This window comes from Hydrogenobaculum sp., from assembly GCF_049967395.1.
Lineage (GTDB): Bacteria > Aquificota > Aquificia > Aquificales > Aquificaceae > Hydrogenobaculum.
The window spans coordinates 1-56080 of record NZ_JBMFST010000001.1 but is presented as its reverse complement, the minus strand read 5'-3'; the positions used below and the strand labels follow the sequence as shown (position 1 = coordinate 56080).

Here is a 56080-nt window from a genome sequence, read left to right as displayed (position 1 = left end):
ATATTGTCCTCAAGGTTAAACTTTGCCTTTATAGATGTAGATAAAGAGATAGAGAACCGTCTTAATATGACTATAGAAGAGGTTTTTGCTAAGAAAGGAGAACCTTTTTTTAGAGATTTTGAGATAAAGACGTTAAAGGATGTTTCAAAACCAAAAAGCGTGATATCTACAGGTGGTGGTCTTGGGGCTAGGGAAGAAGCTATGGAGTTTATGAAGCAGAAAGGTTTTGTAGCTTTCTTGGATGTATCTTTTGAAGAGTTTTACAACCGTTGCAAAGATTTACCAAATAGACCACTTCTTAGGAAGTCGTTAGAGGAACTTAGAAGCTTGTATAATAGAAGATACGACATTTACAGTATGGCACATCAACGTTTTGATGCTTTTAAAAGCCCAGAAACTATAGCAGAGGATATAATAAAACACTATGAGCAATTTAAAAGAGATATCAGAGCTTGTTAAGTTTGAGCATACTATATTTGCTTTGCCTTTTGGTATAAGCGCATTTTTGTTGTTAAGCCATGGTTTTGATTTATGGAAATTTTTACTTATCATAGTGGCGATGGTGCTTGTAAGAACAGACGCAATGACTATGAATAGACTATCGGATTTGGATTTAGACAAGCTTAATCCCCGTACCAAAAACTGGCCTCATGCTAAGGGTACAGTTTCAGAGCTTGAGCTAAAGCTAATAATTTTTGTTACCTCTTACTTGTTTTTGATTGTTAGCCTTATGCTAAACAAGCTTGCTTTCTTGCTTTCTCCTATAGTGCTTTTGTCTATCTATATATATCCAAAAGCCAAAAGGTTTACATACATGCCACATATTTTTCTTGGTTTGGTTTATTTTCTTATACCTATAGGAGTAGATGTAGCTCTAAATAGCCACGTATCAGAAGAGGCTATAATACTTGGTTTTGCAATGGGATTTTGGGTGAGTGGCTTTGATATGCTTTACGCTCTTCAAGATTACGAGTTTGATTTAAAGCATGGGGTAAAATCAATAGCAGTTTGGCTTGGGAAAGAGAAAGCCATATATACCGCAAGGATATTTCATGTAATGACGTTTTTGTGTCTTTTGTGGCTTCATTTTATAGACAATAGGCTTGGAGTTGTATATCTCTTGGGTCTTGTTGGAATAGCTGGATTTTTAGTTTATGAACACAAGCTCATAAAACCAAACGACCTATCGAAGTTAAACAAAGCATTTTTTACTGTAAACGGTTATATAAGCATTGTTTTTATGCTTCTTATAACACTATCTTTATGGATTTCATAAAAGCTGAGATATTAAAGGTTGCAAAGTTAAGTTTTAAAGAGGGTTTGGTGAATTCTTTTGCTGGGAATATAAGTTATTCGTATAAAAATTTCATGTATATAACCAAGAAAGGTTCTTTTTTTGGAGATTTAACAGAACAAGATATAATAAAGGTAAATTTAAATTCAAAAAGCTATTCACCAAAAGCATCTTCTGAGTTTTCGGTTCACAAAGCCATATATACAAATACAGGTAAGAAAGCTATACTTCACACCCATCCAAAATACGCGGTTCTTGCTTCTTTTTTCTACGATAACATTGTCCCGATAGACTCGGAAGGAAAGCTTATTTTTGAAGAAGCGCCGGTGTTGGATGTCAATCCGCCGTCTGCTTCCAAAGCTTTAGAGGAAATCCTTTCTTTATATCTTAAGCAATATAACGTAGTGATAGTAAAAACCCATGGCGTTTTCGCCGCTTCAAGAACACTTATGGAAGCTTACGCTTACACTGGGGCTTTGGAGCATTCTTGTTTTATGCTTTTAAAAGCCAAAAGCATGATAAAATAAATCAATATGGATGATATAGGTAGATTTTTAGATGTGGCAAAAAACGCAGCTTTAATAGGCGGAGAAGTATTAAAAGAGTATTTTGGTAGTGTGCAAATATCTGATATAGAGGAAAAAGCCGAAAAAGATTTTGTTAGTTTTGTTGATAAAACATCCGAATCAAAGATAGTAGAGTACGTAAACTCAACGTTTAAAGACCATCAAATAGTCGGTGAAGAGGGAGCTTCTATAAACAACAGCCCTTATAAGTGGTATATAGATCCCCTAGATGGTACAAAAAATTATCTCATGGGCTTTCCTATATTCGCATGTTCAGTAGGGCTTGCTTATGAAGATGAGCCTATAGCTGGAGCGGTTTACTTGCCTTACTTTGATAAACTTTACTTTGCAGCAAAAGGTTTGGGAGCTTTTAAAAATGGGAAACCTATAAGAGTTAGCAGTAGGCGTATATTAAAGCACTGCAACATATGTTATGGGTTTCCATCTCGTTCAAAAAGAGATTTAAACAGCTATCTTCAAGCTTCAAAGGAGCTTTTTATAGAAGCCGCATCTATGAGGCGCCCCGGTGCCGCGGCGGTTGATATATGCTTTTTAGCAGAGGGTATATTTGATGGGCTTATGGAATTTGAGCTTCACCCATGGGATATATCGGGAGCTTTAATAGTGCTTTTAGAAGCAGGTGGGACTTATTCTTTAACCAACGGCCTCAAAAGTCCTACCGATATAGTGGCTTCTAACGGTTTAATACACGATTGGATGCTTGAGGTAGTGCAAAAAAATGTGGGGGTTAGCTATGAAGTATCTTGTAAGCGTTGATTTTTCAGATATCACAAATTTAGTGATAAGAAGCGCAAAAGTCTTTGCTACAAAACTAGATGCTCAGTTAGAGCTTCTTCATATAATAGCACCTTTTACATACCTTCCATACCCAGAAGGTCTTTCTATAGACATAGTAGATATGGATATTATCCAAAAAGCTGAAGAAAACGCGAAAAATTTAGCTTTGGAAAAATTGAACGCCTTGGTAGAATATCTTCAACCTGTTAAAGCTAATCCAAAAGTAATAGTAGATACACCGTTTGCTGAGATAATATCCCAAGAAGCCGAAAACAACAATATGGACGGTATATTTTTAGGTGGACACAGTAAAAACCTTATAGAAAAAATATTGGTGGGCAGCACTACTGAAGATGTTGTTAAGAACTCTAAGGTTAGCTCGGTAGTGATAAAAGCTAAGGAGATAGAGAAATTAGATCACCTTCTTGTGGCTTACGATTTTACCAACATATGCGATAAGATGCTAGATTTTATATTTGATACTTTTAAAAGCCTAAAACCAAAGATTACACTACTACATGTGGATAAAGGTATAAACATTCAGATATCTCCAGACGTATCTCAAACGTTAGAACAAAGCATAAACGATGCAAAACTAAAAAAACTAAACGATATAAAAAATAAGTTTTCTGAATTTTACAGCTTTTCATATGAAATAATAAATGACAAAGATGTAGCTAAAACGTTGGAAGAATTTGCCAACAAGATAAACCCAGATATTATATTTGTAGCCTCAAAAAGGCCTAAGCTTTTGGAAAGGATATTTGGCGGTGTTGAAGCTCTAAGGATATTAAGACAAAGTACTTATCCTTTGTACATATTTAAAACAGAGGGTTAATATGTTTAGAAAAATATTTTTATCACTTTTGTTTGCAAGCTCTTTAGGTTTGGCAAACCCATATTTTGATTATGCGATGTGTCATTATTACATAGATAACCCTCAGAAAGCTTATCCTTATTGCTCAAAAGCGCTGAAGGAACTTCCAACCCCAAGCGTGTTTGAAGATGTTATAAGTATGTACGTAAGAGCCCATTATTTAGAAGGTGCTATCTACGTGGCAAAGCTTTACAAAGATAGGTATCCAGATCTAAAAAGACCTTATATAGATTTATACACTCTTTATACCATGGCTAAAGACCATGAAAACGCAAAAAAGATATTGGAGGAAGCGCTAAGCAAATTTCCTCAGGACAATTTCTTTGCTCTAAATCTTATAACCACATACATACACGATGGAGAGATAAAAAAGGCCGAAGATATTCTAAATAGGTTTTTAGCTTTTAAAAACGAAAACGGGAAAGAGATATTTTACTATATTAGAGCACGTATAGAACTTGCACAGCAAAACAAAGAAAAGGCAATAGAGGACCTTAAAAAAGCTATAGAGTTAAAACCAAACTTTGATGAAGCCGTAGACACGTTGGCAAGTATATACGATCAAGAGGGCAAATATCAAGACGAAGAAAAACTTTACGAAGATATACTAAAAAAAGACCCATCAAATATAAGTGCATTGGAGCGATTAGGCAACCTATTTTTTAAGTTAGGCCTTAGTTACAAAGCTTCTGATATATATAAAAAACTTGCAGAACTAAATAAGAATAATCCAAACTATCAGTATCAGTATGCGGTATCGTTGCTCCAAAGCATGAGATACGATAAGGCTATATCGGTTTTAGCTCCTTTGTATAAAAAAAATCCAAACAATAAACCCATCGCTTACCTTTACGGACTAGCGTTGGAAGCTGCTCATAAACCTGTGAAAGCCCTTGAAGTATATAAAAAGCTTCTTCAAATAGATAAGAAAAATCCAAAGCTATACGAAAGAATAGCAAGTATTTTAATAGACGAAGGTAAATACAACGAGGCCATGCCTTATATAGAGAAAGGTTTAAAACTCAATCCTTTAAGCTCAAAACTTTACATATTTAAGGCTATAATAGCGGCTAGCCATCGTCATTACATAATGGCAAAAGTATACGCAGATCAATCTATAAAGCTAAATCCTCATGATTATAGAAGCTATTTTATAAGAGCTATGATTGAAGATAAGCTACATCAAATAGACAACGAGATAAATGATTTAAAAAAGGTAGTTGAGCTAAAGCCAAACGATGCAGATATGCTAAATTACTTAGGTTATACTATGCTTATTTACAACAAAGATATAAAAGAAGGGATGAAGTATGTGAAAAAAGCCGTGGAACTTTCTCCTAAAAACCCGTCCTATCTTGATAGTTTGGCTTATGGGTATTTCCTTTTGCATGACTATAAAAAGGCTTTAAAATATGAAGAAGAAGCTTACAAGCTAAATTCAAAAGATTCTGTAATTATACAACATCTTGGTATGATAAAACTTATGTTAGGGCAACCAAAAGAAGCCAAAAAGTTGTTGTTAAAAGCTCTACACATAGTAAACAAAAAAGGAGAAGAAGAACCGGGCCAAAAGAAAAAGATTCTAGAGTTTTTAAAAGAGATAAAATAAGATTATGAGGATAGAGGACTTAACAAATTTTCTAAAAGGCGGTAATCAAGAGAGAATTGTTAAAACGATAAAAGAAGATGTACCTTCTTTTGAAGATGCGTTAAAATCAGAAAACTCTCAAGAAACCAAATCAAAGTTTATTCCTTTTGTGAAAGACGGTTTTATGTCAGACAACTCTTCTTTAATAGAGATGTTTAAATTTTTTGATATGGTTAGTGCTAATCAAGATCCTTCTACTTCCTCCTCATCCTCCTCCTCCAGACAATGAACACTACAACAACTTAAAACATCTCATCACAGATAACACAAAAGAAGCTATAGGATATAGCTTTGATAGTTTGCCAAAAGACCTTAAAAGTCAAATAGAGCAAGCGGTAGATAAGGCTTCTTCCAAATACCATATTCCCAAAGAACTTATATACGCTATCATAGATCAAGAATCTTCTTTTAATCCCTACTCCGTAAATCACAACAAAGATGGCACCACGGATAGAGGGCTAATGCAGGTAAACTACGATCACAACGTAGATATAATGAAAGAGCTAAATATAAAAGATAAAAACCAACTGTTTGATGTAGATACCAACATAGAAGCTGGTGCTGCTATACTGGCTAGAGATTTTCAAAAGTATGGAAATTGGCCCACTGCTATAAAGGCTTACAACGGTATAAATGCAGACAACTGGGGTTATGTCAAATCTGTTTTATCAAAGATTAAGAAATACCAAAACGTTACATAGAAGCTGTTAAAAGTAAAGCGGGGTTTTTTTACCCGCTTTTTAAGTTTAAATTTTACTGTTGACCTGGGCAAACCTCTCTGGTTTCTGTTTTTATCAATTGTCCATGTTCGTAGTACTTTGTGGTTACAGTTTGGCAGCCGTTTGGAGCTTGCCCTTGGGGTAATGCTTGAATTGTTTGAGGGCCATTTGAATATTGGACTGGCTGATTTTGAGTAGCCGCTTGTTGAGCAGCTTGGTTTGCTATCTGGCCAAGAGTACCGCCTAATATAGCACCCATTACACCGCCTATTACACCGCCACGCCATCTGTTTGATTGGTCTAGCATTACCCCCGCTGTTGTACCAAGGATACCACCTACAGCTGCACCTTGCTGGCCGGCTGGAGATAAGCTATATTGACCAGTTTGCGCACAGGAAAAAAGCACAGCCGATAGACCGACTATACTAGCCATTCTAGCAAATCTAGCGCTTCTAAGATTCATATTTAACCTCCTTTATATAAAATTTAATATCTTTAAAACATTTTTTTATGATACCGCGGGTAAACCGCGGCTTGTAATAATTTACTTTTTCTCCATCTTTTTCATAGGTTTATGCCACATTTTTCTGTGGGGTCTGCAGGCTCTTAACTCTTTCCAGTTTTGAGCTTTTTCTACGCAAGCTTTGTGTTTTTGTAGGAAATCCATTCTCTTGTCAATCATGTGAAGAATGCGAGCCTTTACATGTTCAAATTTTTCCTGGGATTTGGTTTCCTTGGAAGCTGTTGGTTGTGCCAACACAACTCCAGACAAAAGAGCAACTCCTAATACTGCCTTTGCTATTTTCCTCATATCAATACCTCCTTAAGGTTGATGTTATAAATATAAAGCCAAATTTATGAATATTTGGTGAAAATGTTGACTATATAATCATATTTATAACTCTTGCTTATTTTTTGATAAAATTTAGTTTATAATAAAACTATGGAAGACATAAAAGCTATTGTAAAGAATGTCATAAAAGAAGGATTTGAGTTTGAGATATATGTAAGTCAGTCTAACAAAGTAAAGATTGACATAGAGGATAAGGCTATAGATAGGGTGGAAGCCTCAAAAGAACAGGGCTTGGGTATAAGGGTTATAAAAGATGGAAAAATGGGATTTTCTTATACTACGAAGCTCACTAGAAAGGACATAGAAGACTGCACTAAAATAGCGATGGATATAGCTATGTCCCAAGAGAAAGAAGATGTTTTTGAGCTTTTAAAAGAACAAAAAGAAAATAAAAATCAAATTGAGCTCTTTGATAAAGAAGGCCTTTCTAAGGATAGGCAGACAAAGATAAACAAACTTTTAGAGACAGAAGACAAGATAAAATCTTACGATCCTCGCATAGCTTTGGTTAGAGACTTATCTTACACAGAATCTACGTATTCTTATCTTATGGAAAACTCCTACGGAGTAAAAATAGAAGAAACGCTGAGCGGTTTCTTTGTGATGGGATGTGCTATAGCTAAAGATGGTGAAGATACATCATCTGGATGTTCTTATATAGCCAGTAGATTTTATGAGGATTTGGATTTTGACTTACTTTCAAAGGAAATAGCTATAAATACGGTAAGTCTTCTTAATCCTAAAAGCTTTGAAACAAAGTCGTTGCCGGTAGTTTTCTCACCAGATAGTATGGTATCTTTGCTAAGGGCATTTTCCAGCGTGTTTTTAGGAGATTCTCTTGTAAAAAATAAAACTATGTTAAAAGATAAACTACAAGAGCAAATAGCCAGTGAAGAGGTGAGCATAATAGATGACGGTACTATAAACAGGGCTTTGGGAAGCTCTCGCTTTGATGCAGACGGAAATCCAACCCAAAAAAATATAGTTGTGGAAAACGGCGTTTTTAAGATGTTTTTACACAACATATACACAGCTAAAAAATCCAACCAAGAGTCTACTGCCAACAGCGTAAGGGCTGGTTATAAATCTGTACCACAAACTGGTATTCACAACTTTTACTTGGTACCTAAAGATAATTCACTAGAGACCCTTCTAGGTGCTTATGAAGAGTGTGTATACATCACAGAGCTTATGGGTCTTCACATGGCGGATCCTATTTCTGGAAACTTTTCTTTGGGTGCTTCTGGCGTTGTTTATAAAAATGCCAAACCTATGTACGCTATAAGGGCAGTAACTGTGGCCTCGAACTTTCTTGAGCTTTTAAAAAAAATAAAATTGGTAGGAAACGACTTTAGATTTTTTGGACACGTAGGGTCTCCATCTGTGTTGGTGGAGAATATCACGATAGGGGGAATATGATATGAACCTCTTTACATCGCTTTTTGCCATGTTTTGTGCAATATTTTTTATAGTGGGGAGTTTTTATATAGCTTCAGACTATTATTATTACACAAAAGAAGAACACATATCAAAAGATATGGCAATGGCTCTGTACAGTATAAAATCAAACTCAAATCAAATAGTGCTACCATACGGCGACGATATGGTGGTGGTTGTAAGGACTCCGAACGGTGTTATAAAATCTACAAACCTTATAAACCACCCTATAGACCAAAACCTATTTCATGGGACTACCCAGAAGATAGGAAACGATACAATAATAGTAGGCATAAAGATAACGAGTTTTGGCGATATTATGACAGAGCTTTTTAGGACACCCATAGCCGTTGGTATGTTTTTGATAGGGCTTGCAATAGCAACATGGATAGTGTGGAGTCTTAGGAAAACCTTTGTAGATTATCTGGATGAAGAGTTGATAGAAAGGTTGAAGGCGTTAAGGCTTACCATAGCCACGGCAAAGATAATACCCCAGGAAAGCTCAGAAGAAGCGAAGCGTATAATAGACATAATATTAAGTTATGCAAAAGAACGCTCTAAGGAGAGCAAGTCATGAAGATTTTGGTATCGTCTTTTGATAGGCTTTTAATAGAAAAGCTACAATATCTTCTTTCGGGAGAGAACGTTATTTTTGTGAAAAACGGCGAGGAAGCTATAAGAAATGCACCAAAAGATATAGATATAATAATTTACGATGCGGTATCTGGTCTTGTGTCTGAAAACGATTTAAACTCTTTATTTGAAAAAGCTTATAGAAACTCAAAATACATTGTGCTGATGGATGACCTTTTCCCCATAGACCCAGATAATCTAAAAATACCTGGTAAAATCATTATATCAAGGGACAGAGAGCTGTCTGTTTTACCAGAACTTATAAAAAAATACAAAGAACTTACGATTGCATCAAATATAAATGCTTCAAGAAATGAATCCATAAACGAACACCATTTAAAAAGCCAGAGAAACTATGGACATTCTCAGGAGCCTCATACAGGTGTTGAAATATCTGTAATATCAAGAGATAAAGAGCTATTAGACAACATAAAAAGAGCTTTAGAAGATATAGCTTATATAAAAATATTTTCGCCAGAACAAATAAATAAAGACGATATACTTAATTCAGATATCATAATATACGATACCACAGAAGGCGTATCGGCGGCAAGAGAGCTTATAAACATGTATCAAAATGCAGATATACCTGTTATCATTGTCTTAGATGATATGTTTCCTATAGATATAAGCCGTATTCCTATTGTCAAAAAAGTGGGCATTATAAAAACAGAGATAAAAAATTCTTTAAAAACAATAGTTTTAAAGCTTATATCAGAATATAATATTAGTTCAAGAAAGGCTAAGAAAGGATTAGATAAAATATCGGAGGTTTTGGCTATGGATTCTTCAAAAAGCCATTTAAAAGATATTATAGTAGATGTACTAAAGGAAGAGATAAGGAATTCTGTAAGAGAGTCTTTGTCTGGTATAGATTTTAAAGAGCTTGCAAAAGACGCTATTCAATCTCAAATAGCTACTGAGGATATAAAATCGCTTATGCTAAACAGCGTCAACGAAATAGTAAACAACATGAGAAATGAAATTATGAATATAGCCACAAAAGAAATAGAAACAGCTATAAAAGAAGAAGATATAAAGGCTATAATAAGAGAGATTACCACTACAATATTAAAAGAGCGCATAGATAGCCTCTTAGCATAATAGTTATGAAAAGACTTATATTGGCTGAAAAACCATCTGTAGCAAGAGATATAGCTTCGGCTTTATGTAAAAGCCTAAATAAGGATGCTTCAAAGAAAGGTTATTTTGAATGTGAAGAAAAAAACTTATATATCACTTGGGCCATAGGGCATTTGGTGGAGATAGACGATGAGATAGCCCCAAGAAAGTGGAGCTTAGAAACACTTCCAATACTACCGGAGACTTTCAAATATAAGGTTATAGATAAAACTTCAAATCAGTTTAAAGTGATATCTAAGCTTTTAAAAGAAGTAGACGAAGTAGTGATCGCCACAGATGCCGGAAGAGAAGGTGAGTTGATAGCAAGGCTTATTTTGATGTTAAACCACTTTAAAGGTTCTGTAAAAAGGTTTTGGACATCAGATGCTCTTACAAAAGAAGTCATTATAAGGGAGATGGAAAATTTAAAAGATGCTTCGTTGTTTGATAGCTTATATTACTCTGCTTTGGCTCGTTCCCACGCTGATTGGATAGTGGGTATAAATCTTACAAGGCTTATGACGGTAAAAGCAGGGGGTGGCGTATGGTCTGTGGGTAGGGTACAGACTCCTACCCTAAAGCTTATAGTGGATAGATACAAAGAGTTTAAGGATTTTATACCCAAAGAATACTATGTAATAAAAGCTATCTTTAGTCCATTTAAGACTTCTGATTGTAATGATTGTTTAGATACCACATCTAAATCTTATACAGGATTTTTAGTGTTAGACAAAGTTCAAGAGAAAATTTATAAAACGTTGAAAGACGCTTTAGAAGAGGAAGAACCAGAAAAGATCACAAGCGCTCCAAAGTCTAAGTATTTTACACCGCTTTTAAAAGAATCAAAAGATCAAATAATGGAAAAATTAGAAAAAGTTAAAGAGGGTATCGTAAAAGATGTAAAAATCACTAAAAGAAAGGAAAATCCACCGCTTTTACACTCTTTGACATCTTTGCAAAGAGAAGCCAACAGAATATATGGATACTCTTCTATGAGAACGTTAAATATAGCTCAGAAGCTCTACGAATCTTACAAGTGTTTATCTTACCCAAGAACAGACTCAAACTATCTTGGAGAGGATCAAGAAACCAAAAATCTTGTTAAAAATATTTTAAAGAAGCTGGTTGATAAAGATACCTACGAATTTTTATCAAAGAATATAAACAAAGTTGGTAAGAGGGTATTTGATAGCTCAAAACTTACAGACCATCATGCTTTAATACCTTTTGGACCTATACCAGAAGATGCTTCTGTTGAAGAAAAAAATATATACAACCTTGTTTTTAGGCGATTTGTGGGCGCTTTTATGGAACCTTACGAATACGCTATTATTACTATAAAAACGCTTTTGGGCGAGTTTGCTTTTATATCAAACATAAATATAGAAACGTTAACGAAGGAAGAGTATCAAAAGACATATTTATCTTTATATAAACCTTACAAGGAAACCTTGGCAGACTTGTCTCAAGATGAAGATATAAACAGCGGTATATCCAAGAATATAGATTTTGATTATATTAAAAGCCTGAAACCAGATGATAGGGTTTGCAAAAAATCTTTGGAAGCTTTACAAAAGTTTACCAAGCCACCAGCTCTTTACACAGAAGGTACACTCCTTAGAGTTATGGAAAAGCTAGGTCTTGGTACCCCGGCTACGAGGGCTTCTATAATAGAGACGCTTTTAGAAAGAAAGTACATATCAAGAGTAGATAAATCTTTATTGCCTACGTTAAAAGGAGAGGAGCTTATAAAATCTCTAAGAGATAGCGATGTATCTAAACCAGAGATGACTACCACATGGGAAGAAGAGCTGGAAAGAATATACAAAGAGCGAAAATCAAAAGAGGGTTATATAAGGTTTATGCACAACATAAAAGAATTTGTATCAGATAACATAGATAGGCTTAAGTTTGTAGAAATGAAAAGAGTGCCGATGGCTACAAAGAAGATGATAGAATTTGCAAGGTCTTTGGCAAGGGCAAAGAATATAAAACCGCCCCATTCTACGGATTATGAAACTATAAAAGCTTTTATAGAAGAGCATAACCCTAAGAAAGAGGAGAAAACCGAAGAAAACACCAATGGCTATGCACCTCCTACAGAAAAACAAATTGCTTTTGCAAAATCTTTAGCGGAGAAGTTAAACCAAGAAATACCAGAGGATGCTTACGTTTCTACGAAAACAATGTCGGAGTGGATAAAAAACGCCATTAAACAAACAGGTTATAGAAAATCTTATAGAAGGGGCAAGAAATGACTATAAAAGATATACAAGAACTAAAAACAAAAATAGACCAGCTTAAAATACTTTACAAACAAGGTAAAACAGATGTAGAAAAAGAGTTGAGAGCTTTTCAAAGAGAATTAAAACAAATATCAAAAGAGTTTTGTAAAAATTTAAGCCCGTGGGATAGAGTAAGCATAGCAAGACACAACGAAAGGCCTCAGACTTTAGATTATATAAAAGCTATTTTTAAGGACTTTGTAGAGCTTCATGGGGATAGATGCTATGGAGATGACCCCGCCATAATATCTGGGTTTGCGAAGTTTTACAACAAAAGCGTATGCATAATAGGACATCAAAAAGGAAGAGATACGAAGGATAAGATATATAGAAACTTTGGTATGGCTCATCCAGAGGGTTATAGAAAAGCCCAGAGGATAATGAAGCTAGCTGAGAAATTTCAAATACCGGTAATAACTTTTGTGGATACGGCAGGTGCTTATCCTGGTATAGGGGCTGAAGAAAGAGGTCAAGCCCAAGCTATAGCCACAAGCATAGAGTTAATGGGAAGTCTAAAAACACATATTATAACCATCATAATAGGAGAAGGTGGTTCTGGTGGTGCTTTAGCTTTGGCGGTGGCCGATAAAGTGCTTATGCTTGAAAACGCTTGGTATTCTGTAATATCACCAGAAGGTTGTGCGGCTATTCTCTACAAAGATCAGTCAAAAGTCCAAGAGGCCACAAAATCTCTTAAGATAACAGCTCAGGATTTGTATGAGCTAGGTGTAATAGATTGTATAATACCAGAGCCCTACTGCGGGGCTCATATGTCTCATAGGCTTACGTTTTTTAATGTAAAGTTCTTCTTACGAAAAGCCCTAAACGAAGTATTGAAATACAATATAAACGAGATAGTGCAAAAAAGACAAGATCGCTATCTAAATATAGGCTTTTACGAAAACGCTTAAGTGTTAATCTCTATGCCATTTTACCCTTAGAAAATGAGCCCCTTCTTGATATTGTAGCTCTAGTTTGCCTTTGTAAGCTTTGTGTACAGCTTCTCCTATGCGTCTTGCTATATGCTCGTAAGTGGTTTTGATTGTTATGTTGTCGCCGTTTTCCTCTATTAGGGCTATCCTTTCTAAGGGTCTTAGATTTTTCTCTTTTTCTTCTTCATTTCTTACAAGATTCATTATTTCTTCTTTATGAGTTTTTAGGAAATCACCGCTTAACTCTACTATACCACCGTAATACTTATCTTGAATTCTTCTGCAGGCTGGACATATCATCTTTTTTGCATTTTTTGGAGCTTCTTCCCACTTAAATGTTCCGTCCCTAAAGACCACTCCACACACTTCGCATACAGACGGCTCTTCGTACTTTTCTTTGTTAAAGTAAGGATCGTGAATGTACTCTTCTATCATCCTGTCTTTTCTGTTGTTCATACTATATACCTCCTTTTAAATATCATCTTTCTTCTCTAGCTACGCCACGTTTTGAGCTTTTAATAAAATCCACAAACATAAGGGCATACTTGTTGTCCTTGTATAAAGAGAGGACTTCTTCAATGGCATCTTTTTTTAGCTTTTGGCTTCTAAAAATTATTTTATAAACATGCTTTATAATCTCTATATCTTCTTTGGAAAAACCTCTTCTTTCCAGACCTATCGTGTTTATTCCATAAAGCTTAGCGTGAGGGCCAGCCGCTTTTACAAAGGGTGGAATATCCAAAGATACTCCGCTGAGTCCACCCACCATAGCATAGGCCCCTATTTTTGTGTGTTGATGAGCTGCCGAAAGCCCTCCTACAAAAGCGTACTCGCCTACTTCTACATGTCCCCCCAGCGTAGCGCAATTCGCCATAATGACACCATCTTTTACCACACAATCGTGAGCTACGTGCGTATAAGCCATAAGAAAAACGTTTGCACCGATTGTAGTTTTCTTCTTATCAAAAGTGGTTCCTCTATGTATTGTGACGTATTCTCTTATAATGGTATTTTCACCTATTTCTACGATAGAACCCTCGCCGTTATCTTTTAGATGTTGAGGGTCTTCGCCTATTATGGCTCCATCGTATATCTTTACGTTGTCTTTTATGATGGTGCCTTTTCTTATAAGTACTTTGTTCTTTATCTTTACGTTGTTTCCTATCTTTACACCATCTTCTATGATGCAAAATTCCCCTATTTCTACATTTAAACCTATTTCAGCTTTTGAGCTTATTATAGATGTCTTCATAAGTCTATAATTTTACCATATATTTAATGAAGGGTATAAAAGTTTAGATAAATTTCTAAGCTTAGCCTTTACCTCTTCCACGTCTTTTGCAACAACGTTTATATGTCCTAATTTTCTGCCATCCCTAGGTGTTTTTCTATACCAATAAAGGCTAGAGCCTTCTAAGGACAATATGCTATCTTTTAGTTCTTTTGTAAGATTGATATTGCCTATTATGTTTATCATTCCCCCTTGGGTTATAAGAGAAGGGGAGTATATTGGCATGTCTAACATTGTTCTTAAAAGCAGTTCAAACTGGGAATATTCGGCATCGTTTAACGTGTGGTGTCCAGTATTGTGGACTCTTGGAGCAAATTCGTTTATATAAACGTCTTTAGCTTTTACGAAAAACTCCACCGCTAAAACGCCTTTTTTTATACCAAGAGCTTTTAAAAGCCTTGAGGTTATAGCCTTGGCTTTTTCTTGTACCTCGTTTGTAAAAACATCTGTATGGTTGTACAGCAATATACCGTTTTTATGTATATTTTTTGTCATTGGCATGAAAACGATCCTATCTTTTGATATACCAGCTATTAAAGACATTTCAAAATCAAAATAACAAAACTCCTCTATTAAAAATGTATCTTTAGAGTCCTTTAACTTATCTTTTAAAAGCTGCAAATCGTCTCTTGTGTGTATTGTATACTGCCCTTTACCATCGTAGCCGTTTGATATTGTTTTTACCACCACTTCTTTGTTCAAACTTTCTACTATTTCAAAAAGTTCGTCTTTATTTTTAGCTTCGTAAAAAGGAACCACTGGGAAGTTGTGGTCTTTCAAGAATTTTTTTTCTAAAAGTCTGTTTTGTTTTAACTCTATTGGTTTTACGCCAGGATAAAGTTTATCAAGTAGTTTTTTACAATCAAATATCTTTTTATCAAAATGCTCAAACTCATAGGTTATCACATCACTAAAAGCTGCAAACTCTTCCACTTCATTTTCTTTGAAAACATGTTTAGTTACGTGAGAGGCTGGGGAATCTCCCTCAAAAGATAAGACAGCAAAATCTATATCCATCATGAGTCCTTCCATAACGCTCATCATGGCAAGCTGTCCATCGCCTATTATACCAATTCTCATAATATAATATTATAGCATTGTAAGACTGCGTTAATACCTCTAGTGAGGAATTAATTACATGACCCTGAAAATGTGTTATAATTTTTTGGTTATCTGTTTCGCTGTGTATTGAACTAATACACTATATTTGTAGTTTGTGTATTATAATAGTAGTTATGAAAAATTTTATATTTGTATTAGGATTGGTTGGGGTTTTGTGTTTGGCTTTTGGTGGTGAGAAAGATACCCATCAAGTTATATACCAGACAATATATCAAAAGCGAGTGGCAGCTGAGCCTAAGGTACCAGCGTCAAATCAACCAGCTTACATACAACAATCTTATAGCAGAGAATATTATTATAAATCATGTATGATGGGCCATGAAAAGCCAATAACAAGTGTGGATGAGATGGCTAAGTATATAGCAAATCAGTTGGTTTGTAGTGAGCTTACACCTATAAGAGCTCCAATAGGCGTATCTGTGATAGTTGATTTAAATAAATTACATCAAACCACCGATTTTGGAAGGCTTTTATCTGAAGATTTGATATCCCAACTTCAAAGGAAGAATATGGCGGTTATAGATATAAGGGCTCAAACCTTTATGCTCATAAATCCAGAAGGTGAATTTTATTTATCAAGAAATATAAATAATTTAAGAAAAGAATACAAGATAGGTTATGTATTGGTGGGCACATATTCTGTAGGTGATTACTCAACATCTGTAAATGCCAGAATAATAGATGCCTCAAACGGCCTAGTGGTAGCCACAGCTCACGCATCTATACCTACTCAAATAATAAGCGATTTGCTCTACAACTCCTCTCAATCTGTGCCAGAGCTTCAGATAAGAAGTTCTTCGATGGCGCCTTCTTATCAAAATGTGGCTCAAGCTACTCCTCCGCCAGCGGTTGTACCACAAGTAAAACAGCAATCTCCTGGAAACTCCAAAAAATAATCTATAGCCGGTGTAGCTCAGTCGGCAGAGCGAGGCATTCGTAATGCCTAGGTCGTGGGTTCGAGTCCCATCGCCGGCTTTTGTTGATTTCAAAATATAAACATGCTATAATAGTAAAAACTTTTAAAAGGTGGCAGGTATGAAAGAAGGAAAAGTGGTTCAAGTAATAGGAGCGGTTTTAGACGTAGAATTTGACACAGAAGAACTCCCCCCAATAAGACACGGGCTTGTTATGGACAGAAGATTTATGGGGGACAACGACGAATGGCTTACTGAAAAGCTTTACTTAGAAGTGGCTCAGCACATCGGAGAAAAAAGAGTAAGAGCTATAGCTATGGGACCTACGGACGGTATACAAAGAGGTGCCAAAGTTCAATATTTAGGTGGCCCTATAAAGATACCAGTTGGTGATGGAATATTGGGAAGAGTTTTTAATGTAGTAGGACAACCCATTGATGAAGCTGGCGATGTAAAAGCCACAGACCATTGGCCTATGTTTAGAGATCCACCACCTCTTACAGAACAATCCACAAAGGTAGAAATACTTGAAACCGGTATAAAAGTTATAGATTTGTTAGAGCCCTATGTGAAGGGTGGTAAAGTAGGTTTGTTCGGTGGTGCTGGTGTTGGTAAAACTGTTTTAATGCAAGAGTTGATACACAATATAGCAAAATTTCACAAAGGTTATTCTGTTGTTATAGGTGTTGGTGAGCGCACCCGTGAAGGTAACGACCTTTGGCATGAAATGAAAGACTCTGGTGTTTTACCTTATACCGTTATGGTTTATGGGCAGATGAACGAGCCACCGGGCGTTAGGTTTAGAGTGGCTCAAACAGGCATCACAATGGCTGAATATTTTAGAGATATCCAGGGTCAAGATGTTTTGACGTTTATAGACAACATATTTAGATTTGTGCAAGCTGGTTCTGAAGTTTCTACGCTTTTGGGAAGATTGCCATCTGCCGTTGGATACCAACCTACGCTAAACACAGACGTTGGTGAAGTGCAAGAGCGTATTACTTCTACCAAAAAAGGCTCTATAACCTCTGTACAGGCAGTTTACGTGCCGGCTGACGACATCACAGACCCAGCTCCTTACTCTATATTTGCCCATTTGGATGCTACTACTGTTTTGGCTCGTAGGTTAACAGAGCTAGGTATATATCCAGCTATAGATCCCCTTGAGTCCACATCTAAATATTTGGCTCCAGAGTTTGTAGGTCAAGAGCATTACAACGTGGCTATGGAAGTAAAGCGTATACTACAAAGATACAAAGAACTTCAAGAAATTATAGCCATACTTGGTATGGAAGAATTATCCGATGAAGATAAGGCTATAGTAAACAGGGCTCGTCGTATACAAAAGTTTTTATCGCAACGCTTTCACGTAGCAGAACAATTTACCGGTATGCCTGGTTCTTACGTAAAGCTTGAAGATACAATAAGAAGCTTTAAAGAAATATTGAGCGGAAAATACGATGACTTACCAGAAAACGCCTTCTATATGGTAGGAAGCATAGATGAAGCTATAGAAAAAGCTAAGAAAATGTAATATATTATATATATGAGAAACTTAGCTTTGACTTTAGGACTTTTGGCTACGGTAAGTTTTGGGGCTTTTGCCGTGACCCCTCAAAAGATATTTGAAATGCATTGTATGCAGTGCCATAACGGCAAAAGGGCCCCATCTGCTAAAGAGCTTCATACAAAGTTTGCTGGCAAGAAAAAAGAGCTTGTAGCAGCTATATCTCACTGCAGACCGGCTATGGCTTTGCCAGCATCAGAAAGAGAAGCTATAATAAATTGGTTATCTTCGAAGTAATATAAAGGCGGTATAGCTCAGGGGCTAGAGCGGAGATCTCATAAGTCTTAGGTCGGAGGTTCGAATCCTCCTACCGCCATTTTTATTTTATATAAATTCTTCTACTATCTCGAAATCTATCTTTCCTTTTTGCTCATCTACTTTTATGACTTTTACTTTTACACTATCTCCCAATCTGTAAGTTTTGTGGCTTTTGGCATCTATAAACCTGTGGTTTTCTTGGTCGTAGATAAAATCGCCTTCCATAGAGCTTATGCTTACGAACCCTTCGGCCAATATCGTTTTTATCTGTACAAAGATACCGTTTTGTATTATACCGGTGATAATGCCTTCAAATATCTCTCCTATCTTATCTTTCATAAACCTTGCCCTTAAGAAATCTATAGCTTCGTATTCAATTTTGTCAGCTAAACGTTCTTTTTCGGAAAGATGTATCGCCGCTTCTTCAAGGTAGGCCATATTAAAAGCTAAAGTTTTTTTCTTTAAGATAGATTTTATTATGCGATGTACTATAATATCTGGATATCTTCTGATGGGAGAGGTAAAGTGGGTATAATGTTTTGATGCAAGGCCGAAGTGTCCTATATCTATGGGTGAGTACTTGGCTTTTTGCATGCTTCTTAAGGTTAAAAATCTTACCAAAAACTCCTCCTCTTTTCCTTCAAAATGTTCTATAATTCGTTGAAAGAACTTTGGCTCAAAATCTTCTGGCATTGTGGTTTTGTATCCAAGTCCAGATAATATATCTAGAAGGTTTTGGACTTTGTCTTTATTTGGTTTTTCATGAACTCTGTAAAAGCCTAAATCTGATTTTTCATTCATAAAGGTTGCTATTACTTCGTTGGCGGATACCATAAATTCTTCTATTATCCTATGGGCTATATGTCTTTCGTAGGGTATTATGGCACTTGGTTCACCCGTTTCGTCTATTACGATCTCAGCTTCTGGTAGGTCAAAATCTATACTTCCCAAATCCCATCTTATCTTATGTCTTTTTCTGTAAAGATTTTCCATTTCAATTAGCGTTTCTCTTATGTTGGGAAGTGGCGGCTTGATTTTACCAGTTATTATATCCAAAGCTTGGTCGTAGGTAAGCCTTGCCTTTGAGTTTATAACGCTTTCGTATATCTCGTAATGTTTTAGTTTTGCGCTTTTATCAAAAACCATCTCCACGCTAAGACAAAATCTATCTTCATTTGGCACAAGGCTACAAAGGTTTGAAGATAGCTCTTCTGGAAGCATATGTATGGCTTCTCCTGGAAGGTAAACTGTGGTACCTCTTTCGTATGCTTCCTTGTCAAGCGCACCTCCGAATTTTACAAACAAAGACACATCTGCTATATGTACGAAAAGTCTGTAATCATCACCTTCTTTTTCAAGATAAACCGCATCGTCAAAATCCTTTGCTCTTACCGGGTCTATCGTAAAACAAGGCTGAGCTCTTAGGTCTTTTCGTTTTGATATCTCCTTTTGAAAATCAAATTTTTCTAAAAACGAGTTTAACTCTTTTATAGCCTCTTTCGGGTATTGATTTTTTAAGTTGTATTTTCTTTTTAAAAGTTCCAAAGACAAGAAGCTTTCAGATGGATTCCCTATTACTTCAATTATTTTTCCTTTGGCTTTTTGAGTCTTTGTAGGATATTTTGTTATTTTTACAAGCACAAGCTGGTCTGGTTTTATATTTTTGCATTGGTTTTTAGAAAGTTCTATATCGTGAAAGTGGTTTTCATCTACTGGATTTGCAATGCACTTCTTGAAATTTGATATACTGCAAACGAACTCTTTTCTGGCTCGCTTTAGGACTCTTTCAATTCTTATCTCTTCTTTTCCTTTGTAAAGCACCACATACCCTTCCACTTCATCTTTATCAAACACTTTCTGCATTTCAAAAAATGGTATGTATATATCTTTAGAACCGTCCTTTGGTATTAAAAATCCAAAACCTGCTGGGTTTGCCTCTACGACGCCCACCACTTTTTTTACAGATTCTCTGTTTAGGCTAAAATGTCCTTTGGTGGTGATGATTTTATCTTGTTTGATTAACTCCCTTAGAACCTTTCTCAGAACCTTTTTATCAACTGGTATATGCTTGGCAAGTTCGCCAAAAGAAACGGGCTTTTTCTTAGAAGATAAAAAACTTTCTATAGCAGTAACTATCTCTTCTTTTTCCATTAGAGCTTTACTCTCCCTTTAAATTCTCTTTGAATTTCTCTTCTTATATCTTTTTCTTTTAGCTCTTTTCTCTTGTCGTAAAGCTTTTTACCTTTAACAAGAGCTATGTCCACTTTTACCTTGCCGTTTTTAAAATAAAGGCTAATGGGTATTATTGTATAACCTTTTTCCTTTGATTTTCCTAAAAGCCTTAAAATTTCCCTTTTGTGAAGAAGTAGCTTTCTCTTTCTAAGTGGGTCTGGGGGTTTTATGGTAGCGTACTTGTAGGGGGCTATGTATAAGTTGTGTAAAAACGCTTCGCCGTTTTCTATCCTAACAAAAGCATCTTTGAAAGATACTGTTTGCTTGTTCCTTATGGATTTTATCTCTGGTCCTAAAAGCTCAATACCTGCTTGATAAGTCTCTACAACTTCATTTTCATGCAAGCCTTCTTTGTTTACATACCTTGGTGTATTATTTTGTTCTTGTTTTTTCATAATATATAATATACTATATCCTTATAGATAAGTGTATTTAATTTGTGCAAAAGCTATGGAGTAATGTTATAATAATATTTTGATGGAGGCTTAGTATGAGTATAGGTATTATACCCAATGAAACCCTATTTGTGGAGATCGTCCTTTTCTTAGTTTTTGTGGTCGTAGTAAATTACATGGTTTTGAAACCGTATCTTGGTATAGCTAAAGAAAGACAAGATCAAGCTGATAAAACGCTTAAAGAAGCCCAGGCTCTTGCTAAAGAACGTGAAATGCTATTAAAAGAGGCTCAAGAGATATTGGAAAAAGCTAAAAAAGAGGCCCAGCAGATTTTGGAAGAAGCTATAAAAAAAGCAAACGATGAGAAGCAAAGAATATTAAAAGAAGCAGAAGAAAAGGCAGAGCTTGAATATCGTACTCAAATAGAAAAGATAAAACAAGAACTAGAAGAACAGAAAAAAGTTTTAGAAGCTTCTTTGGACTCTCTGGTAGAATCGCTGGTAGAAAAGGTAATAAAGGGGTAAGTTTATGTCTAACTATGTATTTGAAAATATATGGAAAGCTGTTAACGTAATATTATTTTTTGCTTTAGTTTATAAGTTTGCCGGCAAGCAAATAAAAGATATGTTTGAGAAAGCTTACAAATCGTTGATATCTCAAGTAGAAGAGCCACTTTCTAAGCTTTTATCCAATAGAGAGGCTGTTTCCTTAGCAAAGAAAGAGGTTGAAGAAGCGAGAAAGAAATATGAAAAAGCCCTTGAAAATCAAAGAATACTTGCAAAAGAACAATACGAGGAAATACTATCTCATGCAAAGATGGTGGCTCAGAACATAGAGAAGATGGGTAAAGAGATGGTAGAAGTAGAAGCTAATAGGTTAAAGTCTCAGCTTATATCTGGGCTTAGCTCGTCTTTGATATCAAAGGCAGAGGTCAAGTTAAAGGAAGCTTTTAAAGATGAAAACGTAGAAGTTTCTTACATAAAGTCAAGACTTGAGAGGTTAGGTAAATGAAGGTAAACAAGGAGTTGGCTAGAAAGCTAGCAAAGAAGATCGTTTCCTCTGTCCCGAAAGATAAAGAATCTCTTAGCGCAGTATCTGATTTTTTAGGGCTTTTAGGGGTACTGTATAGAAAAGAACCGAAATTTAGGGATTTTGTTTTATCTCCTTTCATATCAAATGAGCAAAAAAAAGCTTTTATAAAAAGTCTTATACAAAAGGGTAATATACCAAAGGAGATAGAGTTTTTTGTAGATGAGCTTATTGATTTAAACCTTCTTAGAATTGTTGGTGAGATTAAAAGGCTGTTTGATTACGAATCTGAAAAAATATTGTCTATTTATAAAGGTAAACTTATTTTTGCTAAAGAGCCTACAAAAGAGCTTGTAGACGAAATAATACAAAGAGTTGAAAAGGTTTTAAATAGAAAAATAGAGCCGGAAATATCTGTTAACGATGCATTGATAGGTGGGTTTGAGTTAAGGCTTTCTGGATTGGTGCTTGATACATCTGTAAGAAGTGTTTTACAAAATTTGTCCAATAAAGTTAAAAGCTTATAAAACGGTGTGAAGGTAAAAGCCGCCAGCTGGAAGGGCCTTCACGCTAAAAAGAAGGCGGGGTAAAAATACCAGCATCAAGGGTATCCTTGATAAAAGGGTGTGAGATATGACACTTGCTTACGACGACGCTTTGGAGATACTGAAATCTCAGCTTCAAAGCTTTGAAACAGACATAAAAATGGAAGAGGTTGGCGTAGTTTATGCTGTAGGTGATGGTGTTGCAAGAGCCTACGGTCTTGATAACGTTATGGCCAACGAGCTTTTGGAATTTGACAGCGGTGAGGCTGGTCTTGCTTTTAACCTTGAAGAAGACAACGTTGGTATCATAATACTTGGTTCAGAATCCGGTATAAAAGAAGGTAGTATAGTAAAACGTACAGGTAGAATATTGGACGCTCCTGTGGGTGAAGAGCTTGTAGGTAGAGTTATAGATCCTTTAGGTAATCCACTAGATGGCAAAGGGCCCATCAATGCAAAGCATAGAAGCCCAGTAGAAAAGATCGCTCCAGGTATAGTAAAAAGAAAGTCCGTTCACGAACCTCTTCAAACAGGTATAAAAGCTATAGACGCTATGATACCAATAGGTAGAGGACAAAGAGAGCTTATAATAGGAGATAGGGCCACAGGTAAAACCACCGTTGCTATAGACACCATATTAAATCAAAAAGATACAGACGTCTATTGTATATATGTAGCTATAGGTCAAAAGAAATCAACTACCGCTCGTATCATAGAACTTCTTGAAAGAGAAGGTGCCATGAAATATACCACCGTTGTGGTGGCTTCTGCTACAGACCCAGCTCCTTTGCAATACTTGGCACCATTTACCGGTTGTACAATAGGTGAGTATTTTAGAGACAACGGTAAGCACGCTCTAATCGTTTACGATGACTTGTCAAAACATGCAGAAGCTTACAGACAGCTTTCTCTGTTGGTGAGACGTCCTCCCGGAAGAGAAGCTTATCCTGGTGATGTATTTTATCTACACTCAAGACTTCTTGAAAGAGCGGCTAAACTAAACGATGAACTTGGCGCAGGTTCTTTGACGGCGCTTCCTATCATAGAAACAAAGGCTGGTGACGTGTCAGCATACATTCCTACCAATGTTATATCTATTACTGATGGCCAAATTTATTTGGAACCAGACCTCTTTAACAAAGGTATAAGGCCGGCTATAAACGTTGGTCTTTCTGTGTCAAGGGTAGGTGGTAGCGCTCAGATAAAAGCTATGAAACAAGTGGCCGGTACTTTGAGACTCGATTTAGCTCAGTTTAGGGAATTGGAAGCTTTTATGCAGTTTGCTTCTGACTTAGATAAAGCTACTCAGGATACCATCAATAGAGGTTTAAGGCTTGTAGAATTGTTAAAGCAAGGTCCTTACAACCCTATCCCTGTGGAAAAGCAAGTTATAGCTATATATGCAGGCACAAACGGTTACCTTGACGATATACCTGTATCATCTGTAAGAAAGTTTGAAATGGAGTTGTATGGATTTTTAGATGCAAACTTCAAAGACCTCTTAGATGAGCTAAAGACCAAAAAAGCTATAGATGATTCTGTAAAATCTAAGTTGAAAACAGCTTTAGACAAATTTAAAGCCAGCTTTATTCCCTGATAGTGCAATTTAAATAAACATATATTAGCCCCGTTTTGGGGCTTTTATTTAAATAACAGCCTCTTTGTATAATCTTTATCAGTTAATCATTGCAAAATTGTTTACTTGTAATATATATAGTTATACCAATTTTGAAAGGAGGTTGTTTATGGCTTACGAACGACTTATAGGTACTCTTAAACAAGAAAGCAAAGTTTTAGTGTCTGAAGAGATTAGAAGACGAAAAGCACTTTTAGATAAACTTAAATCTGGCCCAAAGAGCGATTTTGAAGATATATACAGGGAGGAGAAAGAAAAACTTGAAAATAAACAAAAATTGATGTAAAATATACTTAGTTTTATTTAGGGGTCGTAGCTCAGTTGGGAGAGCGCCGATATGGCATGTCGGAGGTCACGGGTTCAAGTCCCGTCGACTCCATTTAGACTTCATAAAGTATAATAATTTTCAAGGTTTTCAGGTATAATAATATTATGTCAAAGAAAAAAAGTGGTATAAGGTTAAAAGATTTTGTTGAAACTTACGGTTTAGAGGACAGAGTAGACGAAATAAAAAGTGTACTTAGAGAATGGCGTAGCAAAAACATATCCCAAGTTACGCAGTATATAGAAGAAGAAGATAAAGATTTTTTGATAGAGTATTATGAGCTTTCCGAAGTTGTGCTTGTTGAGGAAGCTCCAAAAACTGTTGCTAAAGAAACAGAAAAAGAACATATCAAATCTACTAAAAGCCAAAAACCAACTTCTAAAAAACCAGTTCAACCAAAATCAATACAAGCACCAAAAAAACAAGAAGCTCCATCAAGAAAACCAGAAGTAAAACAAGAAACAAAAGATCAAGTTGTTGCATCAGAGCCAAAGAAAGAAGAGCAACCTTTAACGCCAGTGGTCTCAGAGACTTCTAAGCCTGTAGAATCAAAACCTGCAACAGAAGTAAAACCAGAAGAAAAGATAGAACAAAATAAACCTGTTGAGAAGCCTGTAGAACCTATGGAGAAGGTTGTTGAGGAAAAGATTGCTCAAGAACAACCAAAGCAAGAACATGTAACCGAAGTAAAGCTTGCTGAAGAAAAGCAGCCAGCCCAAGAGAAGAAAGAACATATAGAAGAAGAAATAAAGATAAAAGAAAAACAAGAGAAAGTTGAAACAAAGCAAGAACCTCCAAAAGCACCTTCTCAAAAACCCAAGAAAGAACCTCAAAAGCCGCCTCCACCAAAAGAAGAAGCAAAAAAAGAGGAAGAGATAAAGATAATAGAAATTCCTGAAGTAATATCTGTAAGAGAGTTTGCTGAGCTTTTAGGAGTGGGTCCAAATCAAATTATAAAAGAGCTTTTCCAAGAAGGCATCTTAGTAACTATAAACCAAAATATAGATCCTAACTTGGCTGTTAAAATAGCTGAAAAGCTTGGATATCTAGCTGAGATAAAAAAACCAGAGATAGTTATAGAGGAGGAAGAGGAAGTAGAAGAAGACCCATCAAAGCTAAAGCCTCGTCCTCCGGTAGTGGTGGTGATGGGGCACGTAGATCATGGTAAAACTACGCTGCTTGATACCATAAGAAAAACCAACGTTGCTGCAAGAGAAAAAGGCGGTATAACTCAACATATAGGCGCTTCCATGGTAAAGACTAAGGATGGAAGGCTTATTACATTCTTGGATACTCCAGGACACGAAGCGTTTACAAGTTTGCGTGCTAGAGGTGCTCAAGTAACAGATGTTGCTATATTGGTTGTGGCAGCTGATGATGGTGTTATGCCCCAAACTATAGAGGCTATAAACCATGCTAAAGCTTTTAACGTGCCAATAGTGGTAGCGGTTAACAAAATAGATAAGCCAGGTGCTGATCCTTCTAGAGTAAGAAGAGAGTTATCGGAAGTAGGAATTATACCAGAAGAATGGGGTGGAGATACTGTTTTTGTAGACGTGTCTGCCAAGACTGGGCAAGGAGTTGACGAGCTTCTTGATATGGTTATGCTTGTGGCAGACATGCTAGAGCTTAAAGCAAATCCAGATAAAAAAGCAAAGGGTACTATTATAGAATCGAGATTAGATAAACAGAAAGGCCCAGTGGCTACGGTGCTTGTTACGGAAGGCACTTTGAAGATAGGGGATATATTTGTAGTGGGCTCCACTTACGGTAGAGTAAGGGCTATGATGGATAGCCTTGGTCATAGAGTCAAACAAGCAACACCTTCTATGGCTGTAGAAATTATAGGCTTTGAAGAAGTGCCAGAGGCTGGAGATGTATTAAAGGTTGTAGATTCTGAAAAGCAGGCAAAAGAACTTGCTCAAATAAGAAAAATGGCCAAAGAACAAGAGAAAAACAAAGAACTTGGCATATCTTTAGATGATATATTTAAGAAAATCAAAGAAGGTGAAGTAAAAGAGCTTAAACTCATAGTCAAAGCCGACGCCGTAGGCTCTTTGGAAGCCATTAAAAAATCTTTGTCAGATATAAAAACCTCAGAAGTTAGCATAAGGGTAATTCATGAAGGCGTTGGTTCTATTACAGAAGGCGATGTAATGCTTGCAAAAGCCGCAAAGGCAATAATACTTGGTTTTAACGTAAGGCCAGATGCCAAAGCAAAAGAAGCCGCCGAAAGAGAGAAGGTTGATATAAGGGTTTACGGTATCATATATGAGCTTTTAGACGATGTAAAGAAAGCTATAAGCGGTATGCTCTCTCCGGTGAAGAAAGAAATTACACTTGGTCTTGCTGAAGTAAGAGCTACTTTCAAGGTAAAAGGCGCTGGTACCGTAGCTGGTTGTTATGTATTAGAGGGTAAAATTGTTAGAAATCAAAGGGCAAGACTTATAAGAAACGGCGTTGTAATATACGATGGTAAGATAGAGTCTTTAAAACGTTTCAAAGAAGATGTAAATGAGGTAGCCAGAGGTTACGAATGTGGTATAAAGCTTGAAAACTACAACGATATCAAAGTAAAAGATGAAATAGAGTGCTATGAAATAAAGGAAGAAAAGCAAACCCTTTAACGTTGTTTAATGTTATGGTTTAAAAATATATCAAGTTTTAGGCTAAAGCTAATAACCCTTTTTAGTGTTCTTGTAATTTTAAGTATGGGTTTTGTAGCCGTTAGTACATCGTTTGTTCTTCATAAAATCCTGATAAACTACATGTATACTTATTTAAACAATCAAGCAAAACCCGTTATAGAATTCTATTCTATATATTCAAACGATCTTGCCAAAGAGGCAAAGGATATGATAGACGATATTACATCAGAAAATATAACCGCTGTTGTGCTATCTTCAAATGGTAGCGTGCTGAGCGTAGGGTCTTTTGAAGATTCTGAAAAACCTATACCTATAAACAACTATATCCTAAACCTATTTTTAAAAAAGCCAATGGGTACTTTTGAAGAGAACGGGGAAGATTACGCCTACATAGTCAAAAAAACAAAGGATGTGTATTTTGTGGTAATAGGAAGGTTAAGGGAGATAAACAAGGTTATAAAGCAATTTATTTATATGCTTATTGTTCTTACGATAGGTGTTGTCATATTTTCCGTACTTACCATATATACAATTTTAAATAGAATATTAAAACAGCTTGATGATATCACAAGGATATCTGAAAATATATACGCTGGTAATATGGATATAGACATTCCAGATAGTAGTTCCAGCGATGAATTCGGAATAATGTTTAGGGCTTTTAAAAACATGGTAGAAAAATTAAACAACACTATAAAAATTCAAAAGAACTTTATAGCAGATGTTTCTCACGAATTTAAAACGCCAATTAGCTATATAAAAGCCCAGATTGAGTTTATTTTGACAGGAGTTTATCAAGAAGATGAGGTGTTTGATGTCCTTAGGAAGGTTTATAAACAGACAGATGTGCTTAGCAAGTTTACAGAAGACCTTTTGGCTTTAGCACGTTTAGAGTCAAACATACCTATTTCAAAGACCGAGTTAGATGTGGTTTCGCTTCTTAATCAGCTAAAAGAAGAGTTTTCTATTCAGAATAGGAATATCGTTCTTGATATTAAAAGCCAAGACACTTGGGTAGCAGACCCGCATTATTTAAAAATAGCCGTAAAAAATCTTTTAGAAAACGCTATAAAGTACTCTGATAAAGATATTGTGCTTGGATACACCGGGGACTGTATCTATGTGAAAGATTTCGGCCCTGGTATACCTCAGGAGAGCTTACCTTTTATATTTGAACGTTTTTATAGAGTTTCAAAGGATAAGAGAGGTCTTGGTTTAGGGCTTTCTATAGTAAAAGCTATAACTCAAATACACAACTTTAAACTCAGTGTAGAAGTAAAAGACGGCACAACTTTTTATATATGCAAATGATATAATATTTTAAAATGAAAATAGGCCTTATAGCTGGTGCTGGAGAACTACCAGAAATATTTAGAAAAAATGCCCTAAGAAATGGTGATGATGTTTTTACTATAGGTGTAAACGATATTACTACAATTAAATCAGACGTAACGCTTCCTATTGGTAAACTATCAAAACTTGTTGAGCTTTTAAAAGAGAAAAGCGTAGAAGAAATAGTTATGCTTGGCAAATTTGAACATAAACTAAGCTTAGATCCAAGGGATTATGATATAAAAGCTATTTCTATACTAGCTTCTTTAAAGGATAGAAAACCATCTAGCATAGTAAAGGCTTTTATAAAGTTTATGGAAGAAGAAGGATTCGGGTTTTTGGATCCAAAACCTTATTTATCTGAGCTTTTGGTGGAAAAAGAAGGGCTTTTAAACGACGTAGAAATAGACCAGAATGTTGTTGAAGATATAGAGTTTGGTGCTGAGATAGCAAAAAATATTGCCGATATGGATATAGGTCAGACGGTGGTGGTAAAGCAAAAAGCTGTTGTGGCTGTGGAGGCTATGGAGGGTACTGATAAGACTATTCTTAGGGCTTTTGATATAGCTGGTAAAGGTATTGTTGTAATAAAATCAGCCCGCACAAATCAAGATTTTAGGATAGATGTACCTACCGTTGGTATAGATACGTTAAATACTTTAAAAGAGGTAAGGGCAAAAGCTATAGCTATTCAAAAAGGCAAAGTTTACGTGCTTGAAAAAGAGAAATTTATAAAAATGGCAAACCGTTTTGGTATAGGTGTGTACGTTTATGAATAGAAATATGCTTATGTTGTTTTTGGCAACGCTTTTTCTTTTAAAGCCTTCCTTTGCAATAGATAGATGTGATGTTTATGGTGTGTTTTTAGAAGCTTGTGCTAATTTTGGTCAAAAACGCGATTTTAGTGCATGTAGCGATTTCGAAAACGAGCTATCAAAGGTCATTAAATCTAACAATAAAAGCACAAAACTTTTTATAGACGCTTGTGGTACGGCTTGTAAGAGTGGTGTTTTAAACAAGGGACTTTCTAAGTTTGGCGTTGAAGCTTTTGTGAAGATGTGTAAAATACTCAAATGAGAATAGTTTTAGAGCTTTTAAAAGAAAACATCTTAAACAACGTAAGTCAAATATACAACCATGTGAATAAACCTATAGTTGCTGTGGTAAAAGCAAACGCCTATGGTATGGGAAGCGTTGAGATCTCTAAAGTTCTTGATAATAACCCATGTGTAAAATCTTTTGCGGTGGCTTGTATAGAAGAAGCTATAGAGTTAAGAGAAGCTAATATAAAAAAACCTATCCTTGTACTTGGTGGAGTCCTTGATCAAGAAGATGTAGAATATCTAAAACACTATAAGCTTACACCGGTTGTTTCAAGCGCCTATCAATTCGATATGATAAAGGATACTGGCATAGACTTTCACTTAAAGTTGGACACTGGTATGGGAAGGTTAGGGTTTTTTGAACTTCAAGAGGATATAGCAAGACATCCTAATTTGAAAGGTATTATGACTCATCTTGCTTCGCCGCTGGATAAAGAGTATAGTGCTTTTCAGATACAAAAGTTTAAAAATATTGTTAAAAGCTTAAAAAGAAATAGCATTGAAATACACTATCAAAGTTCCGCTGGGCTTATGTATGAAAAAGACTTTACCACTGCTATAAGAATAGGTCTTGCAATGTACGGTGAGAAACCCTACGATAGTTTTGAAATATCTATAAAACCAATATACAGAGTAAAAGCTAAGGTTATATCGCTAAAAAATTTTAAAAAGGGCGACAAGATATCTTACGGAGGAACATATACTCTATCTAAAGATGCTACTATAGGCGTAGTTTCTATGGGTTATGCCGATGGTATCCCAAAATCTCTTGCAAACAAATGGCATTTTGACTTTAACGGTGCAAAGCTTCCAATGGTTGGTGCGGTGACTATGGATATGACGATGTTTGAACTGCCCGAGGGGATAAATGTAAAAATAGGAGATTACGTGGATTTTGTGAATGAGCAGCATACGTTTTCTATGGCTTCTAAGATTGTAAAAACAATACCTTACGAGTTGATGTGTAGGATTGGCAAGAGAGTAAAAAGAGTGGTAGTATAATATGCATAAGTTTGTAAACATGCATAAGGAACTTCTGTGTGTATAAGTTTATAAATACTATGACAACTTATATCTGTTAAAATTTGATTGTATACTTGTAAATCGTGGCAGACTTGTAGGGCGTGGCAGACTTGTATTTAACAATGTGCTGAACTCATAACTCGTGCACATCTATTGACTTTTTATGTGGTTATGGTATAATAATAGGCTATTAAGTTTTATAAAATGGAGGCAATATGGATACTGTGAAAACTATAAGGCCAACACCTCAGGATATTAAAAGAGAGTATTGGATAATAGACGCTAAGGATATGGTGTTAGGAAGGTTGGCGGCTAAATGTGCCAGTATATTAAGGGGCAAGCATAAGCCTATATATCAACCTGATGTAGACTGCGGTGATTTTGTAATAGTTATAAACTCTAAGCTCGTGAAAACAACAGGCAATAAGCTAAGAGATAAGGTCTATCAGTTTCATACAAACCATCCCGGTGGCCTCAAAGAGAAATCTTTGGGATTTATGTTAGAAACAAATCCAAACCAGGTTATTATGTTGGCGGTAAAAAGGATGTTGCCTAAAAACAGACTTGGCCATAGGATATTGAAAAGGTTGAAGGTTTATGAAACCGATAAGCATCCTCACATAGCCCAAAACCCTAAACCTCTTAAGTAAAAGGAGTATATTATGGTGGCAGTAGTTAGAAATTTTAAGGTTTTAGAAGACAACTCTTACCACGGCGTTGGCAAGAGAAAGGACAGCGTAGCTAGAGTATGGCTTGTAAAAAATGCTAACGGTTTTATAGTAAAAGCCAGAGACTCACAGAAAGAGTACGACATGAGAGAATACCTTCAAAGAGATAGCTCTTTTGCTAAGGTGCTTATGCCTTTTAACATTACAAATACCAACGGCAAATTTGGTGTTTACGCTATAGTAAACGGTGGAGGCTTGTCTGCTCAAGCGGAAGCTATAATGTATGGTATAGCTGATGCTCTTTTAACCTATAATCCAAACTTTAGGACTACCCTCAAAAAAGCTGGTTTACTCAAAGTAGATGCTCGCATTAAAGAACGTAAAAAATATGGTAAGATGGGTGCCCGTGCTAAATTTAGATGGAGCAAGAGATAATAAAGGTTGGTATAGCTGGATTTACTGGCTATACCGGTTTAGAACTTTTAAGAATATTATCAAAACATCCTAAAGTAAAGATAACATCTTTATCTTCTTCTACACACTACGGTAAGTATCTGCACGATGTTTTAGATTTCACCAATATAGAAAATATTATAATCACTAAAGAGCTTGAAAATGTGGATGTGGTGTTTTTAGCCTTGCCTCATGAAGCCTCTTTAGATCAAGTTCCTTTTTACGCTTCTAAAAATGTAAAAATTATAGATTTATCTGGGGCTTTTAGATTAAAAGACAAAGATATCTTTAGAGAATATTACAACTTAGAGTATAGGCCCGAACATGAACCTATTGTTCAAGAGGTGGTTTACGGCTTGCCTGAGCTTTTTAGAGAAGATATAAGAAAAGCCAATATTGTATCAAATCCGGGGTGTTATCCTACTGCAGTAATATTGGGTGTTTTGCCTATTGTAAAAAAGACCTCTTATAGAAAGCCTATAATAGTAAACGCTGTTTCTGGAGTTTCTGGGGCCGGTGCTAAGTTAAAGCAAGAATTTCATTTTCCATATATGGAACAAAACGTTTTTTACTACGGCATAGGAAAACATAGACATACCCCAGAGATGTCTTTGTATCTTGGTTTAGAGGTGCAGTTTAGCCCTATGGTTATTCCTGCTTCAAGAGGTATGATTGCAAATATAAAGCTTTTTGATATAGAAAATATTGATTTTAAAGCTCTTTATAAGGATTTTTACAAAGATGAACCTTTTGTAAAATTAACAGATAATCCACCTCATACTAAGTGGGTAATAGGCACAAACATGTGTTATATATATCTTTATTATCACAAAAGCTTAAAAATGCTTGAGATAATAAGCGCCATAGATAATCTTGGCAAAGGGGCATCTTCTCAAGCTGTTCAAAATATGAACATCATGTTTGGTTTGGAAGAAACTCTAGGCATTGAAAAATTTCCCGTGATACCTTGAAAGCTTTACCAATATTTGCCATACTTTATAACAAAAACTACGAAGAAAATTTATACATTGTTTTAGAATATCTTGTAGATTTTGGCGGATTTTGTATGTCGGAGCATTTTTACTTTGAAAATCTTCAAAAATATTACTCAAAGGAGATGGAAAAACCTCTTTTTAAAGTTTATCTTTATGCAAAAAACCTTTTTGAAGATACAGATATCTTAAGTCTAAAGCTAAAAACAATAGAAATAGAAAAACTGCTTAGTATAAATTCTAAAAGAACTGTTAATATAGACCCAGGTTATATAAATAAACAACATCTTGTTTTGGCTTCTTCCAAAGAAAGAGGGGCTAGAATTCATATAGGCAAAAATATCTTTTTGGAGATGGAATATATTTATATTTTCAAAGATTTTAAAACATTTTACTGGACTTATCAAGATTATAGATATAATGATGTAAAAGCTTTTTTCAAAATGGCAAGAGATTATTATCTTAGTGTTATCTAGATCTTTGATATAGAGTATAAAAATTGCCTTGTTTTCTCATAAGCTCCTCAAAAGTGCCTTCTTCCAATATCCTCCCATCCTCTATGTAAAGGATCCTGTCGCAATTTATTATATTTGAGAGTCTATGAGCCACTATTAGTATTGTTTTATCTTTAAAAATCTCAAAAATGTTTGATATAACAGTCTGCTCTGTATGTACATCAAGGGCTGAGGTGATCTCATCTAACAATAGCACATCTGGATTTGTTAGAAAAATCCTTGCTATGGCTATTCTTTGTCTCTCTCCTCCTGATACCGTGTATCCATATTCTCCTAAAACGGTGTCAAGACCGTTTTTCAATGTAAACAAAAATTCAGCTTTTGCTAGTTTTATAGCTTTTATTAAAAGCTCTTCTGATGCGTTTGGATTTGCTATTAAAAGGTTGTTTCTCACGGTATCGTTGAATATGAAAACATGTTGAGAAGCAAAGGCTATTTTAGATCTTATCGATTTGTTTGTGATGTCTTCTAAACTTTTATCTTTTATATACACATCTCCTTTGTAGCTTACAAGCTTTGGAAGTATATCAAGAAGTGTAGATTTACCAGCGCCGGTAGGCCCCACTATACCTATTTTTTCACCCGGGTTTATAGTTAGATTTATATCTTTAAGAATTTCTTTAGAATCTATTGTTACATATACGTTTTTCATGACAATAGGTACTAAGAGGTTATTTATATCTAGGGTGCCGTCTTTTTCTCTTTGCAGCAAGAGCATCTCTTGAACCCTTTTTACAAGTGGGATTGAGGAGCGCATATTCATAAAGCCTTTTTGAGTTTCCATAATGGGCATTTGTATGAGCAATAAAGCAGTTAGATAGGAGATAAAGTCACCAGCGCTAGTATAACCATGGACTATTCTATAGCCTCCGTATAAAAGCACCAAACCAAAAACTATGTAGCCGGTGGATTGATTGAATATTGAATTCATTACTGTGTAAAATATGGTTTTTATACCTGCTTTAAATAAATTTTTATTTGCTTGGACAAAACGTTCCAAAAATTTATCTTCAGCTCCAAATATTTTTATGTTTTCTATGCCACTTATAAGCTGCGTTACATGTTGATTTATGATACCTAACCTTTCTTGATTGAGCTTGACATATTTAGCTCTTTTTGTTCCAAAATATTTTACCGAATAAGATATGATGGGAAAAGCAAATATTATTATAACTGTTAGGTATATGTCTCTATATATTAAAACGCCTAAAAGCAATAGGACCGTTATAGGCTCTTTTATGAGGGATAGCATATAGTCTATAAGGATGTTTTTTATTGCGTTTATATCGTTGTTAAATCTACTTATTATGTCGCCACTTGGATGGTTTATAAAAAAATCTACCTTTGAATAAAGGAGCGACGAAAACATCTTTTCTCTGAAATCCATAAGGAGTTTCTCTGATACCATGTTCATGAGGAAGTTTCTCAAGAAAAATCCGATTTGTATGACAACCGCCGCAGCTGCAAAAAGATACAGGATCATGTAAAGTTTGTTTGACTCTTTTAATATGAACACATCGTCCATTACTCTTTTTACAAGATATGTCATGAAAGATGTTCCTAAGCCCTCTAAAATAGAGCCAAATATAACAAGGCTTACAAGTGCCCAATAGGGTTTTAAGTTAGATAGAAGCCATTTGATTTGTTCCATTAAACATCAGATGCATCAAAGCTTTTTGCGTATGAAGTCTATTTTCTGCTTGATTAAATATAAAATCTGCATGTTCTTCAAAAACTTCCTTTGTTATCTCTTGTCCCTTTTTGGCTGGTAAACAGTGCATAACTTTTACATCTTTTTTAGCGTAAGAAAGTAGCTTGGTATTTACTTGATAATCTTTTAACAAATTTATTTTATGCTCTTTCGAACCTTCATCGTTCATTGAAATCCAGACATCCGTATATATTACATCCTTATCTTTAGTAGCTTTTATAGGATCTTCTTCCAATATAATCTCTGCCCCAGTTTGTTTTGAAACTTCTAAAGCTCTTTTCAAATTTTCTTCATCTGGTCTTAGCTCTTTTGGTGTACATACAGTTAAGTTTAGTCCAAATATAGCAAAAGCTGATATTAGAGCGTTTGCCATGTTGTTGCCATCACCTATGTAAAGCACTTTTATATTTTTTGTTTCTTCTCTAAAAGCTTCAAAGAGGGTAAATATATCTGATATAGCTTGGCAAGGATGAGTATAGTCTGTAAGAGCGTTTATAACAGGTATGCTGGCGTATTGGGAAAATTCTAAAAGCCACTGGTGAGAGCCAGTTCTTATAACTACACCATCTACATAGCGAGACAAAGTCCTCGCGCTATCTGAAGCATCTTCTCCTCTTGATACTTGCAGGCTTGATTCTTGTAGAAATATTGGGTTACCGCCGAGCTCTTTTATGCCAACTTCAAAAGATACCCTTGTTCTTGTAGAAGGTTTGCTAAAAAGAAGCGCTATGTTTAAGTTTTGTAAGCTTTTAGGATTGAAATCGTTGTATTTAAAATCAAAAGATAAATCTATGATACGCTTTGCTTCGTCAAAAGTAATATCCCATACGTCCAAAAAGTGCGCTTTCATATATCTATTATATCAAATTATATGCCTGTGAAAAGCCTTATTATATCGCTAAGTATTGCAACGGCTGATAGAGAAACCACAAAAGCTATACCTATCTTTTGCCAATATTCTTTAAACTTTTCTGACAACGGCCTCCTTATTATAGCTTCTATTAAGAATAGCACTATAAGACCACCGTCTAACATAGGTATAGGCAAAATGTTTATTATAGCAAGTTGCAAAGAAACAAAAGCCATAAATCCCAAAAACTCTCCTAAGCCGCCTTCCGCTGCTTGTCCGGACATTTTTGCTATGCTTATAGGTCCACTTAGGTTTAAAACAGATGCATGCATAGTGACCAAAGCTTTTATAGAATCTACGCTAAGGACTGTTAGTTCTTTTATCTTCCTGATAGCTTGAATCATAGCTTCGTTTATAGGATATCTTTTTAATACGTATTTAGTCTCTGGGTATATTCCTATGTAATATTCTTTTAGTGTGGCAGAATATTTTGGTATAACGTCTTTTACTATTAGAGTGTTTGATCTTTCTATTACAAGTGTTATTGGGTTTCCTTTGTCTTTTCTCATGTAATCTGTTAGCTCATACCAATTTTTTATAGGTATTGCCGTAGGCATGTTGTTCATTTTTATTGCGAGTATCTTATCGCCTTCTTTTAACCCTATTTCAGAAGCTGGTGAGTTTTTTAAAGCACCACCTACTACAGGAGCTATCTCAGGTAATATTCCGATGGAATCTTTATTTAGAATCTTACCGAGCGTCATAGTGGTAGTATATACATGCCCGTTTCTTTTAAAAACTATTTTAGAGGTTTTCCCAACGGCTTTTATCTCTGCTATATATAGGTCTTTCCATGTTTTTATAGGTACATTGTCTATTTTTATTATGGTATCGCCTGGTTTTATACCAGCTTTGTAAAATGGTGATTTTTTGGTTATATAGCCAACTTTTACTGGTTCTTCTATGTAAGCTGGCTGATGTATGCCTATGTAAAAAGATAATGTAAAACCTATAAAAGCTATAATTAGGTTAAACAACGGCCCTGCCGCTGCTATGAGAATCTTTTGCCACGGTGCTTTTGAGGAAAATGCCCTCGGGTCTTTGGAACTTACTTCACCCTCTTCGCCGTAGAGCTTGACATAGCCTCCCATTGGTATATAGGCTATTTGATATTCGGTTTCTCCTATCTTTTTTTTAAATATTGGATTTCCAAAACCCACAGAGAATACTTCTACTTTTACGCCAAATAGTTTAGCAAATATAAAATGGCCAAACTCGTGAAATACTATTAAAATGCTTATAAGAATTAAAAACGCTAAAACTGTGTGTATCATGAAGACCTCACTATGCTTACAATTACTTCCCTCTCTCTTGGTCCATCAAACTCTGCTAAAAATACAGCTTCCCATTTTCCCAGCATAAGCCTTCCTTCTAATATAGGTATTATCCGTGAATTTCCTATGATAGAAGATTTAATATGAGCTGCCGCATTTCCTTCCATGTGAGAATAGCCGTTTGTCCAAGGTATTAGTTTATCGAGTGTGTTTAGTATATCTTTTACAACGTCAGGGTCTGCTCCTTCGTTAATAAAAACCGCTGCAGTAGTATGCGGTACATAAACTATGCAAAGTCCATTGTCAATAGAAGAAGCTTCTACTATCTCCCTTATCCTTTGGGTTATATTCACTACCGAGGTATGCTTTGCTGTTTTTACTTTGATTCTTTCTGTCATAATTTTATTTTACCACACTAAAGTCTTTTGCTTTTAAAGAAATCTTTTAGTATATCTTCAAACACCTTGTTCTTTTTATACTCCCATTTTACCTTAAAATCAAAGTATTCCAATATATTTACGTTGCTCACAACGGCTCCTTTTTTTTCATCTAAAGAAAAAAAATAAACCTTTTCTATCCTAGATAATACAATCGCATAAGCACACATAGGACATGGCTCTAAACTTACATACAATGCACATCCGTCAAGTCTTTTTGTGTTTAGCTTTTCCATAGCCTTTTCTAAGGCAAGCATTTCAGCATGCTCTATGCTTTTTATACCGTTAAAAGCATAAGATACTATTTTTTCATCTTTTACAACAACGGCACTTACAGGGACTCTATCTAAACTTGTGGCCTCTTGGCAAAGTTCTATAAGCTTTTGTTCTATATACTCTATTTGCACACTTCTTCAGACTGAAGTCTTTCCAAAGACATGTCTTCTAGCATCTTGTAGTCTTTTTTGATATCTCTTCCAGCCCTTGTAAGATATCCGCCAGCCATCAAAGCATTTGCCATAAAAGCCGCCATACCGTGAAAATCACCTAGTGTTTGCTCTCTACCGCCACAAAGCCTTAACTCTGCACTTTTGTTGGTAAATCTAAACATAGCTATTATTTTAAGAGCATCCAAGGCTCTTAAAGGTTTGTTGTTTTCTAAAGGCGTGTTTGGTATAGGCATAAGAAAGTTCAAAGGTATCGAATCTACGCCAAGTTCTTTGTAAACAAAAGCCAAGTCTACTCTATCTTCATCCGTTTCTCCAAGCCCAAATATAGCACCGCTACATGTGGAAAGACCAGCTTTTTGAACGTTTTTTATGGTTTCTAACCTCTCTCTCCAAGTATGTGTGGAAACTATGTTTGGGAAATAGCTCTCAGAAGTTTCTAGATTGTGGTTTATGCGGGTCACACCGGCTTCTTTTAGCTTCAATAAACTTTCAAGCCCTATGGTCCCGGCAGATACACATACGTTTATAGGTATGTTTTGGGCTTTTATTTCTTGCACGGCTTCGCAAAGCTTTTCTACCTCTTCATCAGAAGCCGCTCTTGCGCTTAAAACCATGCAATATCTATTTGCTCCAAACTCTACGCCTCTTAAAGCACCTTCTACTAGCTCTTCTTTATCTACTAGCTTATATATGTTGATTGGTGTTTTATAAAATTTAGATTGGGCACAAAATTTACAATCCTCTGAACAAGCACCGCTTTTTGCGTTTATAATAGAGCAAAATTCAAATTTTTTAGCATCAAAAAACTCATCTTTTAGCTTAGAAGCCAAATATACTATAAGAGGTATATACTTGTCCTCGGCTTTTAGTATAAACAAAGCCTCTTCTTTTGAAATCTCATCGTTTTTTGCCTTTTGATATATATCAAAAAAAACTTGTTCCATGCTAAACTCCTTTAAGCAGTTGTTTTAAAAACATACGACAAAATTGCAATATTTCAATGAGCTTTGTTATTCTAGTTTTCTGTTGGCTGGGAAAAGTATCACATCTCTTATGGAGTCTACGTTTGCAAATAACATTACGAGCCTGTCTATGCCTATCCCTTCACCGGCGGTGGGTGGCATACCGTATCTCAGAGCTTCTACAAAATCGTCGTCCGTTTCCATTGCTTCTTCATCTCCAGTGGCTTTTTGAAGCTTTTGTTCTAAAAACCTCTTGGCTTGATCCTCTGGGTCGTTTAACTCTGAGTATGCATTTGCTATTTCTTTTTTGTTTATATAAAGTTCAAAACGCTCTACCAACTCCTCGTCATCTCTATGAGTTTTGGCAAGAGGAGATAGTATCTTTGGAAAATCTATTATAAAAGTGGGTTGGACTAACTCGTCTTCTACAGTATACTCAAATACTTTTTCTATAAGCTTTGGTTTTGTTAATGTATAAGCTTTTGGTATACCAAGCTCGTTGGCAAACTTCTTTAGCTCTTCTTCATGGTGCAGGAAAAACGCTTTGTCTTTTGATGTTTTTTCTTCTAAAAGCTCAAAAAATTTGGCTACTTTAAAAGGAGGCTTTAAATTTATAAAACCATTTTGAGTTTCTATGCCCGTGATACCAGTAATATTTGTGAGATAATCAAACAGATCTTCGGTAAACTTGATGAGTTTTTTGTAATCCCAATAGGCGGCGTAAAATTCTACCATAGTAAACTCTGGGTTGTGCGTAGTGTCTACTCCTTCGTTTCTGAAGTTTTTACCAATTTCATAAACTCTTGGTATGCCTCCAACTATAAGCTTTTTTAAATAAAGCTCTGGTGCTATCCTAAGGTAAAGCTCAGATTCTAAATAGTTGTGATATGTGGTAAAAGGCCTTGCGGTGGCTCCTGATGCTATTGGTTGGAGAATCGGCGTTTCTACTTCCATGAACTTGTTTTTATCAAAAAAATCTCTAAGGGCTTTTATAATCTTTGATCTCAAAGCAAAGACCTTCCTAGAACTTTCGTTTGCTATAAGATCTAAATACCTTTGTCTATATTTTATTTCTACGTCTTTTATACCATGCCATTTTTCTGGCATGTTGTTTAAGGCTTTTGTTAAAAGCTCAATATCAAAAACTTCTACAGTTAGCTCTCCGGTATGCGTTCTAAACAGTTTTCCTTTTACGCCTATTATGTCTCCTACATCTATATAATCTTCTACAAATTTGAACTTTTCATCTCCCACCACATCTTTTTTAATGTATATCTGTAGTTTTCCAGTAAAATCTTGTATATGTCCAAATATAGCTTTACCCATACTCCTTAGGGCCACAAGCCTTCCAGCTATTGATGTGTCTTCAAAGTTTGGGTCTAAATCAAACTCTTTTTTTATATCATCTATCGTTGTGTTCGGCTCATCAGATGAGATTTTTGCATCCACTAGACTTAGTTTTTCCTCTACTCTCGATAAAACACCCTCTATGTTGTAGGTTTTGTTTGGTTCAAAGTGTTCTTTTGTATAAGCAAGCATCTCTACGCCGCTTTCTGAAGCCACTCTCAAAACAAACCCATCCTCTATTTTTGAAACCCTTTTTACGTTAGCTTTTACAACAATTTTATCTTTTCTTGGTTCTTTTTCGTATTTTTCTCTTATGTCGTGGATAAAGTAGGGGCTTTCAAATTCGTATTTGTAAACGTGTTTTTGGCTTTTAGCGAGCTCTTCTAACTTTTTTTTCCTAAACTCTTCCATAGTGAAATTATTTTAGCATACAAATTACTTATTTTCTTTATAAGCCACCAACGCTACATTTCCCATACTTTTAAACCGCTTTTTAAAATCCTTAAAACTTATAAACCTATCTTTTTTGTAGCCGTCGTTCATAAAAAATCCTTTTTCATCAAAACCAGTTATTACTACGTAATGTGGTATTGACACGAGAAAATTTCCCATATCTAATAGGGCTATAACAGGTCTACATTTTTTTATCTGATGCTTTATGGCTTTTACGCTTCTTACATACTTAGTTTTAAAACCTTCTTTTTGGAAATAATCTTGTATATCTGTTATAAGGCTTTCTTTTATAGAAGGTGTATATACTGATTTTACTACACTATTAAAAGGTTTTTCATCTTTGTAAAAGATAAGTGTTTCTTCAACTGCCACAGGACCGCAAAGATTTTCTTTTTGTTTTATAAATGGTACATTAATATGGGAGCAAAACTGCCCACCGTAAGATAAGCATATAACAAGAGCTGTTGCAAAAATGAAACGTTTTATCTTATAATCACCTCTTTACCGGTAAGTCTTAGTATTAGTACCACTAGCAATACTATAATAAGCACTGCTATAGCAAGTCCAAGTGCATCACCGCCTGCGTTTAACTTTTTTGAGGCGTTTGCCAAAAGCCTTAACTGTTCTTCATTCATAGATTTTAGCTTTTCTTTAACTTCTTTAGGATTCATGCCGTATTCCTTCAGCTTTTCTGCCACTATTTTATTTTCAAGAGCTTTTTGTATCTCTTTTATGTACTCACTTTTTTGTGAGCTTTCTTGTATTGGGGCTTTTGAACTTATAAAAGATGCCATAGCTGGTGATACGTTGTAGAACATTGTCCAAGCTGCCAAAGCAATAGCTATTTTTTTAAACCTCATATAAACCTCCTTAAATATATTCTAAAAGCTCAAAAATTCTTGTATAAAAAGTGGATTTACTGTTCTTATGCCAAATTTGTCTGCCCAACTGTTTATGCCTTCATCTCCAGATAGTATAACGCCGTTTAGTTCTAATGCAAGCAATATAACGTCTACATCTTCTTTGCTGTCTAAAGTACCTTGTCTTAGAGCCTCTTTATACTTCTCTCTTAGTTTTGATATCGTATTTTGTATATCTTGAGTTTTATCTCTGGCGAATTCTTCGGCTATTCTTAAACCTTTGTTTATCCTTATACGCATATCCTCTACAAAATCAAACAACGCCAACGCGTTTATAGTAATGTTACATCTGTTTGGAGATTTTATAATGATGCTGGATTCAAATTTGCTTTTTATTGATTCTAAATCTACGACTTTGCATAACTCTACGTAAACCGTCCTAGGCATATATATCTTTTTGCTGCTTTTATGGGCTAAGCCAATAAAAGCCTCTATGGCGTCTATGGGTTGTCCTAATGATATGCTTTTGTAGATATTTGGATTTGTAAATATACTTGTATCTATTATTACGCTATCTTGCATTAATATATTTTATCATAAAATTAGTTAAAAGCCCCCACTAAACTTGGGGGCACTATACCTTTATTATTGACCGTTTGAATCAGATGGAGCTGCTGGTGCTGGAGCTGGTGTTGAAGATGAGCCTGAGCTAGATGGTGTAGATGAGTTAGAAGAATTTGAAGATGAGTTGCTTGAAGATGGTGTTGAAGATGAGTTGCTTGATGGTGTAGTAGCTGCTCCGTTTGATGAGGAGCTAGAACTTGAAGAACCAGCTTCTGGTGTTGCTGGTGTTGGTGCTGGTGGTGCTGCGTTTTGGGTAGCTGCTGGTGCATTTTCGCTACCACTGCTTTGTTCTGCGGATTGTTGCTTTGAGCAAGCAACAAGTGCCAAGCCTGCGGCTGCTATGATGAGTAACTTTTTCATCTTACTCCTCCTTTAAAAAAGTATGATTATATTATAAAGCAATTTTATAAAATTTTCAAGATTTTAATTTACAATATTAACTTTGAAAATATTTTTAATTTTGTCCCATACGTTGGGCTCCTTTGGTTTTAGCAAGAATTTGTCTAGATGATCATCAAGATATGTAAATTTATCGCAAAGTCTCCTCAAAGAGTATGAAGACGTTTTTTTAAATGTGGCGTTCTCTACTCTTTTCCCCAAGGATTGCACCACTTCTACCGTATATGAAAAATCGCTGTCTCCACTCACAAGCACACACGTGTCATAGGCATTTTTGTAGGCCAAAGATAGCATATCTGTAGCTAACATAATATCTACTTCTTTTTCTAAGAAATTGCCGTCTGGTAGTTTTCTTAGTTTTGCAAGCTTTACCTTAATTCCCATAAAAGCCAAATCTTCCAAGAATTTTTTTTGTTTGATGAAGCCTTCTTTTGATTGTTTGTCTACGTCTTTGTCGCTTGGAAGCGCAGAATAAAAATACGCTCTTACCAAATACCGATCGCCTGTTAAAAACTCTATTAGCTTTAGATAGTCTACCCTAAAGGTTTCATTTTTCAAACCGTGAAATACGTTTGACCCATCTATGAAAATAATCAGTTTTTCTTTTTCCATCTTTCATTTTACGATACTAGTTTTTGAGCTTTTAAAAGCAAAGTATTTAACAAATCTTTTGAGGTAGCTTCTGCGTATATTCTAATAAGAGGTTCTGTGCCTGAAGCTCTTAGCATGACCCATGAATCATCTTCAAATATGAGTTTTAATCCGTCTTTTGTGTTTACTTTCTGTACTTTTATGCCTTCTAATGTATCAGGAGGATTTTTTATAAGAGTTTTAAGTCTTTCTTTTATATGTTCTTCTACTTTCAGGTCTATTCTGTTGTAGTAAGCTTCACCGTATTTGCTAAATACATCTTTTATAATATCTGATAATGACTTATCTTCTAAAAGCATCATTTCTATTATAAAAAGTCCCGATAAAAACCCATCTCTTTCTGGTAAGAAAAATGGAAACCCGTATCCGCCAGACTCTTCCCCACCAAATATTACATCTTTTTTTAGCACTATTTCGTTTATATATTTAAATCCAACCGGTGTTTCTTCTACTTCTATACCAAAGTCTTTACATATTCTATCCACCAAAAAACTTGTGGATACCGTTTTAACTACTACTCCATTTCTTATACCTTTGTTTTTTATAATATGTAGCATAAGGAGTATATAGACAAGCTGTGAATTTACAAACTCTCCATTTTCATCTACCAACGCTATCCTATCTCCATCTCCATCGTTTGCTATACCAAGGTTTGCTTTTACGGTTTTCACTTTGTCCTTTAATATGCCTAAATTTTTCTCCACAGGTTCAGGAGCTCCCTCTCCAAAAAGTGCATCTTTGTGATGTCTTATGGAAAAAAGGTTTATCTTTTTATCTTTAAAAGCCTCTAGATAGTATTTAAAAGATGGTCCATACATAGAATCGTGTACTATGTTTAATTCTTTCTCTGAAAGGATATTTTTGCTGATGTTTGATAATGTTTTTTCTATGTATTGCGAGATAATGTCAACTCTTTTTATGTTGTGTTCTTTGAAATCAATGTCTTTTATATTTTTAATTTCATCTTCCACTTCGTTTATAAACTCTGGTGTTGCTGCACCCCCAAAAGACTCTTTTATTTTGTAGCCGTTGTAATAGTAAGGGTTGTGAGAGGCGGTTATCATCACACCCTGATGATATCCCATATACTTTACTGCAAATGATATATTCGGTGTGCTAACGGCTTCTTTTACTACGTCAGCTTCTATACCTTCTGTTTTCATCACATTGGCAACTAAAATTGCGAATCTCTCTCCTAAAAACCTATGATCATACCCCACTATAACTTTATTTAAACCATGCTTTTTTAACGTTTTCGCATGAGCTTTTGCAACTTTCACTATGTTGTCTTGACTAAACTCAAAACCTATTATCGCTCTCCAGCCGTCTGTGCCAAATTTTATCATGCTGATTCTCCCTTTTTCTCTAGTTTTTTCTTACGTTCTTCCAATCTATCTTTTAACGTTCTAAACCTTGGTTTTTTCTCTTGAAATTCTTTTGCTATATTTTCTAAAGCTTCGCTCATCGCCATACTTTTGTTTAACGTGTCTATCTCTAGATTAAACATATTTTGTTCTTCTTGTTCTAGCTCTTCTTTTGATATTTGAGCGTTCATTATAGATTGAATAGCGGATATTTTGAAGTTTAGCATAAGTTCTTCAAAAAGCCTGAAAGCTTCCTTTTTAAACTCCACCAGCGGGTCCCTTTGAGCGTAGCTCCTTAGATATATTCCTTCTCTTAGTTTATCTATCGTGTGAAGTTGTTCTCTCCAAAGGTTGTCTATGATGTTTAAAGTAAATACCTTTTCTATTTCTCTCATTGTTTCTTCGCCTATTTCTTGTTCTTTTTGGGCGTACTTTTCCATGACGAGTTTAAATATTTCTTCTTCTAGTTCTTCTCTGTCTTTTGCTTCAAATTTTTCTGGTAAATCAAGACCTATCCATTCTTTAAAAAATGTTTTAAGAGGTTCTAACTCCCATAGCTCTGGCTCGTCTTCTGTTAAAAGCGAATAAACTTGATGATGTATTACATCTTTTATAAAATCTTTTATCTCTTCTTTTATATCATCTTGAAAGAGAATGGAACGTCTTATATCGTATACTACAGAACGCTGTATGTTTATTACCTCGTCGTACTCTAAAAGTCTTTTACGAGATTGGAAGTTTTGAAGTTCTACCCTTTCTTGAGCGCCTTCTAAAGACTTTGATACTATAGAGCTTTCTATAGGCTCTCCTTCGGGTATTTTCATGAATTCCATTAGCTTTTTAACCCTATCTCCGCCAAATATCCTAAGAAGATCATCCTCTAATGACAATATAAACCTTGATTCTCCGGGGTCGCCTTGCCTTCCTGCTCTACCTCTTAACTGATTGTCTACTCTTCTTGATTCATGTCTTTCAGTACCTATTACCAAAAGACCGCCAGCTTTTATAACCTCTTCTTTTTCCTTTTGGGTAATCTTTGTGGCTTCTTCATAGGCTTGTTTCCACTCTTCTTCTGTGGCTTTGTCCTCGTCTATACCTTTTTGCTTTAAAATCTCCCTTGCTAAAAACTCTGGGTTACCACCAAGAAGTATGTCCGTGCCTCTTCCTGCCATGTTTGTTGCTATCGTAACAGCCCCTTTTCTTCCGGCTTGAGCTATTACCCAAGCTTCTTTTTCGTGCTGTTTTGCATTTAGGACGTTGTGCTTTATGCCTCTTTGTTCTAAAAGCTTTGAAAGTGTTTCTGAATCCTCTATGGATACTGTACCCACCAATATAGGTCTTCCTTTGGCATGGTTTTCTTCGATCACTTTTGCTATATATTCCCATTTCTCTTTTTTAGTTTTAAATATTGCATCTGGCAGGTCTTTTCTTATGTTTGGCTTGTTGGTGGGTATAACTACGACGTCTAAGTTGTATATTTCCTTGAATTCAAGGGCTTCTGTCTCAGCTGTACCTGTCATACCAGCTAATTTTTTATAAAGCTTAAAGTAATTTTGAAATGCCGTAGTGGCGAGAGTTTGATTTTCTTCTTGAATTTCAACGCCTTCTTTAGCTTCTATTGCTTGATGAAGACCTTCGCTCCATCTCCTACCCGGTAAGGCTCTTCCGGTAAACTCATCTACTATAAGTATCTCTCCATCTTTTACCATGTAATGTACGTCTTTTTTGTAAAGGTTGTGAGCAAGAAGAGCCTTGTTGATAGCGTGTACCAAGTCGATGTGTCTAATGTCGTATAGATTTTGAATACCAAAATATTTTTCTGCTTTTTCTATACCTTCTTCTGTTAGCATTGCTGTCCTATTTTTTTCGTCTACCGTAAAATCTTTTTCTATTTCAAGCGTTTGTACAAATTCGTTGGCTTGTAAAACGACCTTGTTGTCTAAATTTGATGGACCAGCTATTATTAGAGGAGTTCTTGCTTCATCTATCAAAATGCTGTCTATTTCATCTACTATTGCATAACCATGACCTTTTACTTGAACTATCTGGTCTTTTGATACTGCTAAGTTATCTCTCAAATAATCAAAACCAAATTCGTTGTTGGTACCGTAAGTTATATGAGCTTCGTAGGCTTTTACGCGTTCTACTGGTATCGCCTTTGTAAAATAGGAGGTTTTGGCATGTACATCTATTTTAGAGTAATCTATAGCATCTCCTACCATACCTTTAGGCCATACTCTTATATCTTTTTCTATAGCTTCCATTGCCTTATCTGGGTCTTGCCAATCTATTGTATAACTCATGCTATCTGAGTTTATAACGCCTACATCGAGTCCCAGAAATCTATATATAGGGCCTATCCAAGTTGCGTCTCTTTTTGCCAAGTAATCGTTTACAGTGACAACGTGCACCCCTATATCGGTTAGAGCCGTGAAAAATGCCGGGGCTGCCGCTACAAGGGTTTTCCCTTCACCGGTTTTCATCTCTGCGATTTTACCTTGATACAAAACTATGCCACCTATTAGTTGCACGTCAAACTGCCTTAAGCCCATGGTGCGCTTTGAAGCTTCTCTTACTAAAGCAAACGCCTCTATCAGCTCTTCTACCATTTGTCCTTCTACGATAGCTTGTTTTATATGTTCGTTTTGGTTTATTCTAAGGTATAGGTCTTGGGCTTTTAAAACAATATCTTTGTTAGAAAGCTTATCTAAGGATTCTTCTAAGGCGTTTATCTTCTCTACCCATTTTCTTATCTTTTTTATTTCTCTGTCGTTTTTTGTACCTAAAATTTTTTTTAAAACATATCCTATCATAGATATCCTGCCTCAACTCCTATGCAAGCCTCATAAACAAAATGGATTTTATCTTTATATTTTTCAATGACTTCGTAATTCTCAGCCCCAGGCTGAAGCCAAACCGTTTTTGCTCCAAGCTTTATAGCTTCTTGTACTATAGGCTCTACGTGGGCAGGATTTCTGAAAACGTTTACTATATCTATTGGCTCTGGTACTTCTTCCAAAGACCCATACACTTTAAGACCCATTATTTCTTGTCCTGCTAGTTTTGGATTTATTGGATATATCTTGTGAAGGCCTTTTTTCAAAACCCTTTCTGTAACATAGTAAGATGGTCTTTCTGGGTTATCCGAAAACCCTACTACAGCTATAACTTTAGCATCTTTAAGAGTTTCAAAAGCATCATCTTTATGTGGTGTGTTGTTGTGTTCCGCCATAATTCTTACTCCTTTTAAAATCTAAAAGTTTACTAATATATTATACCTCAATATTGATAAATACCCAATATCTTATTTTGGATAGGTGAGTAATAAATTTTTGTGGTAAGCCTTTGTGTTATACCGCCCATTTTGGTTTTAGAAATTATCTTTATGACTTCTAAGCTTGATTTTGTAGATACGATGCTTTGGATTTTATAAATATCGTCTAAGGATAAGCCTCTTACGTTTACCAAGTCCTGGATATTTTTAATAGGATGTAAATTTATATAATCTATAATTTCTTTTGCCATAGAGTTTGTGATATCTTTGTTTAAAGCTTTTAATATAGGTATTGGTATCGTATTTATGTTTAAGCTTTGATTTTTTGTATCTAAAAAATACCATATGCCTTTTTCTCGTTTTTTATTATGGCAGTTGTTTTTGTATAAAAAGTTGCTATAAGGTGTAGCGTATACAATCTCTTCTTTTGATTGCATGTCTTTAAAAGGAGCTTCGTATGTTAGTGCATTTACGTCTATATTGTCTTTGTTTTTACCCGTTATCCAGTAATAAACGTAGTAAGAAAAGTCTTTTGGCATGCAAAACTCTTCAGATAGCCTTTTAAAAACTTTAAAATAAATAGGGTTTTTTATGGAATTTATATTAAATTTGTTGTCATCTTTTATTAAAAGCTTGATGTTTATGCCTTCTACTTCTATTCTTTCTTTGTAGTATGGGTTGTATGGATTTTCTTGGTAAACTTCTTGAGCTTTTTTCAATGCAATAGGTATCAAAGAATCGTTTGTAACGCTTAGATTTTGCTTTAGGTATAACTTTAGCGTATAGTTATAATAATTTTTTGCTTCTTTAAAAGCTTCTAAACTGTAGAATATAGCTCCCAAAGAAAAAAGTAAAGCCAACAGTACTATCATTCTATATTTATAGTAGGGTTTACAACGGTTCCTCCAAAAACAAGGCGCATCCTTTTGAAAGGAAGATTTATAAGTCCCACACCAGATATTTTTGAATTTGTGAGGGTGTTTTGGTCTATACTAACAATGCCGTTTCCTTTTACGTTGACGGTTGTATTGAAAATGTTTGCCTCACCTTCAAAGGTAAAGTGTGTTTTTTTAAAGTTTAGTTTTAGGCTTTTAATATAATAACCTTTTATGTTTAACATTTTAAAATCCATAAAACCATCCACATAGGTTGGTGTAAGAATCATTTTCGAATCCATTTGGCCTTGAGACTTTGAAACTTTGATACAAGAAAGCGGAAACCTTTTAGAGCTTATATATATGTGTTTTAATAGCATATTCTCTCTTAAATCAACGTATCCATTTTGGCAAGTAAAAGAAGCATTTAGTATAAAAGGTGGGTAAAATCCAATACCTACGTAGGAAAGATGAGCTAAGTATTGAAAGTTTGTTGAAGGGCTTTTGGGATCTTTATAAAAGATTTTCACATTGTTTAAATCTATGCTTGTTATATATTCTTTTGCTTTTTTGTAGTATACGTAATATCCGTTTTTTGCCATTATATATCTTGCTATTAAAAGCTTTTCACCAAATAGTATAATTCCCAAAAATACTGTAGTTATGAAGGCTACCAAATAAAGCAAATATGCTGGTTTGAAAACGGTTTTTAAACTAAAAGACCCGGAGCTCATATGATATCTAATATAAAATCTTGAATAGAATGCCACTCCTCTTCCGTTAACTGGACGTATACTCTATCGTTGTCTTCGTAAATCTCAGGTGTTAGTTCGGAGATGTAATCTATAAAATTTTTGGCTTTTTGTTTACCTACGCTTATGGTGTATATTTTGTTGTCCCATTCACCGCTTTCGTTTTTTTCCAAAGATATATCAATCCATATGTCGTTAAAATCGTAAGACAGCATAAACCCAGATGGTTCTGAAAGCTCTAGTTCTTTTGTTATCTCTTTTATAGCTTTTGCTATAATATCTTTGTTCACGCTTTTACCTTTTTCCTTTCTATATACATGAGTATCAAAGTTAAAATCATAGCTATAACGAGCGTAAAAGAACCAAACCTCAAAACAGATTGTACGGCGTAAGCTTGGGAGATAAGAGATTGAAGACCTATTACAAGAGCTTTAACCTTTAAGAGACTTGTGTTTAAAAGCCACCTCAACGCCTCAAGCCTATAGTAAATATAGTGTACATGCGTATAATTCATATTGTTTATATTATCATATATATAGGCGCTACTTGTGGTAAATGTATTGGTGGCTATAGAGGTTCCAGCGGCAGCCCCTATGAGCCTAGCATAGTTGTATAAAGCAGAACCAAGTGGGACTAGATCTTGTCTTAGGTGCCTAAGAGCCAAAGCTGTAAGAGGTGCAAAGAAAAGCCCCATACCAACGCCCACGAAAAACATATAAAAAGATATATTTAGTTTAGGTGTGAAAAAATCTACATGAGAAAGGAAAAAATGTATGTCTATGAAAATAATACTTTGGCAAGCAAGAAGAAGTATCTTTGGATCCAGCCTATCGCTTAGTTTTCCGCCTATAGGAGAAAATAGTACTATGCCTATTGCAAAAGGAAATATGTATAAACCTGTATCAAAGCTTCCAAGTCCTCTCACTCTCTCAAAGTAAACCGGCATTATGTAAAGAATTTGGAAAAAAGCAAGCCCATACACCAACACAAATGTTATTACAGCATAATCAAATTCTTTGTATTTGAATATGTCAAAGCCTATAAGAGGGTGTTTTGATATTAAGTCTGATATTAAAAAGGCTAAGAAGCAGATAACAGCGATACTCAAAAACACTATAGTTTTTATTGAGCTAAACCATTCCCACTTCTCTCCTCTTGATAACAAGACTATAAGGCTCGTTGACGCTGTTGCTAAAAGCCCAAAACTTACGTAGTTAAAAGGTTTTTCATGCTTTTGCTGGTTGTGAAAATCAGGAAGCAGTATCAAAGATGCAAAGAATATGGGTATTATAAAAGGTAAATTCATGTAAAAAACCCATCTCCAAGACATGTATTCTACCAGATAACCACCAATAGTAGGACCCAAACCAGGTGCAAACGCAACTCCCATGGCATACATACCCATGGCCATTCCACGTTGTTCCGGTGGAAAAATCCTAAATATTATAGCTTGAGCGGCAGGTATCAAAAACCCTTCCCCTATACCTTGAATAGATCTTGCTATTATCATTGTGCCTATGTTGTCTACTGCGCCTGACAGTGCACTCCCAAGCGCAAAAAATACAATACCAGCAAGGTAAACCCTTTTAAGGCCGTAAAGGTTTGTAAAATGATTAAAAACCAATATTGTGATAGCTGTAGCCACAAGATAACTGATGGAAACCCACTGTATGCCGTAAATATCCGTAGAAAGGGGAGCTATCATCTTTGGCATAGCCACGTTTACGCTGGTTATACCAAGTACAGCTACAAATGTACCGCTTAAGACAATAAACGTATATAACCATTTCATATAGTTTCCTCTAAATGCTTCCTTAATTTTTCTAAGGCTTGAGACTTTATCTGAGATATCCGTGATAAAGACACATTTAAAATCTCTGCTACCTCTTTTATGCCAAGCTCTTCATAAAATAAAAGCTGCAAAACTAACCTTTCTCTCTCTTCAAGTTTGTCAACAGCCTCTTTTAACTTTTCCGCTAAATCTGATTTTATAGCATATTCTTCTGGAGTTTCAATGCTTGATATTACAAAGTTATCGTAGGAACTTTCATTTTCTTCTGTTATTTTATACACTATGTCCTCTAAACTTTGCAGGTAGGAAAAAGATATCTTATAAAGGCTGTTTTGATATTCTTCTAAGCTTTCACCTAAAATGCTACTTATCTCTTCGTCAGTTGGCTCTCGCTGGTGTTCGTTTTGAAAATTTCTTATAATTTCTTTTATTTTATGCTCTTTATCTCTTATGTTTCTACTGCCGAAATCAAGGCTTCTAAGATAATCGTAAATAGCCCCTTTTACTCTAATTTTTATGTAAGACTCTGGATTTTTTGACTCATCAAGATGGTCTATGGCGTTGATAAGCCCTATTATGCCGTTGCTAACTAAATCGTTGTAATCTACGCTTGGGGGTAAATTTCTAGATATCTTACCGCATATCTTTTTTACAAGCGGTATATATTCTAGAATTCTCTTTTCTCGTTGCTCTTTTTTTTCTACGTCAAAATCTTTGTTTATGTTTGTAGACATCTTATGCCCTCGAATATCTTTAAATTCATATATTTGATGTATAACATACATCTATTATATTTGTTGGAGTCCTATTTTTCAAGGATTTTAAAAAGATTGCGAGTAAATATCTTGAAAGAAGTTTGGATAAGATATGCTTACGCAAGAAGGGTCGTCTAGCTCAGGTTCTGTTCCAAGCACCATACCAAGTATGCTCATGCTCATAGCAATCCTGTGATCTTTAAAAGACTTTATCTCTTTTAGTTTTAACTTGCAAGAACCCTTTATGCTAAATCCATCTTCAAACTCCTCTATAATAGCTCCGGCATTTTTTAGATTCACGTAAATAGCTCTTATGCGGTCACTTTCTTTTTTCCTTAGCTCTTTTGCCCCTTTTACCAAACTAATGCCTTCTGCAAAGCACATAAGTACAGATAAAATGGGTATTTCATCTATCAAAGAAGGTACATCTTTTTCGTCTATGCTTATTGCTTTTAAATTTGGTGAGTATCTAACTTCTATATCGGCTATGTCTTCTCCGTTCTGATGCCTTTTGTTTATATAGTTTATATTTGCTCCCATATCTTTTGCTTTTCTAAAAAAACCATCCCTGGTTGGATTTATAAGCACATCTTTTAATAAGACATAACTATCTTTTGTAAGCATTGCAAGAGCTGCTATAAAAGCTGCCGAAGAGGGGTCAGCTGGTACATCTATATCAATAGGGCTTAGTTCTCCACCGGCTTTTATTTTTACGATATATTTGTCGTTTGAAATAATGGTTATGTTGGCACCCATGCTAGAAAGCATCCTCTCGGTATGGTCTCTCGAGATATAAGGTTCTATAACCTCTGTTATAGTGTTTTCTTTTGCTAAAAATCCGGCTAAAAGAATGCAAGATTTCACTTGAGCTGAAGCCTCTTTGTTTTCAAAGGTACCGCCTATTAAATCCCCTCCTTTTATAGCTATGGGAAGCAAAGAAGCATCTTCTCTTCCTATTATAGTAGCCCCCATCAAAGATAAAGGCCTTGTAATCCTTTTCATAGGTCTTTTTTTTAGGCTATCATCCCCTGTTAAAACGCTAAAAAAATTAAAACCTGCCAATATACCGGATGTTATTCTGGCGGTGGTGCCAGAGTTCTTTGCATCTAGTATGTCTTGTGGTTCTTTGAAGTATTCTTTGCCACCTTTTATCTCTAAGGTGTTGTTTTCTCTTCTTATATCTATGCCAAGCTTTCTAAATATATCTAACGTAGCTAGGGTATCTTCTGCCACTAACCAGTTTTTTACATACGATGTGCCACTTGCTAAAGCTCCAAACATCACACTTCTATGAGATATAGATTTGTCCGATGGTACCCTTAGTTCTTTTTCTATTTTCTCTACTTTTTTTATTATCATAAATTAACTCCTATAAGCATAGATGCCAATATTATCATGCATACAAATATTATAAGTCCGTAAGCGATATAAAGGGCTTTGTGGGTTTTGTAAGTGCCTTTGTTTATATCCTCTATAGTTTTTATAAAATTTATTCCGCCTATTACAAGCGTTGATATGCCAAAAAATATAAATACAAAACCCATACCCTCAAAGTGACCGTTGATGTTTATCTTGGTATGAAGCATAATAGACAATTGTTTTAAAAAGAAATCGAACTTTTCAACCACAAACCCAAAGGCTATAAGACCTATGGCGGTTCTTATCCAAGCTAAAAACGTTCTTTCGGCAGCCATGTATATACGAGGGTCTATTACTTCTTTTTGGCTCACCTTTTCGCCTCCTTGTATATATTTTATATCCAAATAAAACTTAACAGCTAAGAAAAAAAGAGCCAAAAGGGAAGGCCAAATCAATATAGTGTGAAGTTCTCCGAAAAAGATCGCCAGCTTATAAAAACCAGTATAAAAAAAATATATTTCAAGTCTCTTTGCCACTATTCCGCTACCAAAAGCAAGTAGTATGAATTTGAGATATGTAAGGTATGTTCTTTCTAAAGACATGTAGAGCCTTGGCTCGTCTACAGATGGCAAATTTTTAAATATTATCACTTGTTCCTTATCTCTCTAAAGATAAATAAAACTACGCCTATTATCGCAAGTACAAGTATAAGCGGCTCTAACAAAAAAATAAGTTTCATGCGCTAGCTAACTTTTCCTCCAATTCTTTTGCTTGTAGAGCAGATATTATATCATCTAAATCTCCATCCAACACATCTTGAAGCTTATGTAATGTAAGGTTTATCCTATGGTCGGTAACTCTATTTTGTGAGAAGTTGTAAGTTCTTATTTTTTCGCTTCTTTCTCCGGTACCCACTTGCTCTTTTCTTTCTTTGTCGGTTTCCTCTTTTTTCTGCTTTTCATAAAAATCTTTTAATCTAGCGTAAAGTATACGCATGGCTTTTAACTTGTTTTGAAGCTGGCTTCTTTCGTCTTGACAAGATATGCTGATACCGGTAGGGATATGCGTAATTCTTACCGCTGATTCTGTGGTGTTTACGTATTGTCCACCAGCTCCAGAGGCTCTAAAGGTCTCTATTCTAAGGTCTTGAGGGTTTATGACTACCTCTGTTTCGTCTGCTTCTGGTAATACTGCCACGGTGATAGTGGATGTGTGTATCCTACCTCCAGATTCTGTAATAGGCACTCTTTGGACTCTATGCACACCGCTTTCGTATTTTAAATGAGAATAGACGTTTTTACCTTCTATTGAAACTATAACTTCTTTATAGCCGCCTAATCCTGTTTTGTTGGCTTCTAAGATGTTGAATTTCCAGCCTTTTCTTTCGGCGTACCTTTGGTACATTCTAAGAAGGTCTGCAGCAAAAAGGGCTGCTTCTTCTCCTCCAGCACCAGCTCTTATTTCGAGTATGACGTTTTTGCTATCGTTGGCGTCTTTTGGTGTAAGTACGTTAATGAGTTCTTTTTCTTTTTGTAAAAGCTTAATGTTTAAGTTCTCCAGCTCTTTTTCTGCTAGCTCTCTTAAATCTTTGTCTTTTAAAAGCTCTTTTGTATCTTCTATATCTTTTAGTATTTTGTTGTAATCTTTGTAAAGTTCATGTATGTAGGATAACTCTTTTAAATCTTTGCTAAGAGCTTTGTAAGTATCTGCATCTTTTGTTATATCAAGGGATGCTAGCTTCTCTTCCGTTTGTGCATACTTTTGTTCTATATCTTGTATTTTTTCTAAGAAGTTTTTTGGAAGCATCACCCCTTGACCGCGTCAGTTTTTCTTGTCAAGCTCCAAGAATGCCGGTTTTAACTTTAACTTTCCAGCGTAAAAAGGATGGCATTGGTTGCATGTTTCCAAGTACACTGTACCACCTTTTACAGAAAGAAGAGTAAATGTGTTGCCACAACCGCAGTGAAAAACAGTCTCTTTTAATTCAGGATGTATATCCTTCTTCATAAAAACCTCCTTTTAAAATTCTAAGTCTAATATTTTATCACAAAGATTTTAAAGATATCAATGTTTTTGCATAGTTTTTACAGTCGTAATCCAAAGCTCTTTTTTTAGACATATTAGAGTAATGTTTTTGTTTTTCCTGATTTTCCAACATCTCTATTATAGCATTTGCTAAGGCATCTACGTCTTTTGGCGGTACCAGTACTCCAAACTCATTTTTTAATATCTCTTTTGGCCCGCCATGGCATTCGTAAGATATCACAGGTAGTCCAAAATGCATAGCTTCTATTATCACGTTGCCAAAACCTTCAAAGATAGAGCTTAATACAAAGATTTTTGAATTTTTAAGATATTTGTAAGGATTTGTTTGATAACCAGTGAGTATTACATCGTTTTCAAGTCCAAGCTCTTTTATCTTTTTTTCTAATAGAGACCTCAAATCTCCTTCTCCTATTATGACAAGTTTTGAATCTTTGATTTTATCTTTTACTTTTTTAAAAGCCTCAATAAGATAGATTTGACCTTTTTGTTCGGCTAACTTGCCTATGTTTATAAAATCTGCTTTTAAATTACATTTTTCTTTTGCCAGCACAACCAATTTTTCAAAGTTTGTGCA

The 56080-nt window shown here is 35.3% G+C and carries 62 protein-coding genes and 3 tRNA genes (1 of these 65 cut by a window edge); 33 read left to right on the top strand and 32 right to left on the bottom strand.

The features are described from left to right. The 8 genes in view from ACP5S8_RS00325 to ACP5S8_RS00290 are tightly spaced (at most 6 nt apart) and all read left to right on the top strand, a layout consistent with a single transcriptional unit that may run on beyond the window. Positions 1–459, top strand: the 3' portion of a protein-coding gene (locus ACP5S8_RS00325) for a shikimate kinase (RefSeq protein WP_461875251.1). It extends 60 nt beyond the left edge of the window; the window shows 459 of its 519 coding nt (coding positions 61–519); its start codon lies off the left edge, out of view; the stop codon is at positions 457–459. Beyond that, a complete protein-coding gene (locus ACP5S8_RS00320) occupies positions 425–1276 on the top strand; it encodes a 4-hydroxybenzoate octaprenyltransferase (protein ID WP_461870344.1) in 852 nt (283 codons plus the stop codon). Before ACP5S8_RS00325 ends, ACP5S8_RS00320 begins: the two co-directional genes overlap by 35 nt. Continuing rightward, on the top strand, positions 1264–1821 hold the full coding sequence (locus tag ACP5S8_RS00315) for a class II aldolase/adducin family protein (RefSeq protein ID WP_461875250.1): 558 nt from the start codon (positions 1264–1266) through the stop codon (positions 1819–1821). Before ACP5S8_RS00320 ends, ACP5S8_RS00315 begins: the two co-directional genes overlap by 13 nt. A 6-nt stretch (positions 1822–1827) precedes the next feature. Further along, positions 1828–2637, top strand: coding sequence for an inositol monophosphatase family protein (locus tag ACP5S8_RS00310; protein ID WP_461875249.1), 810 nt, complete (start codon positions 1828–1830; stop codon positions 2635–2637). Then, entirely contained in the window at positions 2615–3496 is an 882-nt protein-coding gene (locus ACP5S8_RS00305) for a universal stress protein (protein ID WP_461870347.1), read from the top strand. The genes ACP5S8_RS00310 and ACP5S8_RS00305 overlap by 23 nt, the downstream gene beginning before the upstream one ends. A gap of 1 nt (position 3497) precedes the next feature. After that, positions 3498–5144 (top strand): tetratricopeptide repeat protein, encoded by a 1647-nt coding sequence (locus ACP5S8_RS00300; protein ID WP_461870348.1) that lies wholly within the window; start codon positions 3498–3500, stop codon positions 5142–5144. Positions 5145–5148: 4 nt separating this feature from the next. Further along, positions 5149–5412, top strand: coding sequence for a hypothetical protein (locus tag ACP5S8_RS00295; RefSeq protein WP_461875248.1), 264 nt, complete (start codon positions 5149–5151; stop codon positions 5410–5412). After that, positions 5348–5884: a lytic transglycosylase domain-containing protein gene (locus tag ACP5S8_RS00290; RefSeq protein WP_461875247.1), complete on the top strand. Its 537-nt coding sequence runs from the start codon at positions 5348–5350 to the stop codon at positions 5882–5884. Before ACP5S8_RS00295 ends, ACP5S8_RS00290 begins: the two co-directional genes overlap by 65 nt. A gap of 52 nt (positions 5885–5936) precedes the next feature. Here the strand turns inward: ACP5S8_RS00290 and ACP5S8_RS00285 are convergent, their stop codons facing one another. After that, entirely contained in the window at positions 5937–6365 is a 429-nt protein-coding gene (locus tag ACP5S8_RS00285) for a glycine zipper 2TM domain-containing protein (RefSeq protein ID WP_461875246.1), read from the bottom strand. An 81-nt stretch (positions 6366–6446) separates the two neighbouring features. Continuing rightward, entirely contained in the window at positions 6447–6713 is a 267-nt protein-coding gene (locus tag ACP5S8_RS00280) for a hypothetical protein (protein ID WP_461870351.1), read from the bottom strand. A 132-nt stretch (positions 6714–6845) separates the two neighbouring features. On the opposite strand from ACP5S8_RS00280, the gene ACP5S8_RS00275 reads away from it, so the two are divergent. Genes ACP5S8_RS00275 through ACP5S8_RS00255 form a run of 5 tightly spaced genes read left to right on the top strand, consistent with a single transcriptional unit; the run spans position 6846 to position 13143 of the window. Then, positions 6846–8174 carry a TldD/PmbA family protein gene (locus ACP5S8_RS00275; RefSeq protein ID WP_461875245.1) on the top strand — a complete coding sequence of 443 codons (1329 nt, stop codon included), beginning with the start codon at positions 6846–6848 and terminating at the stop codon, positions 8172–8174. A gap of 1 nt (position 8175) precedes the next feature. Continuing rightward, entirely contained in the window at positions 8176–8769 is a 594-nt protein-coding gene (locus ACP5S8_RS00270; RefSeq protein WP_461870353.1) for a hypothetical protein, read from the top strand. Next, a complete protein-coding gene (locus tag ACP5S8_RS00265; RefSeq protein WP_461875244.1) occupies positions 8766–9929 on the top strand; it encodes a hypothetical protein in 1164 nt (387 codons plus the stop codon). Before ACP5S8_RS00270 ends, ACP5S8_RS00265 begins: the two co-directional genes overlap by 4 nt. A gap of 5 nt (positions 9930–9934) precedes the next feature. Further along, a complete protein-coding gene (locus ACP5S8_RS00260) occupies positions 9935–12205 on the top strand; it encodes a DNA topoisomerase (protein ID WP_461870355.1) in 2271 nt (756 codons plus the stop codon). Then, the gene (locus ACP5S8_RS00255) at positions 12202–13143 is read left to right on the top strand and encodes an acetyl-CoA carboxylase carboxyltransferase subunit alpha (RefSeq protein ID WP_461875243.1); all 942 of its coding nucleotides are present in this window, start codon (positions 12202–12204) and stop codon (positions 13141–13143) included. Before ACP5S8_RS00260 ends, ACP5S8_RS00255 begins: the two co-directional genes overlap by 4 nt. A 3-nt stretch (positions 13144–13146) precedes the next feature. Here the strand turns inward: ACP5S8_RS00255 and ACP5S8_RS00250 are convergent, their stop codons facing one another. From ACP5S8_RS00250 to ACP5S8_RS00240, 3 genes are read right to left on the bottom strand one after another with little or no spacing between them, the layout of a single operon-like run. Then, entirely contained in the window at positions 13147–13620 is a 474-nt protein-coding gene (locus ACP5S8_RS00250) for a BCAM0308 family protein (RefSeq protein ID WP_461875242.1), read from the bottom strand. 22 nt (positions 13621–13642) lie between these two features. Next, positions 13643–14416 carry an acyl-ACP--UDP-N-acetylglucosamine O-acyltransferase gene (gene lpxA / locus ACP5S8_RS00245; RefSeq protein WP_461870696.1) on the bottom strand — a complete coding sequence of 258 codons (774 nt, stop codon included), beginning with the start codon at positions 14414–14416 and terminating at the stop codon, positions 13643–13645. Between the two features lie 12 nt (positions 14417–14428). Continuing rightward, a complete protein-coding gene (locus ACP5S8_RS00240; RefSeq protein WP_461875241.1) occupies positions 14429–15535 on the bottom strand; it encodes a 5-(carboxyamino)imidazole ribonucleotide synthase in 1107 nt (368 codons plus the stop codon). A gap of 155 nt (positions 15536–15690) precedes the next feature. On the opposite strand from ACP5S8_RS00240, the gene ACP5S8_RS00235 reads away from it, so the two are divergent. The 5 genes from ACP5S8_RS00235 to ACP5S8_RS00215 all read left to right on the top strand — a co-directional run bounded on the left by ACP5S8_RS00235 (position 15691) and on the right by ACP5S8_RS00215 (position 18374). Then, complete coding sequence (locus ACP5S8_RS00235) at positions 15691–16473, top strand: FlgO family outer membrane protein (RefSeq protein WP_461875240.1); 783 nt, start codon at positions 15691–15693, stop codon at positions 16471–16473. A gap of 6 nt (positions 16474–16479) precedes the next feature. Continuing rightward, positions 16480–16552 (top strand) — tRNA-Thr (locus ACP5S8_RS00230). 60 nt (positions 16553–16612) lie between these two features. Beyond that, complete coding sequence (gene atpD, locus ACP5S8_RS00225; protein WP_461870699.1) at positions 16613–18025, top strand: F0F1 ATP synthase subunit beta; 1413 nt, start codon at positions 16613–16615, stop codon at positions 18023–18025. A 12-nt stretch (positions 18026–18037) separates the two neighbouring features. After that, positions 18038–18295, top strand: coding sequence for a c-type cytochrome (locus ACP5S8_RS00220; RefSeq protein WP_461870700.1), 258 nt, complete (start codon positions 18038–18040; stop codon positions 18293–18295). Positions 18296–18301: 6 nt separating this feature from the next. Further along, positions 18302–18374 (top strand) — tRNA-Met (locus ACP5S8_RS00215). 8 nt (positions 18375–18382) lie between these two features. Here ACP5S8_RS00215 and rnr read toward each other — a convergent pair. Together rnr and smpB are read right to left on the bottom strand one after the other, a co-directional pair. Next, on the bottom strand, positions 18383–20467 hold the full coding sequence (gene rnr / locus ACP5S8_RS00210; protein WP_461870701.1) for a ribonuclease R: 2085 nt from the start codon (positions 20465–20467) through the stop codon (positions 18383–18385). Further along, positions 20467–20943, bottom strand: coding sequence for an SsrA-binding protein SmpB (smpB, locus tag ACP5S8_RS00205; protein WP_461870702.1), 477 nt, complete (start codon positions 20941–20943; stop codon positions 20467–20469). Before smpB ends, rnr begins: the two co-directional genes overlap by 1 nt. 95 nt (positions 20944–21038) lie before the next feature. On the opposite strand from smpB, the gene ACP5S8_RS00200 reads away from it, so the two are divergent. The 15 genes from ACP5S8_RS00200 to ACP5S8_RS00130 all read left to right on the top strand — a co-directional run bounded on the left by ACP5S8_RS00200 (position 21039) and on the right by ACP5S8_RS00130 (position 33173). Next, a complete protein-coding gene (locus ACP5S8_RS00200) occupies positions 21039–21467 on the top strand; it encodes an ATP synthase F0 subunit B (RefSeq protein ID WP_461870703.1) in 429 nt (142 codons plus the stop codon). A 4-nt stretch (positions 21468–21471) separates the two neighbouring features. Further along, positions 21472–21954, top strand: a complete 483-nt coding sequence (locus tag ACP5S8_RS00195) for an ATP synthase subunit B family protein (protein WP_461870704.1) — start codon at positions 21472–21474, stop codon at positions 21952–21954. Next, on the top strand, positions 21951–22499 hold the full coding sequence (gene atpH, locus ACP5S8_RS00190; protein ID WP_461870705.1) for an ATP synthase F1 subunit delta: 549 nt from the start codon (positions 21951–21953) through the stop codon (positions 22497–22499). Before ACP5S8_RS00195 ends, atpH begins: the two co-directional genes overlap by 4 nt. A 106-nt stretch (positions 22500–22605) precedes the next feature. Further along, a complete protein-coding gene (gene atpA, locus ACP5S8_RS00185; protein ID WP_461875239.1) occupies positions 22606–24114 on the top strand; it encodes a F0F1 ATP synthase subunit alpha in 1509 nt (502 codons plus the stop codon). A gap of 148 nt (positions 24115–24262) precedes the next feature. Beyond that, positions 24263–24439, top strand: coding sequence for a hypothetical protein (locus ACP5S8_RS00180; RefSeq protein ID WP_461870707.1), 177 nt, complete (start codon positions 24263–24265; stop codon positions 24437–24439). A 20-nt stretch (positions 24440–24459) separates the two neighbouring features. Further along, positions 24460–24532: transfer RNA gene (locus ACP5S8_RS00175), tRNA-Ala, on the top strand. 53 nt (positions 24533–24585) lie between these two features. Beyond that, on the top strand, positions 24586–27105 hold the full coding sequence (gene infB, locus ACP5S8_RS00170) for a translation initiation factor IF-2 (protein ID WP_461875238.1): 2520 nt from the start codon (positions 24586–24588) through the stop codon (positions 27103–27105). 84 nt (positions 27106–27189) lie between these two features. Further along, positions 27190–28437: a sensor histidine kinase gene (locus ACP5S8_RS00165; protein WP_461875237.1), complete on the top strand. Its 1248-nt coding sequence runs from the start codon at positions 27190–27192 to the stop codon at positions 28435–28437. 14 nt (positions 28438–28451) lie between these two features. Continuing rightward, positions 28452–29237 (top strand): LpxI family protein, encoded by a 786-nt coding sequence (locus ACP5S8_RS00160; RefSeq protein ID WP_461870710.1) that lies wholly within the window; start codon positions 28452–28454, stop codon positions 29235–29237. Then, positions 29230–29535 carry a hypothetical protein gene (locus tag ACP5S8_RS00155; RefSeq protein WP_461870711.1) on the top strand — a complete coding sequence of 102 codons (306 nt, stop codon included), beginning with the start codon at positions 29230–29232 and terminating at the stop codon, positions 29533–29535. The genes ACP5S8_RS00160 and ACP5S8_RS00155 overlap by 8 nt, the downstream gene beginning before the upstream one ends. Then, complete coding sequence (gene alr / locus ACP5S8_RS00150; protein ID WP_461875236.1) at positions 29532–30563, top strand: alanine racemase; 1032 nt, start codon at positions 29532–29534, stop codon at positions 30561–30563. Before ACP5S8_RS00155 ends, alr begins: the two co-directional genes overlap by 4 nt. A gap of 236 nt (positions 30564–30799) precedes the next feature. Further along, positions 30800–31234: a 50S ribosomal protein L13 gene (rplM, locus tag ACP5S8_RS00145; RefSeq protein WP_461870028.1), complete on the top strand. Its 435-nt coding sequence runs from the start codon at positions 30800–30802 to the stop codon at positions 31232–31234. A 12-nt stretch (positions 31235–31246) separates the two neighbouring features. Beyond that, on the top strand, positions 31247–31687 hold the full coding sequence (gene rpsI, locus ACP5S8_RS00140) for a 30S ribosomal protein S9 (protein WP_461870029.1): 441 nt from the start codon (positions 31247–31249) through the stop codon (positions 31685–31687). Further along, a complete protein-coding gene (gene argC, locus ACP5S8_RS00135; RefSeq protein WP_461875235.1) occupies positions 31672–32676 on the top strand; it encodes an N-acetyl-gamma-glutamyl-phosphate reductase in 1005 nt (334 codons plus the stop codon). The genes rpsI and argC overlap by 16 nt, the downstream gene beginning before the upstream one ends. Continuing rightward, positions 32673–33173: a DUF4416 family protein gene (locus ACP5S8_RS00130; RefSeq protein ID WP_461871856.1), complete on the top strand. Its 501-nt coding sequence runs from the start codon at positions 32673–32675 to the stop codon at positions 33171–33173. The genes argC and ACP5S8_RS00130 overlap by 4 nt, the downstream gene beginning before the upstream one ends. Here the strand turns inward: ACP5S8_RS00130 and ACP5S8_RS00125 are convergent. The 25 genes from ACP5S8_RS00125 to ACP5S8_RS00005 all read right to left on the bottom strand — a co-directional run. After that, a complete protein-coding gene (locus tag ACP5S8_RS00125; RefSeq protein WP_461875234.1) occupies positions 33166–34863 on the bottom strand; it encodes an ABC transporter ATP-binding protein in 1698 nt (565 codons plus the stop codon). The two genes, ACP5S8_RS00130 and ACP5S8_RS00125, sit on opposite strands and share 8 nt — an antisense overlap. Beyond that, positions 34835–35773, bottom strand: a complete 939-nt coding sequence (gene argF / locus ACP5S8_RS00120; RefSeq protein ID WP_461870033.1) for an ornithine carbamoyltransferase — start codon at positions 35771–35773, stop codon at positions 34835–34837. Before argF ends, ACP5S8_RS00125 begins: the two co-directional genes overlap by 29 nt. Positions 35774–35790: 17 nt before the next feature. Beyond that, positions 35791–37107, bottom strand: a complete 1317-nt coding sequence (rseP, locus tag ACP5S8_RS00115) for an RIP metalloprotease RseP (protein ID WP_461875233.1) — start codon at positions 37105–37107, stop codon at positions 35791–35793. Then, complete coding sequence (locus ACP5S8_RS00110; protein WP_461870035.1) at positions 37104–37505, bottom strand: secondary thiamine-phosphate synthase enzyme YjbQ; 402 nt, start codon at positions 37503–37505, stop codon at positions 37104–37106. The genes rseP and ACP5S8_RS00110 overlap by 4 nt, the downstream gene beginning before the upstream one ends. Positions 37506–37522: 17 nt before the next feature. After that, positions 37523–37951 (bottom strand): nucleoside deaminase, encoded by a 429-nt coding sequence (locus tag ACP5S8_RS00105; protein WP_461870036.1) that lies wholly within the window; start codon positions 37949–37951, stop codon positions 37523–37525. Further along, positions 37942–38937, bottom strand: a complete 996-nt coding sequence (bioB, locus tag ACP5S8_RS00100; RefSeq protein WP_461870037.1) for a biotin synthase BioB — start codon at positions 38935–38937, stop codon at positions 37942–37944. Before bioB ends, ACP5S8_RS00105 begins: the two co-directional genes overlap by 10 nt. Before the next feature lie 66 nt (positions 38938–39003). Beyond that, positions 39004–40713, bottom strand: a complete 1710-nt coding sequence (gene lysS / locus ACP5S8_RS00095; protein WP_461875232.1) for a lysine--tRNA ligase — start codon at positions 40711–40713, stop codon at positions 39004–39006. Between the two features lie 24 nt (positions 40714–40737). Further along, entirely contained in the window at positions 40738–41172 is a 435-nt protein-coding gene (locus tag ACP5S8_RS00090; protein WP_461875264.1) for a C39 family peptidase, read from the bottom strand. A 65-nt stretch (positions 41173–41237) separates the two neighbouring features. Beyond that, positions 41238–41615 (bottom strand): PA2779 family protein, encoded by a 378-nt coding sequence (locus ACP5S8_RS00085; RefSeq protein ID WP_461875231.1) that lies wholly within the window; start codon positions 41613–41615, stop codon positions 41238–41240. Positions 41616–41636: 21 nt separating this feature from the next. Then, positions 41637–42197, bottom strand: a complete 561-nt coding sequence (locus ACP5S8_RS00080) for an RNA ligase partner protein (protein WP_461870040.1) — start codon at positions 42195–42197, stop codon at positions 41637–41639. A 63-nt stretch (positions 42198–42260) separates the two neighbouring features. Beyond that, on the bottom strand, positions 42261–42599 hold the full coding sequence (locus tag ACP5S8_RS00075) for a TPRXL-like protein (RefSeq protein WP_461875230.1): 339 nt from the start codon (positions 42597–42599) through the stop codon (positions 42261–42263). Between the two features lie 63 nt (positions 42600–42662). After that, entirely contained in the window at positions 42663–43250 is a 588-nt protein-coding gene (locus ACP5S8_RS00070) for a LabA-like NYN domain-containing protein (protein ID WP_461870042.1), read from the bottom strand. Between the two features lie 8 nt (positions 43251–43258). Continuing rightward, positions 43259–44635 carry a phosphoglucomutase/phosphomannomutase family protein gene (locus ACP5S8_RS00065; RefSeq protein ID WP_461875229.1) on the bottom strand — a complete coding sequence of 459 codons (1377 nt, stop codon included), beginning with the start codon at positions 44633–44635 and terminating at the stop codon, positions 43259–43261. Then, complete coding sequence (gene secA, locus ACP5S8_RS00060) at positions 44632–47466, bottom strand: preprotein translocase subunit SecA (protein ID WP_461875228.1); 2835 nt, start codon at positions 47464–47466, stop codon at positions 44632–44634. The genes ACP5S8_RS00065 and secA overlap by 4 nt, the downstream gene beginning before the upstream one ends. Continuing rightward, positions 47463–47885 (bottom strand): CoA-binding protein, encoded by a 423-nt coding sequence (locus tag ACP5S8_RS00055; protein ID WP_461870045.1) that lies wholly within the window; start codon positions 47883–47885, stop codon positions 47463–47465. Before ACP5S8_RS00055 ends, secA begins: the two co-directional genes overlap by 4 nt. A 47-nt stretch (positions 47886–47932) precedes the next feature. Beyond that, positions 47933–48799, bottom strand: coding sequence for a hypothetical protein (locus tag ACP5S8_RS00050; RefSeq protein WP_461875227.1), 867 nt, complete (start codon positions 48797–48799; stop codon positions 47933–47935). Beyond that, a complete protein-coding gene (locus ACP5S8_RS00045) occupies positions 48796–49536 on the bottom strand; it encodes a hypothetical protein (RefSeq protein WP_461875226.1) in 741 nt (246 codons plus the stop codon). Before ACP5S8_RS00045 ends, ACP5S8_RS00050 begins: the two co-directional genes overlap by 4 nt. Beyond that, on the bottom strand, positions 49533–49844 hold the full coding sequence (locus ACP5S8_RS00040; protein WP_461875225.1) for a hypothetical protein: 312 nt from the start codon (positions 49842–49844) through the stop codon (positions 49533–49535). Before ACP5S8_RS00040 ends, ACP5S8_RS00045 begins: the two co-directional genes overlap by 4 nt. Then, positions 49841–51346: a DHA2 family efflux MFS transporter permease subunit gene (locus ACP5S8_RS00035; protein ID WP_461875224.1), complete on the bottom strand. Its 1506-nt coding sequence runs from the start codon at positions 51344–51346 to the stop codon at positions 49841–49843. The genes ACP5S8_RS00040 and ACP5S8_RS00035 overlap by 4 nt, the downstream gene beginning before the upstream one ends. After that, positions 51343–52080: a sigma-70 family RNA polymerase sigma factor gene (locus ACP5S8_RS00030; protein ID WP_461870050.1), complete on the bottom strand. Its 738-nt coding sequence runs from the start codon at positions 52078–52080 to the stop codon at positions 51343–51345. Before ACP5S8_RS00030 ends, ACP5S8_RS00035 begins: the two co-directional genes overlap by 4 nt. Before the next feature lie 87 nt (positions 52081–52167). Beyond that, complete coding sequence (gene aroA, locus ACP5S8_RS00025) at positions 52168–53460, bottom strand: 3-phosphoshikimate 1-carboxyvinyltransferase (protein ID WP_461875223.1); 1293 nt, start codon at positions 53458–53460, stop codon at positions 52168–52170. Further along, positions 53457–54110 (bottom strand): YidH family protein, encoded by a 654-nt coding sequence (locus ACP5S8_RS00020; RefSeq protein WP_461875222.1) that lies wholly within the window; start codon positions 54108–54110, stop codon positions 53457–53459. The genes aroA and ACP5S8_RS00020 overlap by 4 nt, the downstream gene beginning before the upstream one ends. Positions 54111–54195: 85 nt before the next feature. After that, a complete protein-coding gene (prfA, locus tag ACP5S8_RS00015; RefSeq protein WP_461870053.1) occupies positions 54196–55266 on the bottom strand; it encodes a peptide chain release factor 1 in 1071 nt (356 codons plus the stop codon). Between the two features lie 15 nt (positions 55267–55281). After that, positions 55282–55467, bottom strand: a complete 186-nt coding sequence (gene rpmE, locus ACP5S8_RS00010; RefSeq protein ID WP_461870054.1) for a 50S ribosomal protein L31 — start codon at positions 55465–55467, stop codon at positions 55282–55284. A gap of 37 nt (positions 55468–55504) precedes the next feature. Continuing rightward, positions 55505–56080 (bottom strand): glycosyltransferase (locus tag ACP5S8_RS00005; protein ID WP_461875221.1); only part of this gene is annotated, 576 nt, incomplete at its 5' end.

What these genes read in the sequence shown, in the direction of transcription:
- ACP5S8_RS00055 (WP_461870045.1), bottom strand. Translation starts at nt 47,885, where the DNA reads ATGGCGGAACACAACAACACACCACATAAAGATGATGCTTTTGAAACT.
- ACP5S8_RS00070 (WP_461870042.1), bottom strand. Translation starts at nt 43,250, where the DNA reads ATGGAAAAAGAAAAACTGATTATTTTCATAGATGGGTCAAACGTATTT.
- ACP5S8_RS00200 (WP_461870703.1), top strand. Translation starts at nt 21,039, where the DNA reads ATGAGTATAGGTATTATACCCAATGAAACCCTATTTGTGGAGATCGTC.
- atpD (WP_461870699.1), top strand. Translation starts at nt 16,613, where the DNA reads ATGAAAGAAGGAAAAGTGGTTCAAGTAATAGGAGCGGTTTTAGACGTA.
- ACP5S8_RS00320 (WP_461870344.1), top strand. Translation starts at nt 425, where the DNA reads ATGAGCAATTTAAAAGAGATATCAGAGCTTGTTAAGTTTGAGCATACT.
- ACP5S8_RS00255 (WP_461875243.1), top strand. Translation starts at nt 12,202, where the DNA reads ATGACTATAAAAGATATACAAGAACTAAAAACAAAAATAGACCAGCTT.
- aroA (WP_461875223.1), bottom strand. Translation starts at nt 53,460, where the DNA reads ATGATAATAAAAAAAGTAGAGAAAATAGAAAAAGAACTAAGGGTACCA.
- ACP5S8_RS00075 (WP_461875230.1), bottom strand. Translation starts at nt 42,599, where the DNA reads ATGAAAAAGTTACTCATCATAGCAGCCGCAGGCTTGGCACTTGTTGCT.
- ACP5S8_RS00030 (WP_461870050.1), bottom strand. Translation starts at nt 52,080, where the DNA reads ATGTCTACAAACATAAACAAAGATTTTGACGTAGAAAAAAAAGAGCAA.
- bioB (WP_461870037.1), bottom strand. Translation starts at nt 38,937, where the DNA reads ATGGAACAAGTTTTTTTTGATATATATCAAAAGGCAAAAAACGATGAG.
- ACP5S8_RS00050 (WP_461875227.1), bottom strand. Translation starts at nt 48,799, where the DNA reads ATGATAGTACTGTTGGCTTTACTTTTTTCTTTGGGAGCTATATTCTAC.
- ACP5S8_RS00045 (WP_461875226.1), bottom strand. Translation starts at nt 49,536, where the DNA reads ATGAGCTCCGGGTCTTTTAGTTTAAAAACCGTTTTCAAACCAGCATAT.
- lysS (WP_461875232.1), bottom strand. Translation starts at nt 40,713, where the DNA reads ATGGAAGAGTTTAGGAAAAAAAAGTTAGAAGAGCTCGCTAAAAGCCAA.
- ACP5S8_RS00110 (WP_461870035.1), bottom strand. Translation starts at nt 37,505, where the DNA reads ATGACAGAAAGAATCAAAGTAAAAACAGCAAAGCATACCTCGGTAGTG.
- ACP5S8_RS00155 (WP_461870711.1), top strand. Translation starts at nt 29,230, where the DNA reads ATGAATAGAAATATGCTTATGTTGTTTTTGGCAACGCTTTTTCTTTTA.
- alr (WP_461875236.1), top strand. Translation starts at nt 29,532, where the DNA reads ATGAGAATAGTTTTAGAGCTTTTAAAAGAAAACATCTTAAACAACGTA.
- ACP5S8_RS00180 (WP_461870707.1), top strand. Translation starts at nt 24,263, where the DNA reads ATGGCTTACGAACGACTTATAGGTACTCTTAAACAAGAAAGCAAAGTT.
- infB (WP_461875238.1), top strand. Translation starts at nt 24,586, where the DNA reads ATGTCAAAGAAAAAAAGTGGTATAAGGTTAAAAGATTTTGTTGAAACT.
- ACP5S8_RS00080 (WP_461870040.1), bottom strand. Translation starts at nt 42,197, where the DNA reads ATGCAAGATAGCGTAATAATAGATACAAGTATATTTACAAATCCAAAT.
- rseP (WP_461875233.1), bottom strand. Translation starts at nt 37,107, where the DNA reads ATGATACACACAGTTTTAGCGTTTTTAATTCTTATAAGCATTTTAATA.
- ACP5S8_RS00275 (WP_461875245.1), top strand. Translation starts at nt 6,846, where the DNA reads ATGGAAGACATAAAAGCTATTGTAAAGAATGTCATAAAAGAAGGATTT.
- ACP5S8_RS00265 (WP_461875244.1), top strand. Translation starts at nt 8,766, where the DNA reads ATGAAGATTTTGGTATCGTCTTTTGATAGGCTTTTAATAGAAAAGCTA.
- prfA (WP_461870053.1), bottom strand. Translation starts at nt 55,266, where the DNA reads ATGCTTCCAAAAAACTTCTTAGAAAAAATACAAGATATAGAACAAAAG.
- atpH (WP_461870705.1), top strand. Translation starts at nt 21,951, where the DNA reads ATGAAGGTAAACAAGGAGTTGGCTAGAAAGCTAGCAAAGAAGATCGTT.
- ACP5S8_RS00305 (WP_461870347.1), top strand. Translation starts at nt 2,615, where the DNA reads ATGAAGTATCTTGTAAGCGTTGATTTTTCAGATATCACAAATTTAGTG.
- ACP5S8_RS00195 (WP_461870704.1), top strand. Translation starts at nt 21,472, where the DNA reads ATGTCTAACTATGTATTTGAAAATATATGGAAAGCTGTTAACGTAATA.
- argF (WP_461870033.1), bottom strand. Translation starts at nt 35,773, where the DNA reads ATGAAAGCGCACTTTTTGGACGTATGGGATATTACTTTTGACGAAGCA.
- ACP5S8_RS00240 (WP_461875241.1), bottom strand. Translation starts at nt 15,535, where the DNA reads ATGAGAATTGGTATAATAGGCGATGGACAGCTTGCCATGATGAGCGTT.
- ACP5S8_RS00085 (WP_461875231.1), bottom strand. Translation starts at nt 41,615, where the DNA reads ATGAGGTTTAAAAAAATAGCTATTGCTTTGGCAGCTTGGACAATGTTC.
- rpsI (WP_461870029.1), top strand. Translation starts at nt 31,247, where the DNA reads ATGGTGGCAGTAGTTAGAAATTTTAAGGTTTTAGAAGACAACTCTTAC.
- ACP5S8_RS00165 (WP_461875237.1), top strand. Translation starts at nt 27,190, where the DNA reads ATGGGTTTTGTAGCCGTTAGTACATCGTTTGTTCTTCATAAAATCCTG.
- ACP5S8_RS00270 (WP_461870353.1), top strand. Translation starts at nt 8,176, where the DNA reads ATGAACCTCTTTACATCGCTTTTTGCCATGTTTTGTGCAATATTTTTT.
- ACP5S8_RS00310 (WP_461875249.1), top strand. Translation starts at nt 1,828, where the DNA reads ATGGATGATATAGGTAGATTTTTAGATGTGGCAAAAAACGCAGCTTTA.
- ACP5S8_RS00035 (WP_461875224.1), bottom strand. Translation starts at nt 51,346, where the DNA reads ATGAAATGGTTATATACGTTTATTGTCTTAAGCGGTACATTTGTAGCT.
- lpxA (WP_461870696.1), bottom strand. Translation starts at nt 14,416, where the DNA reads ATGAAGACATCTATAATAAGCTCAAAAGCTGAAATAGGTTTAAATGTA.
- ACP5S8_RS00300 (WP_461870348.1), top strand. Translation starts at nt 3,498, where the DNA reads ATGTTTAGAAAAATATTTTTATCACTTTTGTTTGCAAGCTCTTTAGGT.
- argC (WP_461875235.1), top strand. Translation starts at nt 31,672, where the DNA reads ATGGAGCAAGAGATAATAAAGGTTGGTATAGCTGGATTTACTGGCTAT.
- rnr (WP_461870701.1), bottom strand. Translation starts at nt 20,467, where the DNA reads ATGGAAAAAGAAGAGATAGTTACTGCTATAGAAAGTTTTTTATCTTCT.
- ACP5S8_RS00220 (WP_461870700.1), top strand. Translation starts at nt 18,038, where the DNA reads ATGAGAAACTTAGCTTTGACTTTAGGACTTTTGGCTACGGTAAGTTTT.
- ACP5S8_RS00260 (WP_461870355.1), top strand. Translation starts at nt 9,935, where the DNA reads ATGAAAAGACTTATATTGGCTGAAAAACCATCTGTAGCAAGAGATATA.
- ACP5S8_RS00250 (WP_461875242.1), bottom strand. Translation starts at nt 13,620, where the DNA reads ATGAACAACAGAAAAGACAGGATGATAGAAGAGTACATTCACGATCCT.
- atpA (WP_461875239.1), top strand. Translation starts at nt 22,606, where the DNA reads ATGACACTTGCTTACGACGACGCTTTGGAGATACTGAAATCTCAGCTT.
- ACP5S8_RS00285 (WP_461875246.1), bottom strand. Translation starts at nt 6,365, where the DNA reads ATGAATCTTAGAAGCGCTAGATTTGCTAGAATGGCTAGTATAGTCGGT.
- ACP5S8_RS00295 (WP_461875248.1), top strand. Translation starts at nt 5,149, where the DNA reads ATGAGGATAGAGGACTTAACAAATTTTCTAAAAGGCGGTAATCAAGAG.
- ACP5S8_RS00235 (WP_461875240.1), top strand. Translation starts at nt 15,691, where the DNA reads ATGAAAAATTTTATATTTGTATTAGGATTGGTTGGGGTTTTGTGTTTG.
- rpmE (WP_461870054.1), bottom strand. Translation starts at nt 55,467, where the DNA reads ATGAAGAAGGATATACATCCTGAATTAAAAGAGACTGTTTTTCACTGC.
- secA (WP_461875228.1), bottom strand. Translation starts at nt 47,466, where the DNA reads ATGATAGGATATGTTTTAAAAAAAATTTTAGGTACAAAAAACGACAGA.
- rplM (WP_461870028.1), top strand. Translation starts at nt 30,800, where the DNA reads ATGGATACTGTGAAAACTATAAGGCCAACACCTCAGGATATTAAAAGA.
- smpB (WP_461870702.1), bottom strand. Translation starts at nt 20,943, where the DNA reads ATGAAAAAACAAGAACAAAATAATACACCAAGGTATGTAAACAAAGAA.
- ACP5S8_RS00125 (WP_461875234.1), bottom strand. Translation starts at nt 34,863, where the DNA reads ATGGAACAAATCAAATGGCTTCTATCTAACTTAAAACCCTATTGGGCA.
- ACP5S8_RS00065 (WP_461875229.1), bottom strand. Translation starts at nt 44,635, where the DNA reads ATGATAAAATTTGGCACAGACGGCTGGAGAGCGATAATAGGTTTTGAG.
- ACP5S8_RS00160 (WP_461870710.1), top strand. Translation starts at nt 28,452, where the DNA reads ATGAAAATAGGCCTTATAGCTGGTGCTGGAGAACTACCAGAAATATTT.
- ACP5S8_RS00280 (WP_461870351.1), bottom strand. Translation starts at nt 6,713, where the DNA reads ATGAGGAAAATAGCAAAGGCAGTATTAGGAGTTGCTCTTTTGTCTGGA.
- ACP5S8_RS00315 (WP_461875250.1), top strand. Translation starts at nt 1,264, where the DNA reads ATGGATTTCATAAAAGCTGAGATATTAAAGGTTGCAAAGTTAAGTTTT.